The following is a 57,671-nucleotide window of genomic DNA, read 5'->3' on the forward strand; positions in this document are numbered from 1 at the left end:
GATTGTTGAAATATCAAGAAATGGGGGACTGACTTGGGAACAAATTACCCCTATTGGTGGCTATCCTTACACAATTGCGAATAATCCTCAAAGTCCTTTCCCCGGTGGAACACCATGCTACTCAGGGAGCAGAGACTGGACTCTTGCTCAGTTTGACCTTACTGGATATACCGGTGTAGTCAGTTTTAGGTGGCGGTTTGGCACTGATGGGTCTATAACTGAAGAAGGTTGGTACATTGACGATATTTATGTTGGTTCAATAGGAGTAGAATTAAGTGAACATATACCTACAAGTTTTGCTCTCTCACAGAATAGACCAAACCCATTCAATAAGTCATCAATTATTAGTTATCAGTTACCAGTTAAATGTTATGTAAGCTTAAAGATTTACGACTGTGCAGGTAGGCTTATTAGAAGTCTTGTTAATGAGGAGAAGAAGCCAGGTTATTATTCAATAAAATGGGATGGTAAAGATTCTTCTGGCAATAGGTTGGCTGCTGGAATTTACTTCTATAGATTTGAAAGTGATAAGTTTAATAAAATTAGGAAATTAATTTTGGTAAAGTAAAACTTCCTTCCCGATGGTAGGCAGGTATTATTAAAATAACTCTTTTAATAAACTACCAACTTTAGCTGGTTCTTCTGCTACTTTTACATTAGCTTGGTTAAATGCGAGTATTTTTTCAGCCGCTGTCCCACTACCACCTGATATAATTGCACCTGCATGTCCCATCCGTTTATCTGATGGAGCTGTCCTACCTGCAACGAAGGCTAATACTGGCTTTTTGATATTCAATTTGATATACTTAGCTGTCTCTTCTTCGTCAGTGCCCCCTATTTCACCAACAAGAACTGTAGCATTAGTTTCAGGGTCTTCTTCAAATAGCTTTAAACAATCTATAAATTTAAGCCCTATTATTGGGTCACCACCTATCCCAAGGCATGTGGATATGCCAAACCCTGCACTCACAATATGAGTAGCTATCTCATAAGTGAGGGTACCGGACCTTGATATCACACCTACAGAGCCTCTCTTAAATATATGGCCGGGTAGTATACCGACTTTGCATTTTCCAGGGGATATGATTCCGGGAGAATTTGGTCCTATAAGGTTTACCCTCTTTTCACCAAAAAACCTAACTACTTTAGCCATATCCATTGCAGGGATTCCCTCTGATATGCAAACAATAAGGTTTACACCAGAATCACCTGCCTCGTAAAGAGCGTCTACTGCAAACTTATATGGAACAAAAATAATTGAAGTGTTGGCTCCAGTTGCATCTACTGCTTCCTTTACAGTATCAAACACTGGAACGCCTTCAACTTTCTCACCACCTTTTCCAGGGGTAACACCTGCAACAACTTTTGTTCCATAATCTATCATTTGTTTAGTGTGAAAGGAACCATCTCTACCTGTTATTCCTTGAACAACAACTTTTGTGTGTTCATCAATAAGAATGCTCATTGTCCCCCCTCGCTAATTCTATTGCCTTCTTTGCTCCATCAGCCATAGAACTGACTGGAATAAGAGATGAGTTTGCCAAAATCTTTCTCGCTTTATCTTCATTTGTGCCAGTAAGTCTCACAACAATAGGCACTCTTATATCCATCTTTGAAATAGCTTCTATGATACCATTTGCTACATCGTCACACCTTGTTATACCACCAAATATATTAAAAAATACTACCTTTACATTTTTATCTCTCAGTAAAATATCAATAGCATTAATAACTTTCTCAGGACTTGATGAGCCTCCAATATCTAAGAAATTAGCAGGCTCTCCCCCATAATGCTTTATAAGGTCCATTGTCGCCATCGCTAAACCTGCACCATTTACTACACAGCCTATGTTACCATTTAGTTTGACATATGATAAGTCTTTACTTTTTGCCTCTATTTCAGTAGCCTCATCTGGAGTTACTTCTCGCATTGCTTCAAACTCCTTGTGTCTATATAAGCTTGAGTCATCAATATTTATTTTTGCATCAATAGCCCAAACCTCATCATTAGGAGTGACAACAAGTGGGTTTATCTCTGCTAATGAGGCATCAGCTCCTACAAATGCATTGTAGAGTTTTACAAGTACTGATGAAGCTTCAATAGCTATCTTAGGGTTAGTATAAATTTTAAAACAAAGCTCCCTTGCATGATGTGAAAGCAATCCAGTTAAGGGGTCAACTATAAATTTATGGATTTTTTCTGGAGTCTGCTTTGCTACTTCTTCAATATCTATTCCACCTGCAGCTGATACCATAACCACTGGCTTCTTTGTGCGTCTATCAAGAATAATACCCATATATGCTTCTGATTTAATATCTACTGACTCAGTGACTAACACTTTCTTAATAGTTATCCCCTTTATATTCATACCAAGAATCTTTCTTGCTCCTTCCTCTGCCTCTTCCGGTGTTTTAGCTAACTTTATTCCACCTGCTTTACCTCTTCCACCAACAAGGACTTGAGCCTTAACTGCGACAGGTTTACCAAGCTTGGTTGCTATCTTCTTAACTTCATCCACAGTCTCTGCTACCTCACCCTGAGGCACAGGTATCCCATAACGCCTAAAAATATCCTTTGCCTGATACTCATGAATCTTCATAAATCCTCCTTCATCATTGATGATAAAAATTTTAAATTATATTTTTCAATTAGACCGTTATCAGCAAAGCTAAAGTATTTGTTATCACCTATTATAATATGGTCCAAAACTTTAATTTGCATAGAATTACCAGCAGAAACTAAATCTTGTGTTATCTCCTTATCACTTTGACTTGGATTTGGGTCTCCTGACGGGTGATTATGCACAAAAATTAAACCAGCAGCATGAAACTTCAGCGCCTTTTCCATTATCTCACGCGGATAAATAGCACTCGAAGTTAAACTACCCTCAAATAAATCTTTAGCTTCTATCAATCTATTTTTACTATCTAAGAATATTACTTTAAAGACCTCTTTTTTGTTCTTTTGCATCGATTGATATAAATAATTAAATACTGCCCCTGATGACTTGAGTAAAATCATTGGTTTACCAATAATCTTTTTCTTTAGGTAGAGTTCAGATATTTCTTGAAAAAGCTTTATCCCGAAGGCATTAACAGGACCAACTCCTTTTACTTCTTGTAACTCTTCTAATGATGCGTCAAGGACACCTCGCAGTCCATTGAATCTCTTTATCAATTCCTTTGCCTGTTGCTTACAATCCTTACGAGGAGTGCCTAATGTAAGAAGTAACTCAATAATCTCATAATCATGGAACGCACCAAGACCAGTTTTAAGAAACTTATCACGCAATCTCTTCCTATGCCCTTCACTTTTATGTACCATCAGTTTTTGTAATAATTTAGTTTTTCTAAAACCTCTCAAATGTTCCCCTCCTGACGAGATTATTTTCTTTCATCACGAAAGACACGAAATTTCAAATTTAGAAATACTTAGCTATTACCAGTTTTTCGCATTTCCATTTACACAATTCTCGCTTCTCAATTCTCACTTCAGCATTATTGGAACTTCTCATTTCCCATAATTAGTTTACGTTTCAATTATGTATTTAATTCTACCTTACCAGGATGACCGAGCTCTCCCTGAACTTCAATCTTAGTATCCAAAAATTTCGTTATTACCCAAATGTTTGTGAGCAGGTGATTAGATATTCTTGATGTAGTAAAAACTGATTTCTCTCTTGCTAAAGCCAGATATGGTATAATCTGGTCAGCTAACCACTGGTCTATCGCTTGACCTGAATTGTAATAATACAGGAACTCATTGCATGCCTCTCTTGCCACTTTCTCAGCAGGTTTACCTCGTTCCCCTAGGGATGAGAAGCCAGCTAATGTATTCTCAAACTCTGCTAAGAGAAAGAAAAAAGTCCCTTTACTATAAGCAGTTACTTTACTAACTCCAATCTCTGGATAAAAATCTTTTAGCACCCGTTTTGCTTCATTTGCCTGACGTTCAGCTATTGATATAGGAAGACCAGAAACTACTGATATACCTCTTAATTTTTCAAAAGAACCATGCTCAACAAGTCCAATCCCTTTAATCTGATTCTTCCCCATTGGCTTAACCATTACTTCAAGTTCTCCCTTTCCTATTGGATAAAAACCCCATCTCAACAATGAGACTTCAAAATCTATTCCAAGTTTATTAAGAGTAGGTTGTAAAACCTTTTGAATATAATGAAATGAAGGGCTCCAATTCGTATGAGTACCACCTTTAATACTTACAACCGATGGTTCATTAGCATACAATAAAATAGGCAAGATTGTCTGTAGAACAAGCGTTGTTGCCCCTGCACTTCCTTTTTCTTCAGCTACATCAAAGGAAAACTGTCCATCTATTATATTACCGGGTTCAAACCACAATTCTTGTGAGCCAAACTTGATGCCTTCAGCAGATGCATTTGATATCTTAGCAGCTGCCTTTACACAAGTAAGATGTTGTTGTAGTAAGCCAGCAGGATTCCTACCTTTTCTTATATTCTTTATATGAACAGATTTTCCAGTTATAGATGCTAAAGCAAGAGCGATGCGTAAAATCTGACCCCCACCCTCACCATAACTACCATCTATTTCTATCATCCTTTTGCAACACCAATAGGAACTACTCTTGCAACCTTCTTTGAAATACCTGCCTGATGAACACTGTCAACAACTGCATCTACATCCTTATATGCACTAGGTGCTTCTTCGGCTAAGATTTTAGGATGTGTAGACCTTACAGCTTCACCGCGAGATTCAAGCTCTCTCTTAATAGTCTCACCACGAAACTTTTTAATTGCAGCATTACGACTCATAGACCTACCGGCTCCATGACAGGATGAACCAAACGACTCTATCATTGCATTATCTGTACCTACAAGAATATACGAAGCTGTCCCCATAGAGCCTGCAATCAATACAGGTTGACCAACTTTACGGTATATGACTGGCACTTCTGGATGTCCTGCAGGGAATGCTCTGGTAGCTCCTTTTCTATGTACATACACCTTCTTTCGCTTACCACCGACTATATGCTCCTCAAGTTTGCAAATATTATGGCAAACATCATATATGGTCTGTATCTCCATACTCTCCCAACTTTTTCCAAAAACTTGTGCAAAACTTTCACGTATCCAATGCGCAATTATTTGACGATTACAAAAGGCATAATTTGCAGCCGCTTTCATAGCTGCAAAATAGTCCTGTCCTTCATTAGAAGTAGTTGGTGCACATACAAGCTGAGGGTCGGGTAGTGTAATTCCATATTTTTTTGATGCACTTTCGTGTATCTTTAAATAGTCAGTTGCTACTTGATGTCCCAGTCCTCTTGACCCACAATGTACCATTATAGTAACCCGTCCTTTAGTTGTGACTCCAAATACCTTCGCAGTTTCAAGTTCATAAATATCAGTCACTACCTGGATTTCAAGAAAATGATTACCTGCCCCAAGAGTACCAAGTTGCGGAGCTCCCCTACTCATAGCATGAGACGAAATCTTGGATGGATTGGCCCCTTTAATACAGCCATTTTCTTCTATACGGTCTAAATCATCTGAAACACCATATCCATGGTCAACTGCCCACTTTGCACCATGGATAAAAACATCGTTTAGTTCTTTATTACTTAGGCGTAATTTACTTGCCGCTCCTACACCACATGGGATATCTCTAAACAGAGTGTCTATCAAAGACTGCAATTTTGGGTTCACCTCATCTATTGTGAGATTCGTCTTTAACATACGGACACCACAGTTAATGTCAAACCCTGTACACCCGCATGATATAACCCCTCTCTCCTCATCAAATGCGCCTACTGCACCCATCGGAAGTCCATATCCCCAATGCATATCAGGCATGCCAGCTACGGGCTCAAGTATACCAGGAAGACAGGCTACATTCGTCAATTGCTCTACTGCTGCATCCTCAACTGTATCTAATAGGAACTTATTTGCGTAAAAGATAGCTTCTACCTTCATACCCGGTCTTGCCTCTTTTGGGATTAACCACTTAAAATCGGATAACTTCTTAACTTTTTCTTTCATATTACTTCCCTATTTCATCTTAATATTACGGACACCTTTGCGCTTGTATATTCTCCTACTTTAAGTTGGTAAAAATATGTCCCAGCCGGTACTTGGATTCCAGTCTCATCTGTCCCATCCCATTTGATAGTATAGTTTCCTTCCTCTCTCATTTCATTAATTAGTGCCCTTACTAAATTACCAGCATTGTTATATATTTTAAGAGTAACCCAACCCGACACAGGAACATGATAGTTTATGGTCAAGAGCCGAATAGATGGATTTAGAGCAGTCTGAAAGACACCGTGTGAGCTTTCAGAAGTATTTGGTTTTTCACTCTCCTCCACTTTTTCTTCCCATTCTGATACCCAAATGTCATATCCACCATAACCACCTCCTCTCATGGCGCAAAAGTATAGTCTTGTTCCATCGGAAGAAATAGATGGGCAGGCCTCCCACTGCTTAGTGTTGATATTTGGCCCCAGCATAGTTGCCGGCTGCCAAGAGGTGTCCCCATATTCAGAGACCCAGATGTTCCACATATTATCTGACATTGATGTAAAATATAACTTCGTGCTATCCTGTGATATGCACGGAGCGAAACTGCGAATTCCTTGAGGCATGCCAAGTTCAACAACATTTGGGGGTTGCCAAGATCCGTCACTATATGAAGACTCAAAAATATAACATCCATTATCTAAATAGAGTTTCATTCCATTAGATGAAATGGATGGATGGTATTGGTAAAAAGAATCATTTATATTTGGGCCAAGATTAATTGGCGGCTGCCAAGAATTATCCTTATATTCCGACACCCAAATATCCGCCCCTCCATAGCCGCCTTCTCTAAGGGATGCAAAATAGAGCTTTGTGCCATCAGATGAAATAGAGGGGTCCACTTCATGGGTTATGGTGTTAACATTTGGACCCAAATTAACTGCAGGGCCCCAATCCGCCGAACTCATGCCTGATGAAATAACCAAGATTCCCACACTTAATGAGAACATTCTCTTAGACATCTCATTCTCCTTTATTAAATATCCAGTGCTACTCTTCCTTTATAACCGGAAGCGGTTTTCTCAAGTTTAAATTTATAATAAGTTACACCCTTGACTACTGTTCTGCCCATCTCAGGCTTCATATCATTACCACTTACTACTCCAAATAAGTGTAACCCATTTTCGCGCTTCCACAGGATCCTTCGGACAATTTTTTTGACCTTAAATTTGCTTAGAAATATACTATTTATCTCACTTTGGGTTAAAAGCTCTGCAAGCCAATTATATAATAATTTTTGCTCATCTTGTGAAACCAGTTCAATATTAACAGATTTAAGTGGCTTCACCCGTTTAATATCACATATCACTGAGAACATTGCAGTTGCTGCATTCTCGAGTAATTCTTTTAGAGTTTTACCATAAGCCTCAAACATAACATCAGAGGTCAAGTCTTCTATAAACTTATATTTCATTATATCTCAACTTTCACTCTATCTGCAAGAAATTTCTTCATTACCCATCTGTCAACCCACATCGGGTAGTTTTGGGTCTCCTGACCCAAATGCTTATCTGCTGTCATTGCGAGCGTTAGCGAAGCAATCTCGTTAATATCTCATTTACAAGTTTTGGGTTTGCTCTATTTTGTGTTTTTTTCATAACTTGTCCTACAAAGAAGCTAATAAGCTGTGTTTTACCACATTTATACCGCTCAACTTCAGCCGGGTGCTCTATTAAAACCTCTTTTATCACCTTTTTAAGTTCATCTTTTCCACTTATTTGCTTTAATCCTCTCTTTTCTACCAACTCAGTCGCAGACTTGCCAGTTTCTACCATTTCTGGAAAAACATCTCTGGCAATGTTCCTACTTATTGTTCCATCCCGTATGAGGTCAAATAACTTTGATAAGTAATATGGAGTTAAAGTAAACTCCTCTATTGTGAGCTTCTTCTCATGTAATAATTCAATAAACTCACCTGTCATAAAACTAGTGACAAGCTTAATATCTGGGCAAAGCTTTAATAAAGATTCGTAATAATCAGCTAACCTTGGCTCTTCACAAAGTATTTTTGCATCATACTCCCTAATTTTGTAAATCTCTATAAATCTCTTTATTTTTGCAGCAGGTAACTCAGGTAGAGTATTCTTTATCTCTTTAATCCATTCCTTTGATATAACAAGAGGTGGTAGATCTGGCTCAGGAAAGTATCTGTAGTCTTCAGCCTCCTCTTTACCACGCATTTCTTGTGTTTTCTTATACTTTTCATCCCAAAGCAAAGTGACATGTTCTACTTTATTACCTGATTCAAGTATCTTTATTTGGCGACTAATCTCATATCTTACACCGTCCTCTACTGCTTTAAACGAATTAAGGTTCTTAATTTCTGTCCTTACCCCATGATTTACCCTGCACCTTCCAAAAGGTGCAGGGTTTATTGAAATATTTGGCTCACACCTAAGATGCCCTTTTTCCATGTCACCTGTGCATACCCCTGTATACTTCAGAATTTGCCTTAATATAGTAAGATATTCACGCGCCTCTTCCGGTGATGTAATATCGGGTTCTGTGACAATCTCTATAAGTGGAACTCCACACCTGTTGAAGTCTATAAGAGTTTTATTAGCTTCATGTAATAGTTTACCTGCATCCTCTTCCAAATGGATTCTTCTAATTCTTACTTTTTTTCCGAAGGATCCTGTGGAGCTGTTGATTTTTAAAAACCCATCTGTAGCTAGTGGATGCTCATATTGAGTAATCTGGTATCCTTTTGGTAAATCGGGGTAGAAATAGTTTTTTCTTGCAAATATAGATATTTTTTCTATTTTACAATTTAAGGCAAGTGCAGCTCTTATTGCAAGTTCAACAGCCCTCTTGTTCACCACTGGTAGTGTTCCTGGCATACCCAAACATACAGGGCAAGTTAACGTATTTGGAGGCGATTTCCAGTCAATTGGACAGCCACAAAATAACTTAGTTTGTGTAAGTAACTGAGCATGCACTTCCATACCAATTGTAACTTGACACTCAATTTTATTTAATCTGTGTCTATCTGCATTCATTTGCGGTTAATAGACCCATCCTTGTTTTAATTTACTCATATCCAAATTCCCTTATATCATTGAGACTCCTCCTCCAGCCTTCTCTTTCTTTGACCCACAGTTCAAGATAAATAGGATGCCCTAACCGCTGTTCTATCTCTTGCCTTGCCTTTATTCCTACTCTCTTAATTGCGTTACCTCCTTTACCAATAAGAATAGCTTTCTCAGATGGCTTTTCAACATAAATTGTGGCACGGATGAAATATTTTTTGTCCTCCCTCTCTTTGAATTCATCAATTACCACTGTGCTTGCATAAGGGATTTCTTCACCATAAAGAATGAAGATTTTTTCCATTATTATCTCGGATACAAAAAATCTTTCCGACCTATCAGATAAAAAATCAGGAGGATAATAAGGTTCTCCCTCAACAAGAAGGTGAACAAGGGTATTTTTGAGTGTATCTAAGCTATCATACAAAGCTGATACTGGAATAATTTCTTTCACAAATTTGAATTCATTGTATCTATCCATTAATGGTAATAACTTTTGCTTATCTTTTAAAAGATCTATTTTATTAATTGCAATAACAGCAGGTTTGTCTATCCTTTTTATTATATCATCTTCAAACTCAAATGGCTCTACAACTAATAACACCAAATCTGCATCTTTTAAAGTTGAGAGTGCATTTTTAACCATTACTTTCTGCAACATATAAGAAGGCTTAAATATTCCGGGTGTATCTATAAACACAATTTGATAGGAATTGGAGTTCAAAATTCCGAGTATCCTATGTCTTGTAGTCTGCGGTTTAGGTGTAACACTAACTAATTTAGTGCCTAAGAATTTATTAAGAATAGTAGACTTACCAACATTTGGTCTACCAATTATAGCTACAAATCCAGACTTCATAGCAAGCCCCTCTTTTTTGTCATTGCGAGTGATAGCGAAGCAATCTTATAACTCATAACTTATATTTTACTTCAAAATTCTAAATTTGCAAGTTTTTTAATGACTACCTTAAAACTGAACTTTTTACACTTGACAAATTGAAGATACATAATATATTATTTATTAAGATAACAATGCCGAGGTAGCTCAGTTGGTAGAGCACCGGACTGAAAATCCGGGTGTCGGCGGTTCGATTCCGCCCTTCGGCACTTGCCGGTGTAGCTCAGGGGTAGAGCAGAGGTTTCGTAAACCTCAGGTCAAGGGTTCAAGTCCCTCCACCGGCTTTAAGTGATAGAAAAGATGTAATAAAATGCATGAACTAATATTTAGTATTTCTGGTGTTAGAGGGGTGGTTGGAGAGTCACTCACTCCTGAAGTTGTTTCAGATTTTGGTAAGGCTTTCGGTACTTTCATTATTAAGCAGAGTAATACGCATTCTATTAGAAGAAAAATTGTTGTTGGAAGAGATGCAAGAGAGAGTGGTAATGTATTAAAGGAAGCTTTTGTTAGTGGTGTCTTGTCTACTGGTCTAGATGTTGTGGATATTGGACTATCCCCCACTCCTACAGTATTGTTTAATGTACGACCACTTAAAGCAGATGGTAGTGCAGTAATTACAGCATCACATAATCCTTCCGAATGGAACGGAATTAAATTTGCAAATAAAAATGGAATATTTCTTAATACTCAAGAAATTATAAAACTTTATGAAATTTATAAAAATAAAAAGTTTGTGACCAATGGAAAGGGAGCTTTGACACACGATAGTAACAGTTTGCAGAGGCATAAAGAAGCCATTTTTAATTCTATTGATTCTAAACTTATTCAGTCCAAGCAGTTCAAAGTAATCCTTGACTCTGCACAGGGTGTAGTATCTAAAGAAGGCACTTTTTTACTAAAACAGCTTGGATGCAAATTTTGGGAAGAAGACTATACAAGAAAACCTGAACCTACACAAGAAAATTTATCTCACTTATCAATCGCAGTAAAATCTAAAGGTGCAGATATTGGATTTGCTACAGACCCAGATGGTGACAGGTTATCACTTGTAACTGAGAAAGGAGAGGTTCTTGGTGAGGAATACACACTCCCATTAGTTGCAAGTTGGATTCTTAGTAAAAGAAAAGGGATGGTGGTAACAAATCTTTCTACATCAAAAATGGTTGAAGACATAGCTATTGAAAAAGGGTGTCGGATAATAAAAACAAAGGTAGGCGAAGTGAATGTAGTAGAGCAAATGTTGAGAACTAGCGCTGTTCTTGGTGGTGAAGGTAATGGAGGAGTCATAGACCCAGTCATCCAATATACAAGAGATTCATTAGTGGGTATAGGAAGAATACTTGAATATATGGCAATATCAGGAGAAAAACTGTCATCACTTACTGCACGTGTTCCAAAATATTACATGGTGAAGAAAAAAACCAATTGCCCAGAGAATATTGATTTTGAATCATTTCTTAACCTACTTCCTGCTGGAGAAATAAATATGGAAGATGGACTAAGGATTGATTTTACTGATGGCTGGATTCATATAAGGAAGTCTAATACAGAGCCAATTTTAAGGATTATATGCGAGACAAAGGATGAAAAATTGACTCGTTCATTAGTTAAGGAGGTTAAAAGATGTGTGGAATAATTGGATATGTTGGACCAAGAGATGTTGATGCAGTCCTTCTTGCAGGACTTTGGAAACTTGAGTACCGGGGTTACGATTCTGCTGGAGTAGCTACTATTGCTGGCGGAGAACTCAGGACTAAGAAAGCTATCGGTAAATTAAAAGTACTTGCAGATATCTTAGATAGAGAACCTTTAGGTGGAAATATTGGAATAGGACACACAAGATGGGCTACACATGGAGAACCATCACCTGAAAATGCGCATCCTCAAATAGATTGTACTAATACAATTGCTGTTGTTCATAATGGGATAATTGAAAATTATTTTAGTTTAAAAGAAAAATTGGTGAAAGAGAGACATATTTTTAGGTCATTTACAGATACTGAGGTAATACCACATTTGATTGAAAAGTATTACAATGGTAATCTTGAAGATGCTGTAAGACGAGCTACAGAGGAACTTGAAGGCTCATATGCTTTTGCAGTTATCTCTACAAAAGAGCCAGATAAAATAGTATGTTGTAAAAAAAATACTCCGCTTGTGATTGGGGTGGGGAAAGGTGAAAATCTTTTAGCTTCCGATATACTTGCCGTACTTGGATTAACACGGAAGATCGTTCAATTAGAAGATTACGAACTTTGTGTAGTCACTAAGGATAAAATTAGGATATTTAATAGAGATAAGAAAGCTGTTATAAGAAAGCCATTACAGGTTGATGGAAAAGTGTTTGAAGTTGATAAGGGAAGATTTCCTCATTTTATGCTTAAAGAAATATGGGAACAACCCAAAATATTCGAAGAAAATATAGAAAGAAGGCTTAAACCTAATGAGAAATTTCATCCATTTGACCTATCTATTACTGATAGTGAATTTGCAAAATTATCTAGGATAATCATACAAGCTTGCGGTACATCGTGGCATGCAGGGTATGTTGGTAAGTACTTGATTGAAAAATTCTGTAGAGTCCACACTGAGATAGATATATCATCTGAATTCAGGTACAGGAATCCAGTGATTTCTGGTGAAACTCTTGTTATGGCAATATCACAGTCAGGAGAGACAGCAGATACAATTGCAGGGGTGAGAGAAGCAAAGCTTGCCTTTCTAAAAGTTCTATCAATTGTAAACGTTACAGGAAGCACAATAGCAAGAGAGTCTGATGATGTCATTTATACAGATGCAGGACCTGAAGTAGGAGTCGCATCAACAAAGGCGTACACGGCTCAATTATTTGCTCTGTATTTATTTACACTTTATTTTTCAAGATTAAAATGGCTTATGGAGGAGAAGGAACTCAATCAACATTTGCAAGAGTTAAAACTCATACCTAAAAAAATGCAGCAAATATTAGATAAAAGTGACGAAATTTTAGAACTTGCTAAAGAATTTTATACAGCACGTAATTTTCTTTTTCTTGGAAGGGGAATAGATTATCCATCTGCTCTTGAAGGAGCATTAAAACTGAAAGAGATTTCTTATATCTATGCTACTGGATATCCTGCAGGTGAGATGAAACACGGGCCAATTGCATTGATAGATGAGCACTTACCTGTTGTATGTATAATTCCAAAGTCAAGTGTATACGAAAAAATGTATTCTAATATGGAAGAGGTGAAAGCAAGGAGAGGCAAAATTATTGCCATAGCAACTGAAGGGGATAAAAAAGTTCAAGAAGTTGCAGACCGCGTATTTTATATACCCGAATGCATAGAAACACTATCTCCAATGCTTGTAGCATTACCTCTCCAATTGCTTGCATACCATACAGCAGTGTTAAGAGGACTTGATGTAGATAAGCCAAAGAATCTTGCAAAATCGGTTACAGTAGAATAAAATATTCTAATTGTTTTTTATTTGACATAATTTTTATTTTTTAGCAAAATGGCTGGGCCCGTAGCTCAGTTGGTTAGAGCAGCTGACTCATAATCAGCAGGTCGTAGGTTCGAGACCTACCGGGCCCATAACCTCAGACTGTACTTGATTACGGTAATTTAACCCCATAATTATCTAATTGGAATATGTCGGTAATCTCAATTATCAGGGCGGATAGTTAAGTAATTAAAGCAATCTTTATGGATTAGGTACACTGATGTTCCTTACTTCCATCACTAAATTTTTTGGTACAGTGATAGATATGATTGCAGTGCGGTCTTGCTTTTTAGTAAGCAATACTCGGACTACTTTTGCATTACATACCTTTTTGCCTTCCCTTGAAAGCCCATCTACTATATCACCGGGTTTTGGGACTGGCAAAAATTCGTAAGGAAGCATCACAAGACCGTAGGTTTCTGAATAATTGGGATGAATTACAAACACTGCAAGACCAGGACATGAAGATATACAAATCCCACATCCATTACATTTTTCAAAATCAACTATAGGTATATTATTTATATTTCCTTCAATTTTAATTGCCCCATGTGGACAGACATCAACACAAGGGTTGCACGGAATTTGCTCAAAACACTCTAAGATTACACAGGGACCTCTCTCTAATCTGTCCCCTTTGGGCATTACTTTCTTCAAATCCTCCAAACTTGGTATACCTGTCTTACGAATCATAGTCATTAGATAGAGATATGAGATAGAGTTTAGAAAGGTGGAAAAATTTCATTTCATTATTCCACTCAGCATTCTAGCAATCTCATCTACTTCATTATAAAGTTTATTGAATTCTTTATCAATAATAAGTTTTCGCCTCTTCATTACAAACACATATTTACAGTCTCATATATCGACCCTTTAGCAATATTGAAGAAATAACTTTGCTCATTTTTTGAGCTTCTCCCAGATGCTTCTGCTATGTTATTGGAAACAGGAAGAGTAGCTCTAATCATTTGGTCAACTAAAGAAAATCTATACCTTTTATTGACTTTTTCTAAAATACAATCTATATAATCAAAGTAATCCATAGCCTTACACCACACACTTAATCTTTCAAACTTAAACATCTCTCCTCCTATTTTTTCTTTCCGTCTCTTTTCTCTATCTCTGTCTTTTCTTTACACCTTGGGCATTCAAGTTTATCTCTTTTCTCAACCATAATAGGATACCCACAGCTTGGACATTGTGTAGCTACTGGTTTATACCAGAGTGCAAATTTACAATCTGGGTAATTACTACAGCTATAAAATATTTTGCCTTTCTTTGTTTTCTTCTCTATAAACTCACCTTTATCACATTTTGGACATTTTATATTAATTGTAATAGGCTTTGTGTTTTTACACTCTGGAAATCCGGAACAGGCAAGAAACTTACCATACTTTCCCCATTTGATTACCATTGGCTTACCGCATAATTCGCATTTCTTATCTGTAATCTCAGTTATTTCCTCTTTTACTTCACTTTTTGCCTGTTTGAATTCTATAACATCTTCTTTAAATGGTTTATAAAAAGTTTTGAGTACCGCGACTCGATCGGTCTCTTTTGCTTCTATCTTGTCTAAATCTTCCTCCATCTTACGAGTAAAATCTACATTAAAGATGTTTGGAAAGTGTGAAACCAAAATTTTATTTATAATCTCTCCAAGAGCTGTAGGCACAAGTTTGCCATCAATTTTTTTAACATATTCTTTTTCAATTATCCTTGATATTATAGGTGCATAGGTAGATGGTCTCCCTATACCTTTTGATTCAAGCTCGCGTACCATTGTGCCTTCTGTATATCTTGGTTTCGGTTTGGTAAATTTTTGTTCCTTTATTATTTGAAGTAATGTAAGTTCAGTCTCTTTATTAAGTTCAGGTATAGGTTCTTCGTCCTTGTCAACGATGATTTTACAAACTTTGGTAAAACCATCAAATTTTAATGTAGTTGATTCTGCTTTAAGATTGTATTCACCTGCTTCTATATCCATCGTTCTTACATCATATAAAGTGCTAGACATTTGAGAGGTTACAAATCTTTGCCATATTAAAGAATAAAGTTTAAATTGTGGCATAGTTAAGAATTTTTTTATTGATTCTGGAGTCCTCTTTACCAATGTAGGTCTTATCGCTTCATGTGCACCCATAACTTCCTTCTTTTCATAGATACGAGGTTTTGGGAATAAATAATCTTTACCAAATTCCTTCTCAATGTATTCTCTTGCCATGTAAATTGCTTTATCTGCAACTCTTAAAGAATCAGTTCGCATATATGTGATAAGTCCGACACTGCCTTCATCTCCAAGTTTTACACCTTCAAAAAGCTCTTGTGCAACCCTCATTGTTTGTCTTGTGCTAAACTTTAGTCTTGCTGAAGCATCCTGTTGAAGTGTACTCGTAATATATGGAGGATAAGGATTTCTTTGCTTATCCTGTTTTTTAAAATCTTTTACTATAAATTTTTTAGCTTTCACTTCTTTTTCTACTTTTTCAGCTTCTTTACCGTTGGGTAATTTAACACCCACAAGTTTCGCAAAAAATGGCTTCCCATCTTGGAGCTTGCATTTTATTTCCCAAAATTCTTCTGGTTTAAAGTTTCTTATTTCTAATTCTTTTTCACATATAAGTCTTAAAGCAACTGATTGGACTCTACCAGCTGACAGGTCTTTTTTATTAAGAACTTTCCATAAAAGCGGTGATACTTCATATCCCACAAGTCTATCAAGTATACGCCTTGCTTGTTGTGCCTCTACTTTGGCAAAGTCTATAGGACCTGGATTATTTATTGAGGATTGAACTGCATCTTTTGTCATCTCATAAATTAATATTCTATTTGCTGGCTTTTTTATCAATGATTGGATATGGTAAGCTATGGCTTCACCTTCTCTATCAGGGTCTGTAGCTAATAGTATAGAATCGGCATTGACCGATACTTTTTTTAGCTCATTAGCTACATCCTTTTTTAAAACCACATATTGGGGAGTAAAATCATCTTCCACATCTACACCAAATGATTTTGGAGACAAATCTATTATATGCCCCTTTGAGGATACTACTTTATAGGACTTATCAAGGAATCCCTGGATAGTACGTGCTTTTGTTGGTGATTCTACAATAATGAGTATCATGCTCTTGCACAGACTATTGTATAAACTTCACTTGCACCTGCTTTATAAAGCTCTCTTGCACATTCATCAAGAGTTGCCCCAGTGGTAAAGACATCATCAACAAGGATTAACTTCTTTCCATTAACTTGCTCAGCTCTATTTACCTTGAAAGCATTTTTAACATTTAGTACTCTCTCTTCCAGAGAAAGTTCAGTTTGTGATTTTGTTGGTCTTATTTTATAAAGAACTGTATTTAATTCTGGAATGCCTGTATAATCTGAAACTGCATGCGATAGAATTTCACTTTGGTTATAGCCTCTTTCTCTTTTTTTCGTAGGATACAGAGGGACAGGGATAAGTGTATCAGCTTGGCTTAGTAACTCGTCATTCTTAAGGATAACTCCCAATTTGGAGCCAAGTCTTCTTCCAATGGAAATTTTCCTTGAATATTTAAAAAGGTGAATCAAATCCCGTAGGACATCTTCGTATTTCCCCAAAACTCTTGTCCTTGTGAATTCATGCGGATGTTCTATACACTCATTGCATACACTTTCTTTATCAGTAGGCCTACCACAGCGCCTGCAGAAAGGTGCAACAATCACCGAGATACTATTAAAACATTCATCACATACAGCTTTTTCTCCCGCTTCAAGTGGCCTCTTGCATACACCACAGTATGGAGGGATGATGAAATTAAATATGTGTTTCAGAAAGTTCATCATTTATTTTACGGAGAACTTTTGCCAAAATTACGCTTGCAGAAAGTAACAACACAAAAATTGAAGCAAGTTGATTATGTGTGAGTCCCCAGAGTAAATATGCTTTTGACTCATAATATCTTAAGAAATCGACAAAAAATCTCCATCCTGAATATAAAACTAAAAACAGCCAAAACAAGTAACCTTTCCATAGGATTCTGCGAACAAACAATTTTTTTTTCTCAAATGTTAAAAGGGTTATAAAAATGCAGAGTCCAGCAAAACTTTCGTAAAGTTGCGTCGGATGAATCCGAACAGGAGTATTAAATACCCATCCTACAGGAGAATTTTCAGGAAATACAACACCCCACGGAAGGTTAGTAGGTTTACCAAAACAGCATCCATTTAAGAAACAGCCTATCCTTGCAAAGAAAAACCCTAAAGCTATAGATGGAGCGACTATATCTAAAACAGGTGCAATTTTTACTTTTCTCTTTTTAAGAAAAATTAGTCCACACAAAACTGCAAGTCCAAATCCACCATAAAATATAAGACCGCCATCCCATACCTTCAAAATTTCTCCCGGATACTTAACGTAGTAATCCATATTTTCAAAAACATATGCAAATCTTGCTCCTATCACTCCGGTTATGATAAGTACGATGGAAAGATTAGATATTATCTCTCTCGGCACTCTATATTTTTCAGCTCTTTTTTCTGCTAACCATATTCCAACAACAAAAGCAATTAAAAGCATTACTCCATAGGATGTCACTGTGAAGGGACCGAAATTAAAAATTATGCGATGCATTTAATACTCGTATCTATGTTTAGAAATGTTTAAGAGTAAGCCAATCATGGCTAAAGAGACTACCATACTTGACCCTCCATAACTTATAAATGGTAAAGGCACGCCAACAACAGGTACAATTCCTAAAGTCATCCCTATATTGATAAATATTTGGAAACCTAATATACCTACTATTCCAACAGCAAGAAATCCGGCAAAGCCAGCTCTTGCAGTTTTTGCAATCACGATTCCTCTCCATAAAAGAATAAAGAAACAAGCAAGTATAACACAACAGCCAAAGAATCCAAACTCTTCCCCAATAGTTGCAAAAATGAAATCTGTATGAGCTTGAGGTAGGAAAGCAAATCCCTTTTGGGTCCCACCCAAAATCCCTTTACCAGTCAGTCCACCCGATCCAATAGCAATTTTAGATTGAAGCAACTGCCACCCCATACCTTGTGGATCTCGGGAAGGTGAGAGGAATCCAATGATTCTTGTACGCTGATAAGGTTTTAAATGACTCCAAAGAATTGAGTGTAAAAGACCTACTGCAAGATTAACCAAAAAGGCAGGAACAGAATCATTTAGTGGAACCCTAAAGAAATAGAAAATAAAGCCAAGAATCACCAAGAATATAGTAAGGGAAATCCAGTGTACCCCACATATAAGAGCGATAATTGGAGATATAATGATAAAAAGATATAAAATATTTACTCCTTTATAAAATAGCATTAAAACTCCCAAAAATATAAAAACAAGAGAGGTCCCAATATCTGGCTCCAATAAGACAAGAATAAATGGAATTCCAATAATTACAAGAGGAATAATAAGATTCCTTAATTCTTTAACTTGAAACTTTTTATTTGATAGAAAACTTGCCAAGAAGAATAAAACTCCCAACTTTGCAATCTCTGATGGCTGAAATTCAAATCCTCCTATTTGAAGCCATCTCTTTGCTCCTCTAATATATGTCCCTGTGAAAAGGACAAGAATTAAACTACTAACTGAAATAATAAAAAAAAAACAAGAAAATACGTCCCAGAACTTCCAAGGAACTAAGTAAAGAATAATGCTTAAAATAGCACCAATTCCAATCCATATAATCTGTCTCAAATAAATAAAATGATGCCCAGTATAAGTAGCACTGTATACTGCTAAACAGCCAAATGTAAGAAGTAAAAAAGTTACTAAAAGGAGACCGAAATCAAAGTCCCTTAAGCATCTCTTATCTATCATTAATTACTATCATACATTAAATTCTATTACCTGTCAAGCATTTTTACTTGACTCTTGTTTATGTTAGTGCTAAATTTATAATAGTGGAGGGCTAGTCCTAACTGGTAAGGCAGCGGACTTGAAATCCGCCGGGAGTGATCCCATGGGGGTTCGAATCCCTCGCCCTCCGTGGAGAGGTGGCCGAGCATGGTTTAAGGCAAACGATTGCTAATCGTTTCTCCTGAGAAATTGGGAACGTGGGTTCAAATCCCACCCTCTCCGCTAAAAGATGAGAGACTTATAAATCAGGGTAAAGCGAAAAATAAAAATAGGGAATTTGTGGTTTATCTTATGTGGTTCCCTTTAATAGAGGGAAGCAAAAAACTTTCGTGGGATACCGAAAAATTGATGGAGGGTGTAGTATTTTGCATGGCCCATCCACTTTATCATCCTGAAAAAATAAAAGATAAACAAATTTATAGTAAAATTTCTTAAATACTGCGCCCGGAGGGATTCGAACCCTCAACCTTCGGATTCGTAGTCCGCTGCTCTATCCAGTTGAGCCACAGGCGCAAAAATAGGACAAATAGTATTTCTACGCCGCCTGGGAATCGAACCCAGAACCCCCGGATTAAGAGTCCGATGCTCTACCTAGTTGAGCTAGCGGCGCCTACCTAATTATTTTATTAACAAATTTTGTAAATGTCAAATCATTAAATGCCTAATTTCCCATAGAGATAAGTCTCAATTACTTTACCTGATATAGGAGCAGCTGTACTTCCTCCTTTTCCGCCATTTTCAACAAATACTACTATGCAAATCCGTGGATTATCATAGGGAGCAAAAGCAACAAACCAAGCGTGATCCTCACCATGAGGATTTTGTGCTGTCCCCGTCTTACCTGCCACCTCTATCCCTGGAACCCGTGATAATATACCCGTACCTTTAGCTCCCTCTACAACACCTAACATACCTTCCCTTAAAATTTCTATTGTTTCAGAATTTAGTGGAAGATTATGGTAGCGAGGAGTACTTGAAAAAATCTCATCTCCATTAAAATTTACTACTTTCTTAACAAGCCGTGGAGTACACAAAACCCCTTTTGTAGCAATTCCTGATATAAAATATAAAATTTGGAGTGGGGTAACCATTATTTCTCCCTGTCCTACAGCCAGATTTGCTGCTATCCCTTTACCCCATTTTCCTTTGCCATATTTTTTATCATACCATTCTACGCTCGGGATGAAACCATCAGATTCTCCAGGTAAATCTATTCTTACTTTTTTGCCAAACCCAATTTTTTTTGCTTTACTACAAATAGGGTCGATACCGAGTTCCATCCCAAGTTGATAGAAATAGACATCACAAGACTGGATAATTGCATCCATTAAATTTAAAGAGCCGTGTGCCTCCCAGCACTTGTATTCTCTTCTCCCAATTACGATACTACCTTTACAAGGAATAGGTTGGTGAGTATTAGGATTTATTATCCCCTTTTCAATACCACAGGCACACGCAATAAGTTTAAAAATTGAAGCTGGCGGGTAGCATGCATTTTTTACTCTATCCCAAAGAGGAGAACGAGGATCTTCTGAAATCTCTTTCCAGACCTCAGAGACGTTTCCGGATGAGAAAAGGTTAGGCTCAAATCCAGGTTTTGATACCCATACAAGAACTTCGCCAGTAGTTGGATCCATTGCTACACAAGCTGCTCTATCTGGTAAAATGTTGTAAACAAATGCTTGAAGCCTTGCATCAAGGGTAAGCCATACATCGTTACCAGCCTCAGGAGGCACAGAAGATAAATGACCTATCTCACGTCCTTTTGCATCAACTTCTATAAGTATTGCACCATCTTTTCCTTTTAAGAATCCCTCATATTCTTTTTCTATGCCTAATTTACCGATAGACGCTCCCAATCTATATCCAGAATAAGACTTGTACTCTTCCTTTGAGATTTCACCTATATAACCTATAGGATGAGAAAAGATTTCTTTATAAAGATACCTTCTTAAAGGCTGGGCTTTCACACGTACATGTGGAAAGTCTTCTCTTTTTTCGTCAAGCTTACAAATAACATCAAAAGGCACCTTCCTTATCGTATAACCAGTTGATCCAGGGTTTGTTTTTCCTAAAAGGGAAGAAAGAGCTGCATATTCCTCCATACTTACTGAACCAGAGTCTACAATAATAGTATAACTTGGGATATTATCAGCAAGCACAATCCCTTTCCTATCATATATTTTACCTCTCGTTGCTTCTATTTGGTCAGCTTTTATATAGTTTCCTTTTGCAAGCTGCTTATACTCAGACCCCTTCACTAATTGAAGTAAGGCAAGCCTCGCTACAAAAACCAATGATATTATTGAAATCAAAGTAAAAAGTGAATTTATACGCTTCTCTTTCATAATCTTAGAAGCTAAATTCAACAAAGAATCTTAAACCGATAGTCCTCGTATTGCCTCTACCTATACGATTCCATTGTTGATTGTATGAAGCACTTGCTCCCCCAGTAATGCTTGACGAAAAGTTATAAGAAAGTTGCGGCGTAACGGATAGGCTATTTGAATCACGAATCTTCATGTTATTTGTGATATTCTCCTCACACTCAGTAGAATAACTTGCGGATAAAGAAGCGTCAAGATTACTTGTCCATTTCAGATGTTTTAAAAGTGGAAATTTGATACCTGTGGGAGCACGAAATGAATAACTAGTTGTAAGAGTATGAGCAATTTTCTTATTTTTAAATAGCAAAGGACCCGTATCCCTAATTGTTTTGTCATCCCTAAAAGTAAAACTACTTGAAAACCTTGTTGATATACCTTTCTTCCACTGGGACTGGAAGCTACTACCAAAATTTATGTCTTTTGTAACTCTATCTGAAGGCTTTAATTTTGGACCTGACTCATCCCAGTTCATTGTATAATCAGAAGAAACAGCAAAAGAATTAAACAATTTTGAAAAGAACAAAAACTTTTCAAGTCCAGATACTGTAACAGAAAGAGCAGGAAATCCTGTATGCGATGTTTTTGTTTCTCCTCCACTCCTCCCACCTTCGCTTATACTTTTAGTAAACGACCCGGAAAGCGAGGTGTTCTTGAATGATAATCCCAACCCACTAAGTGAATAATTCCTTGTAATTTGAGCACTATTTCTTGAATCCGGAATAAGAGTATCAGGTTGGTCTTCAATCCCCCACCTATACTTGAATCCAGGCCTTTCAGGTAACGAATAAAATTGAGTTGACCGTGAAATTGAATGAGAAATAGAAGGCGAAGTTATTTTGCGTGTTAGATTTTCAATTTGTATCAAAACCCAGTGTGGGCTCCCTATAGATGCTTTAGAGTCGAGTGTCTTATCCCTGAGCTCAGTCACAAGGCCAACAATCTTGGTTAGGTTAATTGGAACTCTAAATGAAATATTACTACTTACACCAGTATTTCTTAATGGGTCAAGCTCAATTCTATGGTCTTCTTGGTAAGAGACAGTGTAATCTACATTTGGTGATATAAAGCCAAAAATGGAAGGTGAAAAGTTAACTCCTACTCGCTCGCTTCTACCTGTTTCTTTATCAGGTCTTTTTTTAATTTCTAAATCGTTGGTCACAGATGTAGAATATCTGAGGTTAAGTGGGTTTATAGGTCTATAAGAAAAACTACCTTCTGCATTTAAACCGCGGGTGGGAGGAGTAGGATTTGAAAGTATGTAAGTTGTATCTACTCTTGTATATTCTATTGCTCGTGCATAAGAGTAACTGCCGTTTGCACTTAGGCTTTGAGGATAGTATCTAAGCTCAAATCCTCTTATCTTAATGCTTGGAAGAGAAGGAGAATATCTGTAGGAGAGGAAAGTTGAATAACTTTTTGATGAGTCAATTTTACTATATGTATTTGAGAAATTATCTCTATAACTGAAACCCGCAGATATATTATCAATTGTAAGTTTTAAGATTGGATTTTTTGAGCCAGTTTTTGAGAAGTTAATATTATAATTTCTTAAAACCCCATAAGAACTTTGACGCCTTGACTCTTCACGGGTAAGTACAACATCTGAGCCCCTTTGATACTTTGGAAAACTTGAACTTGATGTTAATCCAAAACTTAATGGAATAGACATACCCCAATCTGACGGAAGTAATTTATTAAGTGAGAAATTAGTACCTAACCCAAAAGCTCTACAAGACTCTGTTCCAAGTTTTTCAGTTTGAGACATAAAACTACCAAGATTCTTAAAATACGGGTTACTAGCTCTATAAGATAAAGTGATACTTGCAAAGTCTGCAATCCCACAGGAGAGACTTATATTTCCAGCTACTCCTCCTTCACACCTTACATCTGCTAATCTAAGTTCATCAAACCATATTTCACCAGAGATTGGGTTAGTTGAGTCTTCATTCAATACACCAAGCTCTATTCGCATTATGTTTGTTAAAGAAGGATTTCCATACACTTTGTAGTTTTCATAGACGATAGTTGTGGTATCTTCAGCAGGTCTTTTAAGCTTTAGCTGTGCAATCTCTTCCAAGTTTATTGCAATATCAGTCCACTCACTCGGAATTTGAGTCTTGTATTCATAATAATTTAATGGGTCACCACCAAGTCTTATGAAAAGTTTAGCTTCCCCTGTTCCTCTCGTCCATATTTTTAAAGTCTTGTATTGAATAAAATCCCTTGGCCTTGTATATGGAGTATAGCAACCACCTTCAGTAGCAAGACTATCGTATTTTAACACAAGTGACTGCTCACGCTCAGTCCTTCCATAGGCATCCTTTTGGAGTTCAATTGGTGGATAAATGTAACCTGTGTCTTCATCCGTATTCTTAACACTGATTTTAACACGGTCAGAACCTTCATGTTTCCACCTATTTCCAATTATATCAAGTGCAGCAATGTCAATTACATCTCCCTTAGATAAACTATCTACCCAAATTCTAGCATATTTTATACATTCCCACTGAGGTCCACCTTCCTTATTTGCCTCATTTAATGGAATTCTGAATAATTTCCAGCCGTTGGGTCTTTGAATTACAGGAAAATCATTGGCAAGATCTATTTTAAATGAGAAGTAATTTGACCGCTTATCCCAGATTCCATCTAAGTTTAGGTCCTCTGTATTAAGAATTCCATCGTTTTCGGTACCGTTAACTCTTGAATAATCGTTTGGATTACCTGTATCATAGTGATAATCATCATTGCCATCGTCATCCATAGTCGCTGTCCCATCTTTACCAACTATTCCGTCAAGCCCAGTATCCTCACCTTCGTCTAATCTATTGTTCTTATTCTTATCCTCTGTATCTTCTAATCCTTTGCCTTTTATGTCCCCATTTGCATCTCTCCTTATTGCATCTTCAGGAATATTTGTACCTACATCTATATGTAATACCCCTTTGTCACCTTTCACCCATACTTCAAAGTACTCGCTTTCAGATAAGTCCATACCCATTCTTGAAACACATGTCTGAAGACTTACCCAGTAAAACGAAAATTGAGTTGGGTATCTCCATGAATCCTGACTTGGCAAACAAAGTGTTAAAATATTTCTTTTTTCGTCCCTTTTATGTTCGGGTAAATCTGGATAAAGTTCTTTTGCTTCTATTCCATCGCGTGGGTTATACCACTGGACTTGTGCAAAAGACCTATCGCTCTTACTATGTGGAATACTCCCATAGGACCAGCTTGTCCTTGAAATACCAAGTGAGGTAGCCGACTTTACACCCTCCATATCGTCAAGATATACCTCATTCCTTGTGTTTGGATTAGGAAGTGAAAACCCTGCATTCCCTTGAAGACTAAAACTTGACGGGGCTTCCGTCTCAATAAGTGGAAACTTATCAACCCAGCAGGTAAGGAATTCGGGTTTAGTAGTGATATTCCCTACAATCTCACCAAGAACTATTCTTCTTGGTTCTGTACCAAGGCGCGGCCGAAAATCAAGACTTGAAGTTGAGTGATAAATGAAAGTCGACAATACTTGACCTAATTCACCAATTTTTGATTCACCTCTCAAGCCTATCAAGTTCTTGGCAGCTGGTTGAAAAAAAGGAACATACTGGAAATCGACACTGATATCAGCATTTGGGTCATCTGCAAGCGGAGTAATAAATTTTATCCACCCTATGTCATAGTCTATCTCGTAATCTTTATCTTTTTCCATACGAGCACCGTTAATTGCGACAACCTCAGAGCCAGGCACAATGTTAATCATATCAAGTGAGTACTCCTTTGCTATACCCTTATACTGGATCCAGATATAGTATTTATTTTGAAAGCCGGTTATAAATTTTGGTTTATCATATATTGAATCCGGATCGGAACGCAATGAGTCTATAAAAGGATAAGGCGATGGAAATATAATAAGCCCCCTTGGAGCATCAAAGACACCTGCACATAATCTTCCATCTTTTTCAAGTCCTAATATTTGACGGTAAGTTTTACCAGTTGCTGGGTCTACATCCAAAGCCTCACCTCCGCCATAATTGCATCTAAACACTTTAAGATTAAAACTTGACTCATCAATACCGGTTGCCCCAATTGAGTAAATATTTTTTAATTCATACCACCATGAGACATAAGAAGTATCAAAAGCACCTTCATATCTCTCACGTTTTATTATCTGGAGACCCTGAAGCTTGAATTCTTGCAGTGTATCAACAATACCAACTGTATCTATTTTTCCTTGCCAGTTTTTGAATATCCAGCGAATTGCAAGCATATCTTCATCAGATAAAGAATAGTTTAGTTCTAAAATAGGAAGTCTAAATGTATCACTAATCCCTATTGTGTCAAGAATGAAGAAATTATCGCTTTCAACCTTTATTACGAACTGACCATCAATTGCATTTGTAGAATCCATATAGTATTTGTTAGGTATATCAAATGCACTACCTTTTATTCCTGGATCAGTAGTGCTTATGTCTCCTTCATCTATATAGACTTGGAAGGAGAGAATCTGTTTGGGTAATAAGTTAGGATTACCAGAAAATATATTATGTGGGTCACTAAGAGTACGTATATAGTCCGGAGGAAGAAGAAAGAAAAACCTCGATTTTACAAAGTCTATATCCTGAATTTTCATATCCCGTATACTTACACCACCCCCTTTCCATTTTTTTGATTGATTCTCTGCTTCTTCGCGTGACGCGATTGCGGTTATATTAACAGGCCCTATTCTTGACTCAGTTTTTATTCCAAAAAGTCCCTTATGAGGAGTTGGACCACCAATTAATGTTATACCAGGAAGTGAGAGTTCTGTATTCCCTGCATTTATTGATTGAATTATCTCATCTTCATTACCTTCGTATTTAAGTCTTATAGTATTTTTTAACTCAAACTCACGTTCTGAATCATGGTCAATAAAAACATGAATTTTCTCACCTATTGTTCCCTTGAGGTTAACTCCAAGATGTTGCTTCATATCAAGTGTAGGAAACCAGCTTTCATGTGAAATTTCTGTCTGCTTTCTTACAAGATTTTGTGTCCTGCTACCACCAAACTCAATCCGCTGACTGCCAGAAACATCAAGTTTACCACCTTGCCCTATAATACCAGCTACAGGAGACGGAAATTTTACAGGAAGTTCTATTGTAGGAAATAATTCACCTGCTACCCTACTCTCTACAGCTCTAATCTCCTTAAACTCGGTTTTCCGCCCATTTTCAATTGCTAATTGAGCAAGATAATTTGGGAAATTGGCAAAAAATACAACATTGAAGTCTACAATTACCTCATCTTTTAGATAGTAGTGGCTAATAAATCCTTTATCCCAGGATATATCTATTACAGATGTAAGATTAAGGGAAGGTTTAAAATTAAATCCTTGAAATAAAAGGAGGCTAAGTAAAAAGGTATTCATTATTTAAACTCATACCTTTAATTACTCGATCTAACCTCCTTATTATCTAATATATTTTAATAAACAATTTTTGTTTGTCAAGTAAAAAACGCAGTAATACTTATTTTTAAAACTTTCTCACTCTAACTTACGTCTCTTAAATAATTAATTAATCCACCTTTTTTGATGATTTCAAGCTCAAGCCTAGATAAAGGCAGCAATTGATAACGTTCATTTTTATCAAGGTTCACAATTTCACATTTTTCTGTATCAACTAATACTGTGTCCCCTTCTTCTATAAGTTTTGCATCTACACATTCAATAACTGGTAACGCAAGATTTATTGCATTTCTGTAAAATATACGGGCAAACGATTCCGCTATTATAAGAGATACACCCTTACCTATAATTGCTACAACTGCATGCTCCCTAGAAGAGCCACAACCAAAATTCTTGCCACCAACTATTATATCACCGGGTTTTACATTCTTGATAAAATTCTCTGCTCCCAGAACACCTTCCATAGCATGCAGAGCCATAGCTTGTTTATCAGTAAGGGGCAGATATTTACCAGGATATATCTGGTCAGTATCTATATTGTCACCAAATTTCCAAACCCTTCCTTTGAATATCATAGCTTTCTTGGGTCAGTTATCTTTCCTATTATTGCAGATGCTGCAGCAACAGCCGGTGAACAAAGGTAAACCTCTGACCCCTTACCAAGTTTGCCTATAAAATTACGATTTGAAGTTGAGACCATTACTTCCCCTGGGGCAAGAATTCCAGGATGCCCAGTTGTGCAAAGGGAGCAACCCGGATTCGGTAACATTGCACCTACTTTTAAGAAGATTTCGTAAAGCCCATTATTTAATGCCTCAATTGCTACTCCCATAGTTGCTGGAACAATTATTAACCTTACTTTTGCTTTCTTACCCTTAAGAATGTGAGCAGCTTCAAGTAAATCTTCATATCTACCATTGGTACAGGAACCAATAAATACCTGGTCAATGGGAGTGCCCTCTACTTCTTTTACAGGTCTCACTTCATCAGGTGAATGAGGGCAAGCAATTTGGGGTTCAAGATTAGAAATGTCAAACTCAAAGATTTTCTCATAATCAGCATCTAAATCAGCATGAATTGGATTGATATTCATATTTGACATCTCTTTAATGAAGTCAAGAATTTCTTGACTCGGCTCTATGAACCCAACTTTACCTGATAACTCTGTCACCATACTTGTAATAGTAATCCTTCCAGCTAATCCCATTTGTTCAATAATATCGCCAGTAAATTCAATTGCACGATAAATTGCACCATCAGTTTTAAGGTTTTTAAGGATATAAAGGATAATATCTTTTGCACCTACAAACTCTTTCAGCTTACCACTCACAACAACCTTTATAGTAGGTGGAACCCTGTACCATAATTTACCGTATTTTAACCCTGCAACAATGTCTGTAGTTCCCACCCCTGTAGCAAAAGCACCAAATACTCCTAAAAGATTCATGTGCGAGTCGCTTCCAATTATCACATCCCAAGGTTTTACCAACCCATGCTCAAAAAGTACATGCTGACCAATTCCTTGATTGACATCGAATAATTTACATCCTTTCTTAGCTGCAAAATCACGACATAGCTTATGATTCTGGGCTACTTTCTCATCTCTTGGTGGTACATGGAGGTCAAAAGTTATAGCTACCCTGTTTGGGTCAAATAGGGGCTCTTCTCCAAACGCATTTTCGTAGTCTAATATGACATTAGGACCACCAAAATCACGCATTGTAACTAAATCAAGCGATGCCCAAACTCTATCATCTACTTTTACCGTTTTACCAGAGGCTCTGGTTAAAATCTTTTCTATAATTGTACTACCCATTTAAATATCTGGATTATTAATTATGTGAGGGATAGTCTTATCATTTTTTATACCAAGAGAAGAGCCACAGAATTCGCATAGATACTCATAGAGTTCACCATCCGGAAGTACAAGTAGTAACCTCTTACGTACAGAAACTGGACATTGACATTTGGGACAGAATAGGGCAGTTGGCTCAATTTCTTCAAACCCGCCTTGGCTCGGTGAGATAGGCTGATTCATTGTAAATTAGAACCACAAACTTGAACAATTACACGCCTACTGGAGCGCGGACCGTCAAATTCACAAAGCATAATAGCTTGCCAAGTGCCAAGTTCAAGCTTACCATCTTTTACTGGAACTGTTACACTCGACCCTACTATAGCCGATTTTATATGAGCAGCTGCGTTATCATCAATATGGTCATGTAAATAGCCAGCATGCTCTGGAATAGCACGATTTATAGCATTTAAGAAGTCGGTCTTAATATTTGGGTCAGCACTCTCGTTTAAAATAACACCTGCAGTCGCATGAGGAATATAAACGATACAAAACCCATCCTTTACTTTTGAGGCACGGACTACTTCCATAACTTTGTAAGTCATATCTACAAGTTCCTGATGTTTCGTAGTGGCTACTGTAAATGTTACCTGCATTTTGAGGTCGCACTTCTTAAAAATGTTATTGCCCTATCTAATCTTTGAATTACTGCATCTTTACCAAGAATATCAGTAATATGAAAAAGACTCGGTCCAACTGTTTTACCAGTTAAAGCAAGTCTTATCGGATGTATGAGTAGCGCCGCTTTTATACCAAACTCCAAAGCTAACTCTCTTACAGTTCGCTCTACAGATTCTATATTAAATTCTTCTAACTTTGAAAGCCTATCTTTAAGCAGTGAAAGCCTCGCTTGAGTCTCCTTATGATTAAAGTAATTCTCAATACCATCTTTGTCGTATTCAACTGGGGGTTTGAAGAAATAGTCGCCAAGTGCAAAAAAATCAGTCAATTTACGCATCCTATCTTTTAAAATGCCAATCACTTTCAACCCGTATTCCTTGTTAGCTACCAGTTGCTGGCTATCGGTAGTAGGTAAAAAAGATAAAAGTCTATCAAATAAATCTTCATTGCTCAATCTATTTATATACTCTCCGTTCATCCATTCAAGTTTCTTAAAGTCAAAGACTGAATTTGTTTTACTCAAGTTGTCAAGCGAAAACAAGCTTATAAGTTCAGATATAGATAGAATTTCTCTGTCTCCACCAGGTGACCAGCCAAGTAGGGCAAGGAAGTTTACAAATGCTTCAGGTAAAATACCGTCTTTTCTGTAATCAAGGACTGAGACAGCACCATGACGCTTTGAGAGCTTTGAACGGTCATGTCCAAGAATTAACGGGAGATGTATAAATTTGGGAGGCGACCAACCAAATGCCTTGTACAGGAGAATTTGCTTAAAAGTATTTGAGATGTGGTCTTCACCTCTTATTACATGAGTTATATTAAATTCGTGGTCATCAACTACACACGCAAAATTATAAGAAGGACTGCCATCAGATTTTAGGATTACAAAATCTTCTATGTCATTTGAACTCCTTTTAAGGACACCATGCAGACCATCTTCAAAATTAACCTCCATTTCCGGAACACAGAATCGGATAGCCTTGGGTCTTTTTTTGAATTCGGCTTTCTGAGTATCGGATAAATCAAGACACCTCCTATCGTATTTCCAAGCCCCTTTTTGGGCGACGACTTTTTTCTTCCTATCTTCAAGCTCTTCATGAGTACAATAGCAAAAGTAGCAAGCCCCATTTTTAAGAAGTAAATTTGCATATTTCTTGTAGATTGAGAACCTGTCAGATTGAAAATAAGGACCCTCATCCCATTCTAAACCAAGCCATTTTAAGCTTTCCAATATTGCATCGGTCATTGTAGAAGTTGACCTATTTACATCAGTATCTTCAATTCTTAGGATAAACTTGCCGCCTTCTCCTCTTGCAAAAAGCCAGTTATACAGGGCAGTACGTGCAGTCCCTACATGCAAAAAACCAGTTGGCGACGGGGCTATTCTAACTCTTGGTTTCATTAGTTATAAAATACATTATTAGTCGTCAAAAGTCAAGGATTTTTATATTGACTTGTATATCTGTATAAGATATATTTAAAATTATGACACGTGTTAACACATCTGTTATTATACCCACACATAATCGGGCATATATATTAAAATCATGCCTTAACTCTTTACTTAACCAGACTGTACAAGACTACGAAATAATAATAGTGGACGATGCATCAAAAGACGAAACACCAAAGTTGGTGAAGTATTTTATAAGCACTAAGAATAAAAATATAAAATACTTAAGACTTGATAAACAAAGTGGTCCATATGCTGCGAGAAATATAGGAATTAAAGAAGCAGAAGGGGACATTATAATTTTTATAGATTCTGATATTATTGTACATCCAAGATTTGTAGAAGACCATTTGAGATCGCATAAAAAGAACAAAAAAATTTATGTACAAGGGATGTTTAAATATACCTATAAAATAGGAAATTTTAATTTCTATTATCCTAATGCATTTTGTATGGGAGCTTTTGCTACTGGAAATGTTTCTGTAAGGAAAGTTTGGCTTGAAGAGGTAGGAAGATTCAGTGACTTTGGTTCAATTATGGGGTATAAAGATATGGCGATGGGAATAAAACTTAGAGAGTTAGGAATAAAACCAGTATATGCATTTTTGAGATGTAAAGCATATCATATAGATAAGTATCCCGATGAGAGTTATTTTATAGAGTATTTTGGGAAAGAAATACAAAGAGGGAATAGTGGTTATTCTCTATTAAAAAAATACGGAAAGTTAGGTAAAAAGTATTTTAATATAAATAGGATAATGTTTATCTCTAAACTATTTAAAATTTCTTATTGGGCAGTTAATGGAATAAAATATTTGCCAAAACTTAAAGATTTTCCAATCTTACCTATTTTTCACATTCTTAGAGCAATTATGAAGTATAATTATTTGGCGAAAGGAATAAAGGAAGCAATAAATGAGGACATCGGTCATAATTCCAACATACAATAGGAAAAATATTCTAACCCATTGTTTGTATAGAATACTTAATCAAACGGTGAAAGATTACGAAGTTATAGTTGTTGACGACGGCTCAACTGATGGTACAGAAAAACTGTCTGAAATTAATAAAATAAAATATATAAAACTTAATGAGAGAAAAGGCCCTATAGCTGCAAGAAACATAGGAATAAAAAATGCTGAAGGTGAAATCATAATTTTTCTTGACTCTGATGTCCTTGTTTCAGAAAACTTTGTAGAAGACCATGTTAAACTTCATTCTCTGAAGGATCCTGTTGGAAAAAATAACTTAATAGTTCAAGGTGTTGTCCGCCATATAAAGAAACCGGAAGATTTTGGCAAATTTTCATTACTCATAGATGGAGTTTGTTTTACTGGGCTTATCACTCAAAATGTCTCTATTCGTAAAGAATGGATTGTAAAAGTTGGTAGCTTTGATGAATCACTTACAACTGAAGGTTATGAAGATGTTGATATTGGGAGAAAATTAAAACAATTTGGCTTACATACAATATATGTGGTCAGGAAGTGTAGAGCTTGGCATGTAGATGGAAAACCAAGTATAAAAGCGTTAAAGCAAAGATTTAATCAAGTCTACTTACAAGCAAAAAATTCATTATTATTGGCGAATAAATACGGGAAATTTGCACATTTTCGTTATGTTAAATCAAACTGGATATTATTCATTTCTAATTTTTTTGAGACTCATAAATGGGCAGAAAAAGGAAGTACACTAAACTCACTTGTAAAACTTCATGATTCACCAATATTAGTATTATACCCATTGATTAAACAAATTATAAAATATCATTACAGGGCAAAAGGAATAAGGGATATAAGACACCAGATGTCAGATGTAAAAAGTGAAAATGTAAAAGTTAGAAATCAGGATACACAGAGATTGCTTCGTCGCTTTGCTCCTCGCAATGACGGGCGGGATAAAACTTTTAACTTCTTATTTTTAAGCAACTGCTACGGAGAAGACCGCTCTGCTGCGTTAATTGCACAGGAACTTAAAAAATTAAAGCCAAATATTGAAGTCTTTGGTGCACCGCTTATATCACAAGGTGAAGAATACGAAAAGAGAGGCATCCCACTCCTTATAAAGAGTAAAATACCGCCATCAGGTGGATTTCCTACAAGAAGTCCTGTAGCTTTATTAAAGGATATTATTACAAGCTTTTATATCCCAATTAGATATTACATAGTTATCAGAAAAATACGAAAAACTGTAGACTATGGTGTAGTGGTGGGCGATGTATTCTTGCTTGTGATTGGATGGCTTGGGCTTCTTAAGCAACTTTACTTTCTCGCACCTGCTAAATCGGACTACCAAAAGCCACATTACAAATTTGAGGAGTGGCTTATACGTAAACTTGCTGTAAGAGTCTTTACACACGACGAGTTTACAGCACAAAATCTGAGAAAAAAATCAATATCAGCATCGTTCTTGGGAAACCCAATGATTGATGAACTCCACCCAGAAGGTAATTTTTCCGCAGGATCCTCTAGAGATGGTATACCAGAAAAAAAGTTGATTGGAATTCTGCCCGGGTCAAGAGTAGAAGCGTATAAAAATTTCTTAAAAATATTGGAAGTAGTTGAGTTAATATCAAATCTTAGGAACGATTTAGCATTTGCTGCTGCTATTCCAGGTGTACTTAGTTTTAAAAAATTAATAAAACTCTCAAAGAAAAGTGGATGGCAGAGTACATTGGAAATACATCAATCAGAGTTTTATAAAGTTGAAATAGAAAAGAAAGATACTAAAGTGTTACTTTTATCCAATGCATTTGTAGACATAATCAAGCATTCTGTCCTTATAATTGGATTAGCAGGAACGGCTAATGAGCAAGCTGCAGCACTCAGAAAGCCAATAGTATCATTCACAGGAACAGGACCACAAACTTCAAAAATAAGAATGAAGAATCAAGAAAGATTGTTAGGCGGTTGCTTGAAATTTGTCAATAATTTCCCAAAAGGTGTAGTAAATGAAATCTTGCAATTGCTTGATAATGAGAAATTGAGAAAAACAATGGGTGAAGCTGGGGTCAAAAAAATGGGAACACCAGGGGGGGCAAAAAAGATTGCAAAATTATTAGATACACTCATTGAAGGCTAAATTACTACTTTTACCATTCAGAATTTAGCATTTTTCCATACTGTCCTTCATACCACTTATAATTCCCATACCTGCCCAAAATAGAATCCCTAACCCTATAACATATGGAGTATTGTCTGCTATATTATGAATCAGAACATTAAGGAAAGAAGCAAGTAAGGCAGCTGATATCCATCTCTTAAAGTCTATGTTTCTTTTATAAATCTGCCAACCCCATCTTGTGAGTATTATAAATATTAACATAAGAACTAAAAAACCTATAATTCCAGACTCTACTAAAAAATTGAGATACATGCAGTGAATGTAGTGAGGACCTTTATAACAGTAGCTAGGTAAAGCATAATTTTCATAAAGTAAATAAAAGTTATGTATACCTACACCTGTTAAAATGCTATGCTCTTTCCACATTCTTATTCCAGGTATGACAGTCACTTTTCTCTTTATGTCACCGGATAAGTAAGATGTATCCAAGAACCTTGTTTTTAGGGGAGTAAAAATAAAACATATTACTATCAAAATAATGGGTAAAATAATGGCTGCTACTTTTTTATTGAGAAGGCAGAAGAGAAAAATAATAGAAATTATGAGACTTATAGCTGGACCACGGGATAAAGTAAGAAAGAAAGATACAAGACTTAAAATTATAGTTGTTACTAAAAAAATTCTCTTATAACCTTTTATAAAGAAGGAAATAAAAATAGGAATAGTAAAGGCAAGGAAAGATGATAAAATCAGTGTATTATAACAAATAGAATTTATTCGCCCACCCTGCATAGGAGCTATGATTGGAATACCTTTTATTACAAAACTTAGCTTTGTAAAATATTGAAAAATACCTATAATAGAAATAGCACATGCACAATAGGATAAGAAATCGGTTAATTTATTGAAATCATTTTCATTTTTTAAAAGGGTCTTTGAGAGAAAGTATGAAATGAGATAACTTATAAATAATGACCCAGCAATAAAACTATGAACTTTGTAAACAGCAAAAGTAGAAGAAAGAAAAATAGCTCCAAGAAGAGAAAGTTGAACTTTATCAAGTAGGTTTAATGAGAATCTCGTCCGTGACACAAGAAAAAAAAACAAAGCAGAAATTAAAAAGGCTACTACAATGTAAGGTGAAATTGAAGTAAATAAGAGAGCACTTAAAAAGCAGCCGACAGATGTCCGATGGCAGATGTGAGATTTATCTCTATTTTCCGTTCTCTGAATTCTAATTTTTATTTTCTATTCTCTAAATTCTGATTTCCGGTTTTGTTTTAAGACAGCTCTTTCCTTATAAGCATTTTATATAAACCTTCATTTTTAAGCAATTCTTGATGAGTCCCCTCCTCCACTATTCTTCCATTATCCATTACGATTATTTTGTCACAATTATAGATAGTAGAGAGTCTATGGGCTATGACAATTGCAGTCCTACCTTTGAGTAACCGCTCTATTGCTTCGTGAACTTTATTCTCAGATTCAGGATCTAAGTGAGATGTAGCCTCATCAAATATGAGGATTTCTGGATTCTTATAAAGCGCTCTCGCAATTGCTATCCTTTGACGCTCACCACCCGAGAGTTTCACTCCCCTCTCCCCTATCACAGTATCGTAGCCATAGGGAAGTCTCTCAATAAACTCGTGTGCATTTGCTAAATTTGCAGCCATACGAACAGCTTCAGGTTTAGCAGTAGTATCACCGCAAGCAATATTATTGAATACAGTATCATTAAAAAGGATTGGCTCTTGTGTGACAAGTCCAATTAGCCCCCTAAGATTTTTAAGTGAGATTTTCCTCATATCAAAACCGTCGATTTCAATTGAGCCTTGGGTAGGGTCATAGAAACGAGCAAGTAGGTCTGTAATTGTAGATTTGCCAGCACCTGACGGACCCACAAGAGCAACATTATCACCTTTTTTTATACTAAATGTTACTCCGTGAATTACTTCTCTTGAGTGGTCGTAGCCAAAACGTACATCTCTAAATACAATTTCTTTATCAAAATGAGTGAGCGAAATTGGACTTTCTGCTTCCTTAACAGTAGGCTTGGTATCTAATATTTTTTTTATTCTTAACATTGCTTGGATTCCTTGTTGTATTTCTACATTGGCTTTAGAAAGTTGCTTCAGAGGCTGCATCATGAACAAGGCACATGCCAAAAAGATAAGAAATCTGTCAGCAGAAAGTGTATTAATAACAAATATCTGATACCCACCATAACTTATGAGAATACAAGCACCAAATGCAATTATGAGCTCAGAAAGTGGAACACCAAGGAGACCAATCTTTTCAAACTTGAGAGCTGATTTCAAATAATCACGTGTAGATTTAAAAAATTTATAAAACTCAAATTTATCCATAGAAAAAGCCTTCACTATCTTTATACCGGACACAGTCTCGCTAATCACAGATGTAATCTTGCCCATATCTTCTTGAACTCTATCACTTCTTTCACGCAATTTTTTACCAAGTGAGTTGATAAGCCATGTTATAACAGGAAAAGTAACAGTAGCTACAAGAAGAAGTCTCCATGAAAGATAAAAGGCAAAACAGAAATAAGCAAGAACAAGAAGCAACTCTTTTGCAAACACAAGAAAACCATTTTTTAAAGCACCTTTTATTTTTGTTATATCATTTGTTAGCCTCGAAATAATAATGCCAGATTTTGTTCTGTAAAAATAATCCAAAGAAAGGATATGAAGATGAGCATATGTATTATCCCTTAATTGTTTTGTAATATGCTCTTCAACTGAAGCTCCAATGTAGCCGTGTAAATAATCAAATATACCTTTAAATAGAAAAATAAGAATAAGAACTACCTGTAGTCTCACAAATGCTTGTACCTTTGAGCTGCTGAGAAACCATAAGCTAAACTTAGCTAAAAGATCGCTCTTTAAGGAGAGAAAAGATTGGCTATCATAAAATATAGCGTGTAGGAAGGGGGATAGTAAAGAAAGAGAAAAACTTGAAAGTAGTGCAAAAATGAGCATAAATATGAAACAAAGTAAAATCTTTACAGTGTAAGGTTTAAAATATGAGAAAAAGAACTTCACTTAAGATATTCTTTCGCTTTACGAGTTACATCAATTACATTAGGATAATTTAATACCACCTTTTTAAACTCATCCAATGCTTCCTTTTTTAAACCCTGGTAGTATAATTGAACTCCCTTATCAAAGATAGATATTGCTTTCTTTCTATCTTCATCCATTGGAGGTCTTATTTTATGTTCGAGCTCTACAGGTTTAGGCGCTTCATTTAACCTCGCTCTCCTCTTAACTCCCAATCTATGAAGTTTTGTCTCAATCGATTTCTGGGTTACGCCAAAATGTTTTGCAAGCTTACGATTACTCATAGTTTTGTAATTTCTAAGAAGGAATTCGTCCTCCTTTTTACTCCATTTTTTCTTTTTTCTCATAATTTATTACGCCTGGAGGGATTTGAACCCTCAACCGTTGGATTCGAAGTCCACCGCTCTATCCAGTTGAGCTACAGGCGCATTTATGATTATTGTTCTCTTTTTTACTGTCATTAGGAAACTTAACAAATTCAATATTACAATAGCTTGGAATAAAAGAAGCAATGAATTCGACATAGAAAGAGAAGTTCTTAAAACCACTGCCCAAATGTATAATGATACACTGGCACTGTCAGCTATTGTCAGCTTTGAGACACCCTTATTTTATTACGATTTTGCTACTCGTTCTTTTTATACTGGACATCGTCTAAAAAACAAAAATGTCACTTCTTTGTATCTTATCAAAATAGCTAAGCCAAGGTAAATATTGAGGCTGATAGATAGCACAAATCACTTTGCACATATTACATTAAGTTTGACGAGAAGTCAAGAAAAATTGTGCTCCAGAATACACAAATAAAATTACGAAACTAAAGAAGTAAAATAAACTGACCCCAGAAATTACTGGACAGGTTGTTAAGATGTAGTTTATGCTCGGAAATGGAGGTGAAATATGGGTAAATGGAATATATAATTTTGTGTCATTTTAACAATAAGGAATTAAAAAGCTCTATGTATCTTTTACCTATAGATTGAGCAGAATTCCTAATCACATAATTGTGAGCCGCCTCCATCATAGTTTTGTATTCTGGGGATTTATCAAAAACTGAGCAAAGAGCTTTCTTTAACTCATCAAATGTAGAATACTTCATTACCTCTTTATCAAAGTATCCCACATACTTTGAATTAAGTGCAATAATAGGACAGCCGGAACCAAGACATTGAGAAGCAGTGCTTGAGACTACAACTTGACGAGGAGATGCTTTATTAAAGATAAGCGCATCAGAAGCATGTAGGTAATCGTACAATCTATTTATATCAGGAACTTCCTCTCTTAGCTCAATATCAATAAGCTTAGAATATTGAAATTTCCTGAAATCCTTAAGTGCATCTCTATTTTTTGTCACTACCAAAAGTAGAATTTGATAATCAGATGCAAGTTCGGTTATGGATGGAATAAGCTCAAGAGCAACCCTAACATTTGGTCCAAAAAGAAGCACAATCTTCTTGTTTTCTGGCAAACCTAATTTTCTACGTTTCTCTTTTTTATCTCCCTTTACTAGCGGATAGCAAGGATATGGAATTATGTGAACTTTGTCAGGTTCGTATGCATCAATTAGGAACTTTCTATATCGTTCATCAAAGCATATAATAGCGTCCCAGTCAAACTGGTAAAAAGCAGGGTCTTTAGAGAGAGCACCGTCGTGAATCACATTTACAACTTTTGCCTTACTCTTTATACGAGTAAAAATTTTAGCAAGTAAATCCTTGGGGAGCATACCAAGATCCTGTACTACAAATATCTCGTAATTTGATGTCAAAAATGGGATTGGATCAAGTTTAGGTGGAATATAACTTGAGACAGTAAAACATCTTGTAACATAATCCTCATCTTCTCCAACAATTTGTGTCCCGTGGAAGGCGTAATCGTAAAAAGTGAACACACGAAGGTTATGTCCCTGCTCTACCCATGCTCTCCCAATTAACTCTGCATGAAATGAGGCACCAGAATTTGTATTCCAGCCTCCCATCATTCCTATATTCATATTACTTCTTTTTAAGTAAAAATATGCTTAAAAATTGAATTTGTCAAGTAAATTTTTTATACGTAAAGTAGCAACAAAAAAAATTTATAACTTGACAAATTTAAATTTTGTAATAGCTTTTAAAAAGGAGGTGTATAATGGGAGTAAGAGAAGATGTTAAAAAAATTATCGTCGAGAAGCTCGGTGTAGAGGAAAAGCAGGTTACTGATGAGGCTCGTTTTATTGATGACTTAGGAGCAGATTCACTTGATACTGTTGAGCTTGTGATGGCTTTTGAGGAAAAGTTTGGTATGGAAATACCGGATGAGGAAGCAGAAAAGCTTACAACGGTTGGTTCTGCAATTAAATATGTTGAGGAAAAGCTAATCAAAAAATAATCTTATGAAACGGCGTGTGGTAGTCACAGGATTGGGTGCAATTACACCAATAGGGTTATCGGTCAAAGAGTTTTGGCAAGCTCTACTCTCAGGAACTTCGGGTGTTTCAAAGATTACTAAGTTTGATACAACTGAATTCCCTGTTAAAATAGGAGCAGGAGTTAAAGGCTTTGACCCAGCCAAGTATTTTTCTCCCAAAGAAATAAGGCGGTTGGATAGATGTAGCCAGTTTGCAGTAGCAGCTACATTTGAAGCTATAAAAGATGCTGAACTAAAGATTGAAACCGAAGATCCTCTAATGATAGGTGTCATTGTGGGCTCAGGTATAGGAGGAATAGAGACTTGGGAGGCAGAATTTAAGCACATTGAACAGTCTCCAAGAAAAGTCTCACCATTTTTTATTCCAATGATGATAATAAACTCGGTGTCTGGTGAAATTTCTATAAGATTGGGAGTAAAGGGACCAAATTTTGCAGTAGTATCCGCTTGTGCTACAGCGGCTCATGCAATTGGTGAGGCATATAGATTAATAAAACATGGGGATGCAGACATGATTATAACTGGTGGCACTGAAGCTGCTATAACACCGCTATCAGTTGCAGGATTTGCAAATATGAAAGCTTTATCTACAAGGAATGATGAACCAGAAAAAGCATCAAGACCGTTTGATAAAGAGAGGGATGGCTTTGTGATAGGAGAGGGAGCTGGAATAATTATTCTTGAGGAATTGACTCATGCGATAAATAGGGGTGCAAAAGTATATTGTGAAGTTGTAGGTTATGGGATGACCTGTGACGCATATCATCTCACAGCACCTGAACCCGAAGGAAGGGAAGCAGCAAGATGTATGAAACTTGCATTACAGGAGGGCGATATTCATCTTGAAGAATTAGATTATATAAATGCTCATGGAACATCTACTCCATTAAATGATAAAATAGAAACCGTAGCAATAAAGCTTGCACTCGGCGAGCATGCAAAAAAGGTAGCAATATCATCTACTAAGTCAATGATAGGTCACTTATTAGGTGCAGCTGGGGCAGTTGAGCTTATTACTACTGTCCTGTCTATACGAGACTCTATAATACATCCAACAATAAATCTTGAAATCCAAGACCCAGAGTGTGACCTTGACTATGTCCCGAATAAAGCAAGGGAGAAAAATATAAGAGTTGCACTCTCAAACTCATTTGGGTTTGGTGGTCATAATGCATCTATAGCACTTAAAAAATTTGAAAAGTAATCTACACTTACCACTTTATTATTAAGTAGTGGGAAAGATAAAGAAAATCGTAATAGCTACAAAAAATCTTGATAAATTTAGCGAGATTAAAACAATTCTAAAAGAGCTACCAGTTGAATTCATTAATTTAAGAAATACTATTTTACCTGAGGAACGTGGTAATAGTTTAGAAGAAAATGCAATTATAAAGGCAGAAACTGGTGCTAAGCTCATGCATACCATTTCTATCAGTGACGATACTGGATTAGAAGTAGATGCACTCAATGGGTTACCAGGAGTTTATTCATCACGTTTTGCTGGCATTAATGTTACCCATCCCTCTGTCATTCTGAGCAAAGCAAAAGAATCTCCTCATAATATAAGTTATGAGGAGAATAGAAAAAAGCTTTTGAAACTACTTGAATCAAAACCAATGAATGAAAGGAAAGCTAAATTCAGATGTGTAGTAGCAGTCGCACAGATGGGAAAACGAACAAAAATATTTGAGGGAAAAGTTTACGGCTATATAACTGAAGAGGAACGCGGTAAGTTCGGATTTGGTTACGACTCAATATTTATGGTTCCAAAATTAGGTAAAACATTTGCAGAACTGCCACCAGAGAAGAAGAATAAAATATCACACAGAGCACTTGCTCTTTTAAAAGCAAAAAAATATCTGAAAAATCAGTTATTAGTTGGGAATCAGAGTGAAAATAAAAAACACTAATCACTGCTTTTTACCGGGGAGTAGCGCAGCCTGGTAGCGCACCTGGCTTGGGACCAGGGGGTCGCTGGTTCAAATCCAGTCTCCCCGATATAAAAATGTGGGATTTATTAGAAACCATAATGAGCTATGCAAAGGGATGGACAGAAATTAGATATCACAATAAGCTCATAAATTCAGTAACAATAAGAAAAGGCGAACTTGAACAATCAAACTCAATTCAACAGAAAGGGGTTGGAATAAGAGTCATAATTAACGGGACTTTAGGATTCTCAAGTACATCAAGAGTTGAAAAGGAAGTTTTAATTCATGTACTTACCGAGGCTAACACAGCTGCAATTTCTGCATCTAATGCTAAGCAAAAGAAAATTGAAGGGTTACAAATTGGTAAACTTGCAAGAGGAGAGTTTTCTCCTGAAATACATGATGCTGTTACTTCTTATTCAATTGAAGAAAAAATCTCACTCGTCCGTAAAATAGAAGAATGGGTGAGAAAAGCTTCTCCTCTTATACAGTCAGCTATCTGTAGCTATCTTGAATCGTTAGATGAAAAATATATCCTTACATCAGATGGTGCTAAAGTTCATATATTGGATTCAAAACCTGAATTCAGAGTTACGGCAGTTGGTTTCAAAAAAGGAGAAATGCAAACAGGGACAAAGTCAATTGGAGTAACTGGTGGATGGGCTGATTTATTTAAAGAAAAGACTGCTGAAGAATTAGCAGATGAAGCTGCAAAACTTGCAGTTGACCTTCTATCTGCACCATATCCTGAAGGTGGAAGAGCATGGGTTATACTAAGTCCAGAACTGGTAGGCTTACTTGCACATGAGGCAATAGGACATACAGTAGAGGCAGATTTTGTTCTATCGGGTTCAATTGCAAAGGGTAAAATTGGACACCCTGTAGCTTCTGAGCTTATAACCCTTGTGGACTCAGGAAATCCACAAATAAAGCCAAATGCAGCTGGAATAGTTCTTGTAGATGATGAAGGGGTGCAAACAGAGCAAACTGTTGTTATAGACCATGGAATACTACGCAGTTATCTACATAATCGGGAGACTGCAAAATTATTTGGAGTGCAACCAACTGGGAATGCACGTGCTTGGTCATATTCAGATGAACCAATAATAAGGATGAGGAACACTTATATTGAACCAGGAGAACTTGAGCTTGATGAACTTATCTCAGAAGTCAATGATGGATATTTTTTGAAGGGTGCTGGAGGGGGGCAAGCAGACTCAAATGCTGAATTTATGTTTGGTGTAGCTGAACCTTATAGAATCAAAAATGGTAAAATTTGTGAACTTGTGCGAGGTGTAACAATCTCAGGACAGGCATTTAATGTGCTTAAATCATGTAATGGAATAGGACGAGAGTTCAAATGGGGGCTTGGAACTGGATATTGTGGTAAGGGACAAATGGCAAAAGTAGATGCAGGTGGTCCTTATCTTAGATGCCAAGCGATTATAGGAGGAAAACAAAAGTGACAAATGGAGCTAATTGAAATATGTGAGCAAGGGTTAAAGGAAGCAATTAAACTTGGTGCTTCAGAAGTAGAAATCTATGCGGCATCATCAAAACACATAGAAGTGACCATAGAGAAAAATGATATCCAGATTGCAAAGTCACAAATTGAAGATGGTGTGGGCATAAGAGTTTTTAAGGACAAGAGACTTGGGTTTGCTTCATTAAACGATTTTAGCGAGATTAAAGAAGGCTGTAAACGGGCAGTTGAACTCGCTAAAGCATCGCCAAAGGATGAATATAACAAACTACCAGAACCTGTTGAGATTAAAAAAGTAGATAAAATTTATGACCCGGATTCAGAAGATTTTGGAGTTAAACAAGCACTTGAGCACGGAATTTGTATGCTTAACGAAGCAAGGAATTATGACCAAAGAATAACAGTTGATAATGGTTCATTTACAGCAAACATAGCGCATAGAGCAGTTGCAAATTCAAATGGGGTAAGAGTAAATGAGAGAACGAGTTCTTTTGTTTATTATATTGTGGGGATGGCAGTTGATGGAGAAAATGTATCGTCCTTTGAGTATGAATTTGATGGAGTTAGATTTGTAAACCAAATTGATACACGAATTGTAGCACAGGAAATGGCAAAGAATGTAGTTAACTCAATTGGAGCTGGTAAAGGTGAAAGTTTTAAGGGCTCTGTAATACTATCACCTAATTCAGTTGGCGAGCTCATTGTGGGTCCAATGTTATTTGCATTAAATGCAAATAATGTACAAAAAGGAATGAGTAAGTGGGTAGGAAAAATTGGTAAAAAAGTAGGGACTTCAAATTTAATAGTAGAAGATAACGGCGTCATCCCGGGCGGACTTGGAAGTTCTGCATTTGACCGCGAAGGGATGCCACATTATCCACTCACAATGATTAAGAATGGGGAATTAATATCTTATATGTATAATACCTATACAGCTACAAAGGAACATAGAACAACAACCGGGCATGCCTCAGGCAGTACAGCACAAATTCCAGGAATAGGACCGACTAATTTTATAATAAAAGAGGGAACAATCACTAAGGATAAATTAATTAGAGGAGTTAGGCAGGGTGTAATTGTAACTCGATTTTCTGGTTTTCCAAATCCAGTAACTGGCGAATTTTCAGGTGCAGTTAAAGGGGGCTGGCTTATAAAACATGGTGAGCCTGTAAAACCATTATGTGAAACTTTGATTCATGGAAATATATACGATTTATTAACTCAGATATCAGGAATTTCAATTGAACGCAAGAAGGTATTAAACTACATCTTACCCTGGATTTGTATAGATGGCGTATCTGTGACTGCGGGTTAACTACAAACTACAAGACTTTATTTAGTATCTTGCTTACTAATAGGACAGGTGGCACAGGTTGGAGTCTTACAAGTCTCGCATCCGGAACTTGAAGTATCTTTTACCCCACTCAAGAAAAAGCTACCCAAAATTTGTGTTAGTTTAGAACTACCACACTTTGGGCATTTTGTATGCTTCTTTTCTGAGATACTCGTAAACACTTCAAACTTATAATCACACTTTTTACACTCAAATTCGTAAGTTGGCATCTTATTTTATAAGCTTACCACCAGCTTTTTCCCATGTTTCAATTCCACCATATAAATTTACCGCTTTCTTAAACCCCAATTCCAATAGAGTTTGGGCCACTATTTCACCCGCATGACCATTCCTGGAGTAAACTACCACTTTACCACACTTGCACCCTAATTGTCTTGATTTGAGTTTTATCTCAGCATGAGGGATGTTAATTGCTTTATTTATATGCCCATCAGCATATTCTTCAGGACTTCTAACATCTACTAAAACAAATTTCTCGTTATGTTCAATTAGTTCCATAAGTTGTTGTGGAGTAATGTTCTGGTATCTCCTTTCATCCAGTTTCTGGGGTCTCATTATAACACAACCGGATGCAAGAATACATAAAAGGATAAAAAATTTACGCATCTTAATATAAATATATTCTAACTAATGATTTTGTCAATAAAAACTTGACAGTTGTTAAGTCTCACTATATTATATAAATTATATAAGTGCTGCCGGGGTGGCGGAATTGGTAGACGCACTAGCTTGAGGGGCTAGCTTCGGTAATCGGAGTAGGGGTTCAAATCCCCTCCCCGGCATATAGAGAAAATATTTTTATTGGGATAGTGATATGAAACTATTTATAGGATTTATTCTAATGGTATTTACTAAAAATTAAGTTTGTCTTTAAAATAAGATTGACCATTTTTTCTCTTTAATTACATACAGTTTGGCAGTCAGCACAATCTTCTGGGCTCTTTTCTTATTCGGTGTTATTCGTTCCATTCGTTTCAGAACAACTTAGCCGTTATTGTTATTTATGCAAAATATGTGACAAATTATGAGTTATAACCTTGATTTCTTCTCCGGATAATAATCCATCCTGCTTTCCAATCTTTAAAAGTAAAAGATTAGTATCTGCAAGTTGTATTTTACTTGCAGTAGTCTCATAAGAAGTTAAGATACTCAAAACTTGAGACAAAATCTTTTCTTTTGAAACCACACCAAGTAAAACACATCTTTCATTAAACCTGATAAACTCAAAATTAGGTATGCTACCCTGAGCCAATTTGGTACCCAATTTTATAAGCGCAGTAATTTCATCAGTTGGAGCACTACTTCTGTAAAAATCTTCAATCCCATAATAAATCTCTCTTAAAAATTCAGTATCTACTCCCTTAACTTTTTGCATGATTTCTCTAAATTTTCTGACATCAAGTTCACGCATCCCTTCATCAAAGTCTCTAAATTTACCTATTATATGCTCAAGGCTTTTCCTGATTGTGGTATATATAAACTCAGTAGCCGAAAAAATACCAGCATCTACCCTTAAATCAAAAATACAAACCTCTGAATTACCATACAGTTTAGGAGTCTCAAACGAAAGAATAGAAAATCCCTTTATTTTATCAACCCTTGTAACATATTTATCTACCCAGCCAGCACTCGGGCTTTTAACTACTATAAGTTTAAATTGAATAAATTGCTCGGAAACAAGCCCTGTTGAAATATAAACTTGAGGCATATTGGTTAAACTGTGCTCCTTAACTAACTTTGGGATGATAACTCTCGCATAATGTTCAAGACCACCAAAAGTTTCTATTAGTTGTAATCGCTCAAGTTTTCTTGTACCTAATTTTTTTATTAGTGAGCGTTCAATTGGTTTTAATTTATGAAATCCATCTATCTCTATCCTGTAAACACTTATCCCATCATAAGTCACATATTCTTTATCATATTTAACATTATAATATGAGACTGCATTTTTTATAGCATCCAATGCAAGTGGCAGTGAAAAATCTCTATCAAAGCATACAATAGATATTCCCGTACGCTCTTCATTCCTTACCTTTATATGCTCTACTTTTACTTGTGGCTCACCACCTGATTTCCTAACTTTATCAACAAATTCATAATTTGTAAGAATAAGAGTAGCTAAATCATTTACCGTCCTTTGCTCTAAGTATTCCTCATCCCTTGTATCAAAGAACTTTGTGACCGCTGCCGTTACTTTGCTATCAAGTTTACCAAGTCGCTCAATTATCTTCAATACTTCTTCAAATATCTCTATTTTCCTAGCTCCATGGGCAAGTAAAACGCCTTTACGCCACCCTTTGAGGCAAATTTTGTATAGCTTATCCTTCATTTTAGTTGTATTACTTTCATTTAAGAAAGAATCTATATACCATTTATCATTCACCTGGATACCAAGAGAGATAATAGCTATTTTTTCGCCTTCATAAGTAATAGTTATACCAGATAAAACTTCTATGTTACAGCCGAGTTCTACCATAACACCCATAATACCGCCAAGTAAGCCAGGCCAATCCTTTGCAAGAATACCAAAAAGATATACAGACGGATACTCTTTGATACTTGGCGTAGGAAAAATAACTACTGTCTCCTTAGTCCTTTCCCACTCCTGTAACAAAGCAATACGGAGAGAAATTAGCACCTCATCTGAAATTGACTTAGTTATCTCCTTGATTTTATCTTCAATCTCACTCATTATGTAAGATGGCATACATTAATATATTGACACCCATTTTAAATGCCTCTTCCCTTTTCTCAGCCGGGTCATTATGTACCCATGGGTCTGCCCACCCATCTGATATATTTGTCTCATATGTATAAAAAACGACAAGCCGTCCTTGGTAAAAGATACCGTAGCCTTTTGGAGGCTTATCATCATGCTTATGAATTTTAGGAAGATAATCAAAGTCATAAAATGAATGATATATAGGATGCTTAAATGGAAGCTCCTCAAGTTTAATGCCGGGAAAGACTTTACCAATCTCACGTCTAAAATACTCATCCATGCCATAATCATCGTCCGCATATAGGAAACCGCCTTTTGTAAGATACTCTCTTAACTGTTTTACTTCACTATCTGAAAGTTTTATATTTCCATGTCCTGTTATAAAAATAAATGGATAATTGAAGAGCTCTACATCACTCAATGAGACTATATGTTGCTCCGGGTCTACTCTAATAGTTGTCCGCTTATTAATTTCGTGTGCCAGATTTGGCAACATTGATGGGTCATTATACCAATCACCACCTCCACTATATTTAACCCTTGCAAGTGTAATATTATAACTAATGAAACAAAAAACAACTATCAAATACACTTTAACAAGTTAGTCTCTAAAACCTATTATCACGAAGACCACAAAATTTATAAAACACGAAAATAATATTTAAATTCCAAACTCCAATTCTTCAAAGACTATTTAGATTTCTCTATTACAAAATAACTTAATAGCTACAAGTTGTCAAGAAAAATAGTCATTAAACTCTATTGCCTAAATCACACACTGGAATTGGCTCACCACAATACTTACATCTCCCATTTTCTACATAGTTAAACTCAATTACATAATTATGCCTCTTTATAAGCATTTTCTTACAATTTGGGCAGTAAGTATTCTCATAAGGATGGCCTGTAACATTGCCAATGTAGACAAATTTTAATCCTTTACTTACACCTATTTCTCTTGCATTCTCAAGTGTCTTTATTGGAGTATAAGAAATATGTTGTAGTTCACAATGCGGAATAAATCTCGTAATATGCCATGGAGTATCGGGACCAAGAGTTTGCTTAATCCAATCTGCTATTCTATGGAAAGTTTCAATATCATCATTATAACCTGGAATCACATTTGTCACTACTTCAACCCACATATTCCATTTATGCTTTGCTAACTCAGTTACCTCTAATATGCCATTGAATTCGCTAATATTGGCTAATTTTTTATAAAACTTATTTGAAAATCCCTTTATATCTACTCTAAATACATCAAGCCATGGCCCTATAACATCAAGAGCTTCAGGTGTGATAAATCCATTAGTCACATAATTAGTATAAAAACCGCTTGCTTTGGCAAGTTTAGCAAAATCAAGAGTGTACTCAAACCAAACGGTAGGCTCATTATAAGTCCAAGATATGCCAAGACAATTGTATTTATCAGCTATTTTTAACCCATCCTCAGGAGAAATATAATTCGTATTTTGATTGCTTCGTCGTTTCGCTCCTCGCAATGACAAAAGACTCTTATCTTGTCTGTCGGCGGACAGGAACTTATAATGTGCAATATCCCAATTTTGACAACCCGGACACCTAAAATTGCATCCAATTGAACCCAATGAAAGCCATTTACTTCCAGGATAGAAATGAAAAATAGGCTTTAGCTCAGCTGGTGAAATCATCCAAGTAGATACTTCACCATAAATTAAAGTGTAAAGCTTACCCACCTCATTTAGCCGTGTAGTGCAATAGCCAAGTTTATCCTGAGCAATAATACACCTCCGCTGGCAAATGTTGCACCTCACTCTATTATTCTTTAATCTATCGTATAAAAGCGATTCCTTTTTCATCTCTACTTAATTTATCAAAATAATTTCTAATGTCAATATGTATTGACAAAATTAAGATAGAATTGTAAAATTATAAATATGACTTTCTTATTCCTTATTACTATGCTCGGGGTAGCACCTCACTATGAGATTGCTTCCCCTGAATTAAGTTCAGGGTCACTCGAAATGAGATTCATTGAACCTGATTCGTTGACACATACACAATTTAAAGAGGCGTCACCTCAAGATAATTGGATTGCTTTAGATAAGTTACATCACTTTTCTTACTCATTTGGGATTACAGGACTCTCTTACCATGTTTATCACTGTCAGCTTAATAACCCAAATCCGGGGGCAAGAGTCTTTTCTATATCAATTGCATCTATTGCAGGAATTGGGAAGGAACTTCTTGATAAATATTATGGAAAGAGTACAATAAGTTATAAAGACATCACAGCAGATGCACTTGGCATAGTCACTGCTACTATCATCTTTACACTGTACCCTTAATGGAATATATACTACCTCACATTAGAAAACCACTTAGATACATAGGAAATGAAGTTGGCAGTATTCATAAGGATTGGAATAAAGCCAGTATCAAGTTTGCTATCTGTTACCCCGATTTGTACGAACTCGGAATGAGTTGTCTCGGTGTAAGGGTCATTTATTTTTTGCTTAACTCATTTTCTGATATCATTTGTGAAAGAGTATTTGCACCATGGACTGACCTTGAACAATGGCTGAGAAATACACATACTCCACTCGTATCACTTGAATCAATGACTCCACTTAATAAATTTGATTGTATAGGTTTCTCTTTGCAACATGAATTAACATACACCAATGTTCTTAATATGCTTGACCTCAGTAAAATCCCTATCCACTCAGAAGAGAGAGTGGAATCTGACCCACTCATTATTGCTGGAGGACCCGGAACACTAAATCCATTCCCTATGATAAGATTCTTTGATTGTTTCTTTATAGGAGAAGCTGAGCCAACAATTCCAAAATTTATTGAATGTATGAAAGAATGGAAAAACAAGAAACTTAAAAAAGAAGAGCTACTTTTAGAACTATCTAAAACACCTGGAATTTTTATTCCCAAAATTAGTAAAAATGTTAAAAGACAATGGACTCAAGAACTACAAAATGAAAAATTCCATAAAGCTCCAATTGTACCATTTATTGAGATTGAGCGTGATTCACTTGTAGTTGAAATTTCAAGGGGTTGCACAAGAGGGTGCAGATTCTGTCAAGCAGGAATGGTTACAAGACCTTATAGGGAAAGAAATGTAGAATCAATTTTAGAGCTTGTCAAAAGTGGAACCAAAAACACAGGCTACAGGGATGTATCCTTACTCTCTTTATCTGCATCAGACCACTCACAACTGATTGAAATCATTAAAAGAATCAAGGCATTAGGAATTGAGCCATCGTTGCCATCGCTTCGCGGTGACTCACTAACTGATAAGCTTGCAAACCTCGTAGGTAAAGGTGGGATAACTTTTGCACCTGAAACTGGAACTGATAAGCTAAGAAAAATTATTAATAAAGATACAAGTGAATCACAAATACTAAATTCTTGTGAACTTGCAAGCAGTCACGGGTTTACTCATACTAAGTTATACTATATGATTGGTCTGCCAGGAGAAAATGATGAAGACATTAATGGTATAGTGAAACTTACAAAGCAAATTGCTAAAATTATGCGTGGTAAACAAGTTAATGTAGCTATTGCTCCATTCGTCCCTCGACCTCATACCCCATTCCAGTGGGAACCTCAAGAATCGGTAGATAAATTGAGAGATAAAGTAATATATATCAAAGACTCTCTACATAAAGGAAATATAAAGGTAAAATACAGAGACCTGTATATGAGCTTTATTGAGGGAATATGTGCAAGAGGAGATGAGCAAGTATCAGAACTAATTGAAGAGGCGTGGAGACGGGGGGCAAAATTTGACGGATGGGGTGACAAATTCAATTTCAGTTACTGGGAAGATTCATTTGAAAAACTTGGAATAAACCCATATACTTATATAGGTGGATATTCAGAAGATGCACATTTACCTTGGGAGATAATAGATGTAGGAGTTAAGAAAGGATACTTGCTTGAAGAACGTAAAAAGACAGCCCCTACTATAGATTGTAGGATTGCAGGCTGTACCAAATGTGGTGTATGTAATAGTCCAAATCCTATACCTATGGAAAGAGAAGCTGTTGAAAAAAGTGTTATTAGTTATGGAAGAGCTAAGAAGCAGGCAATTGAACCTGAAGTTAAGTTAAGATTTAGGCTAAAATTTGAAAAATCTGATGAAATGAGATTCCTTGGCCACCTTGACCTTGTAAGAGCAATTGAACGTGCAATAATAAGAGCTGAAATTCCAATTGCATATTCTAAAGGGTTTAAGCCAAGACCAGTAATTTCGTTCTCACCACCGTTACCTTTTGGAGTGACCTCAAAAGAAGAGTATCTTGACATCTCACTTAAATCTACACCTCATGGTGATATTAAATGTTTACTAAATTGTACACTACCAAAAGGTATACAGATTATAGATGTAACCCAACTATGGGAAGCGGCAAAGTCTTCATTTGAAGAATTCAAGAAGTGTATATATAGAATACAAAATGTAAATATACCAGAACAAAAGATACACGAATTTATGGCAAAAGATGAAATCATCGGGCATGAAATAAACTTAAGACTATTTGTAATTGATATTAAAAAGGAAAACAATTCAATTACACTTTTGATGCAAATAGGGAAAGCAAAACCTTGGTGGATTCTTGAGTCTTTACTTGAAATTTCTGAAGAACAGGCTATTGATTTTAAAATTGAAAGAATTAGATTATTATAGAAAGGGGTAATTTTGCTTGACAAATAGAGTGCCTTAATATACTATAACAGGATATAGGCGATATTATTGAAATTCTTCGCTACGTTCAGAATGACAGGGAAGGTAAAGAATGGTTGAATTTTATTGCTTACTTGTTTTTATGGTTGCAGCTGCGATAGTTGCGTGTGAGACAAGAGATTTACTTGGTGCAATAATATCATTTGGGGCAGTCGGGTTTGTGCAGGCAATTTTATTTCTTATGCTACAGGCACCTGACCTCGCTATTACACAAGTGGTGGTTGAAGTTTTGACTTTGGTCATATTTATAGCAGCTATATCAAGGGCAACAAGAGTTGATACTACAGCGCATCCACTTGCAACATCTATAATTGGGATATGTATCCTTATATTTATAGTCATCGTTACTATCCAGGTATTGAGATTTTTGCCAAAATTTGGTGAACCTCTCTTAAGAGTTTCTAATTTTTATTTTGAGAACGGCCTTAAAGGGACAGGGGCAGCTAATCTTGTTGCTGCTATAATTCTTGACTTCAGAGGCTATGATACACTTGGGGAGGCAACAGTTTTATTTACTGCTTGCTTGGGAGTTATAGTAATTTTAAGAGAGATAGGTAAAAAAAAGAAGTAATTATGAGTGGGATGACTATAATAATTAAGACTGTAACAAGAATTATTGTTGGTTTCCTAATGGCTTATGGGATATATATTGTATTACATGGACACTTGACCCCTGGTGGTGGGTTTGCTGGCGGGGTTATAGTTGCTGGCAGTTTTGTTTTGTTTTTACTATCTTACGGTGAGCGGGAAGGCTACAATAAAATGAGAAAGACGATTGTCTCATTCTTTGAGGGATTTGGTGGAGTTGTGTTCTTGACTGTTGCGGTGCTTGGAATTATAGGTGGTGTGTTTTTCAATAACTTTATAGAAAAAGGTGAGCCAATTAAATTGTTTAGTGCAGGAATAATACCTGTATGCAATATAGCTATTGGGATAAAAGTAGCATGTGCCCTTTTTGCAATATTTGTGACATTTTTGCTACTTGAGGAATAATGATTCCTTATGCATTTTGTGTTATCCTTTTAGGGATTGGGTTGTATGTTGTTATTGCCAAAAAGAATATTATAAGAATTGCAATTGGACTATGCTTGACAGAATATGCTATTAATCTATTTATTGTTATGGTTGGATACAGACAGGGAGGTTTGCCTCCTATAATAACAAAAGTAGGTGAGACAACTCTCTTTGTTGACCCACTTCCTCAGGCACTTGTCCTTACCGCTATAGTTATTGGATTATGCACAACTGCATTAATTGTAGCAATTGCAGTCAGAATCTATAAAAGGTATGGCACTTTTGATTTAACTAAAATCAAAAGACTTAAAGGATAATGAATAACTTAATACCAATTTTTGTTGCTATCCCATTAGGAACTGCCTTTGTGCTTGCAATGCTTTTTAAGCTAAACGAGCGCGTCTCAGATGTGCTTGCAAACATAGCCACATTTTCACTACTCTGTTTATCTTTGAGAATGATACCTATCCTTGCTAAATATGGCTATTTTATCTATAAAATTGGAGGATGGGCACCACCTTTTGGGATAAATTTTGTCCTTGATGGGTTATCCCTATTTATGCTTATTGTGGTGAGTATAGTGAGCTTTTTTGCATCATTTTATTCAATTTCTTATATGGAACATTATACAGATAAACCAAGGTATTACGCCATTTTCTTGCTTATGATTGCTGGGATGAACGGAATAATTTTGACCGGTGACTTATTTAATTTATTTGTATTTATAGAGATTGCATCAATTGCATCTTATGCACTTGTAGGCTTTGGGACACAGCATGAGGAGCTTGAAGCAGCATTTAAATATATGGTGATGGGAGAGATTGCATCATTACTGATACTTTTGGGAGTTATCTTGTTATACTCAGGAGTTGGTTCAGTTAATATGGCAGATATTGGAGTAAGAATACAGAATCCAGAATACAAAATGCAGAGTTTAATAAGATTTGTATCCATACTCTTCATTTTTGGGTTTGGGTTAAAAGCAGCTCTTATCCCATTCCATGCATGGCTACCGGATGCACACCCATCTGCACCTGCCCCAATCTCATGTATGCTTTCAGGGCTCCTAATAAAGGCACTTGGAGTTTATGCTCTAATAAGAGTATTTTACTGTATATTTGGGGTAAATCTTACAAGTAAATGGATATTGCTTACATTAGGTGCAGTTTCTATGGTCGTAGGAGCACTACTAGCGATACCACAAGATGATTTTAAAAGGATGCTCGCTTATTCATCAATATCACAGGTAGGTTATATAATCATTGGAGTAGCTTCTGGGTCGCCACTCGGAATTATAGGTGGCCTTTTCCATTTAGCAAATCATGCTACATTTAAGGGGTTACTATTCTTAAACTCAGGCTCAGTTGAAGTCCAAACTAGGACAAGGGACCTTAACAAAATGGGTGGGCTATCTAAAGTTATGCCAATTACTTCCGGTAGTTGCCTCATTGGGTCACTATCAATTTCGGGTATACCACCATTTAATGGGTTCTGGAGTAAGTTATTTATAATAATTGGACTCGTCCAAGGTGGCCATATTGCTTTAGGAGTACTTGCTACAATGGTAGCGGTGATAACACTTGCTTATTACTTAAGAATTCAACGACTTGCTTTCTGGGGTAAAGCACGCAGAAAGTTTGAGAGAATTAAAGAATCGCCATGGACAATGTGTTTTGCAATGATTTCACTTGCAATTATATGTCTTGGGGCAGGTATTTTTTACCCATGGATAAAAGATGTTGTGCTAAATCCAGCAGTAGAAGTGATAACACAAGGGACTAATTATGGGATTCGGGTTCTTTCATTGGTCCAATGACATTTTAGAAAAACTAAACTATTATGCGTAGACTTTCTTTTGTTATAGTTGCTTTTGTGATATGGGTGCTCGTCACATGGAGTCTATCATGGCAAGAGCTCACTATTGGGCTTGTTGTTGTTTTATTTACTTCACTTTTATTTGGTGAAAGTTTTCCCGGCTTTAAGATATTCTCACCTAAACGCATTGGCTGGCTTATTTACTATATTCCTGTGTGGATATTTGCTTGCATACTCGCAAATCTTGATGTTGCCTATCGGGCGATACACCCAAAAATGCCAATAAAACCGGGAATTGTCAAAATACGAACATCGTTAAAATCAGATATTGGGAAGACTGTACTTGCAAACTCAATCACAATGACGCCGGGGACTATGACTGTTGACATCAATGGCGAATACCTTTACATTCATTGGATATGGGTAGGAGATGAAAAGATTGAGGAAGCTACCCGTATAATTGCAGAAAGATTTGAACGCATTTTGAAGCATATATTTGAATGATTCTCTGTTTAAATCAATGATATGATTGGTATTCCTTTATATTTCTTTATTCCTTTGGCAGTATGTATATTTATGTGCCTATATAGAATAGCACGTGGACCTACTCTTGTAGATAAGATGATTGGGATAGATTTTCTTAATGTGGTTCTTATCGGGTACTGTAGTTTACTTGCATTTTATATAAAGAGACCATTTCTTCTTGATATTTCACTTGTGCTTGCTATACTTAACTTTGTCGGCACCCTTACACTTGCAAAATATCTTGAGGGTAGAAAGCTTGATAAATAAAAAAGGGGGCAAAATGCTGTATTGTGGAGATAGAGTAACTGGGGGCCTTATTATATTGGCTATTGGAGTTATATTTTTACTACGTAACCTAAAAATAATTACTCAACCAGTTTGGAGTGTTATGTGGCCTGCAATCTTGATTGTCATCGGAATAGGGGTAATTATTGAGGGAATAAAAGTGGTAATTAGAAGAAAGAAAGGATAGTATGGAGATAAGGGGTTCCGGTAGAGCTATAGCATCGCTTGTGTGTGGGATACTGAGTATATTTATGCCCGGAGTTGGATTTGTGCTTGGAATTCTTGGGATTGTATTTGGAGCTGTTGCAAGGAGTGAGATTAGACGAAGTGAAGGTAAGCTCAGGGGTGAAGGGATGGCGGTTGCTGGACTCGTTTGTGGTATAGTTGGATTAGCAACCACTGTATTCTGGCTCTCAATACTTAGGATAATTGGAAGTTTGTTTAAATCAGCAATTTTGTATAATATATAATGAATGTAATGGGGATTATAATAATATTTATTGGTCTTACATTTGACTTCTTTGGCTGTCTTGGTCTTATAAGGTTTCCGGATATCTATAATCGATTACAAGCTGCTACAAAAGGTGTTACTCTTGGGACATGTGGTATATTAGTTGGGCTTTGCTTTCTGTCACATTCGTTACCATTTGCTATAAAATCAATTATATGCGCTGTCTTCATTATATCTACTTGTCCTGCTGCAACTCATGCTCTTGTGAGAGGAGCGTATATATTTGGGATAAAACTGTGGGATAAAAGCATAATAGACAAGTATAAAGAAGATAATCCCAATAATTAGAGTATGACTTGGATTTCAGACATTTCAAAATACGAAGGTAAGGAAGTTACAATTAGGGGCTGGCTTTATAACAAGCGGTCGAGTGGTAAAATACATTTCCTGTTAATCCGAGATGGAACAGGTATTATCCAATGTGTTGTATCAGACAAAGATGTATCCAAAGAGACATTTGAGTTATGTGGCCGTATCGTACAGGAGTCATCAGTTATAGTAAATGGTATAGTTAAAAAGGATTCAAGAGCCCCCGGTGGCTATGAACTTGAGCTAAAAGATATAAGAGTTGTTCAGCTTACAGAATCTTACCCCATATCTAAAAAGTCACACGGTATAGATTTTCTCTTATCAAATCGTCATCTGTGGCTCAGGTCAAGACAGCAATATGCAATTATGAGAATAAGAGCAGAAGTTATGATGGCTATTCAAGATTTTTTTTCCTCCCATGGCTTCATTAGACTTGACGCTCCTATACTCACACCATCTGCATGCGAGGGAACTACCACACTGTTTGAAGTCCCTTATTTTGGGAATAAAGTTTACTTATCACAATCTGGTCAACTTTATGCAGAGGCTGGTTGTATGGCTTTTGGTAAGGTGTACACATTTGGACCTACTTTTAGGGCAGAGCTCTCAAAGACAAAGAGGCACTTAACTGAATTTTGGCAAGTAGAGCCAGAGGTTGCTTATGCTACACTTGACGACATAATGAAACTGGCTGAAGAATTTGTTAGTTATATAGTTAAAAGAGTAATTGATAAAAAAGGAGAGGAGCTCAATATCTTAGGCCGTGATATTAAGCCACTGGAGAAAGTGAAGCCTCCGTTTCCATACATTACTTATGATGAAGCACTGGATTTGCTGAAAAAACAAAAAGAGGTACCCCATACTTCATGGGGTGACGATTTTGGTGCTCCACAGGAGACTTATCTATCGCAACAGTTTGCGCTACCTGTATTCATTCATCGCTATCCTGCAAAGTGCAAAGCGTTTTATATGAAACGCGACCCAAATAATCATGAACTCGCTTTATGTGCAGATATGCTTGCCCCTGAAGGCTACGGTGAAATCATAGGTGGCTCACAGAGAGAAGATGACTTAGCTACACTTGAGCAAAGGCTTAAGGAATATAACCTACAAAAAGAGCCACACGAATGGTACCTTGACCTAAGAAGATATGGCTCAGTTCCACATTCAGGGTTTGGACTTGGACTTGAGCGCACAGTTGCATGGATATGTAAGTTGCAACACATCCGTGAAGCAATTCCATTCCCAAGAACAATTGATAGAGCATACCCATAAATAGAATAAATGACTAAAAGTCCAACTAGCCTGACGGCAGGCAGGAATACCTAAATACCTAAATGA

55 protein-coding genes and 10 tRNA genes (1 of these 65 running past the window's edge) are annotated in these 57,671 nt (G+C 36.3%); 30 read left to right on the forward strand and 35 right to left on the reverse strand.

Going from position 1 to position 57,671, the window contains the following annotated elements:
• Positions 1-568: FlgD immunoglobulin-like domain containing protein (locus QMD71_04510; GenBank protein MDI6840106.1), on the forward strand; the 568-nt coding region annotated here is incomplete at its 5' end.
• Positions 569-598: 30 nt separating this feature from the next.
• Here QMD71_04510 and sucD read toward each other — a convergent pair.
• From sucD to era, 9 genes are all read right to left on the reverse strand, one after another.
• On the reverse strand, positions 599-1,465 hold the full coding sequence (sucD, locus tag QMD71_04515) for a succinate--CoA ligase subunit alpha (protein ID MDI6840107.1): 867 nt from the start codon (positions 1,463-1,465) through the stop codon (positions 599-601).
• Positions 1,449-2,600 (reverse strand): ADP-forming succinate--CoA ligase subunit beta, encoded by a 1,152-nt coding sequence (gene sucC / locus QMD71_04520; protein ID MDI6840108.1) that lies wholly within the window; start codon positions 2,598-2,600, stop codon positions 1,449-1,451. The genes sucD and sucC overlap by 17 nt, the downstream gene beginning before the upstream one ends.
• A complete protein-coding gene (radC, locus tag QMD71_04525; protein MDI6840109.1) occupies positions 2,597-3,325 on the reverse strand; it encodes a DNA repair protein RadC in 729 nt (242 codons plus the stop codon). The genes sucC and radC overlap by 4 nt, the downstream gene beginning before the upstream one ends.
• Positions 3,326-3,540: 215 nt before the next feature.
• Positions 3,541-4,578, reverse strand: coding sequence for an RNA 3'-terminal phosphate cyclase (gene rtcA, locus QMD71_04530; GenBank protein ID MDI6840110.1), 1,038 nt, complete (start codon positions 4,576-4,578; stop codon positions 3,541-3,543).
• Entirely contained in the window at positions 4,575-6,020 is a 1,446-nt protein-coding gene (locus QMD71_04535) for an RtcB family protein (GenBank protein ID MDI6840111.1), read from the reverse strand. The genes rtcA and QMD71_04535 overlap by 4 nt, the downstream gene beginning before the upstream one ends.
• A gap of 14 nt (positions 6,021-6,034) precedes the next feature.
• Complete coding sequence (locus tag QMD71_04540; protein ID MDI6840112.1) at positions 6,035-7,006, reverse strand: FlgD immunoglobulin-like domain containing protein; 972 nt, start codon at positions 7,004-7,006, stop codon at positions 6,035-6,037.
• A gap of 26 nt (positions 7,007-7,032) precedes the next feature.
• Complete coding sequence (locus QMD71_04545) at positions 7,033-7,470, reverse strand: archease (protein MDI6840113.1); 438 nt, start codon at positions 7,468-7,470, stop codon at positions 7,033-7,035.
• A gap of 115 nt (positions 7,471-7,585) precedes the next feature.
• Positions 7,586-9,055, reverse strand: a complete 1,470-nt coding sequence (gatB, locus tag QMD71_04550) for an Asp-tRNA(Asn)/Glu-tRNA(Gln) amidotransferase subunit GatB (GenBank protein ID MDI6840114.1) — start codon at positions 9,053-9,055, stop codon at positions 7,586-7,588.
• A 31-nt stretch (positions 9,056-9,086) separates the two neighbouring features.
• Positions 9,087-9,944: a GTPase Era gene (gene era, locus QMD71_04555; protein MDI6840115.1), complete on the reverse strand. Its 858-nt coding sequence runs from the start codon at positions 9,942-9,944 to the stop codon at positions 9,087-9,089.
• 175 nt (positions 9,945-10,119) lie between these two features.
• Here era and QMD71_04560 point away from each other — a divergent pair.
• From QMD71_04560 to QMD71_04580, 5 genes are all read left to right on the forward strand, one after another.
• Positions 10,120-10,192, forward strand: a tRNA-Phe gene (locus QMD71_04560).
• Positions 10,193-10,195: 3 nt separating this feature from the next.
• A tRNA-Thr gene (locus tag QMD71_04565) sits at positions 10,196-10,267 on the forward strand.
• A 26-nt stretch (positions 10,268-10,293) separates the two neighbouring features.
• Entirely contained in the window at positions 10,294-11,619 is a 1,326-nt protein-coding gene (gene glmM / locus QMD71_04570; protein ID MDI6840116.1) for a phosphoglucosamine mutase, read from the forward strand.
• Positions 11,607-13,433, forward strand: coding sequence for a glutamine--fructose-6-phosphate transaminase (isomerizing) (glmS, locus tag QMD71_04575; protein MDI6840117.1), 1,827 nt, complete (start codon positions 11,607-11,609; stop codon positions 13,431-13,433). Before glmM ends, glmS begins: the two co-directional genes overlap by 13 nt.
• 54 nt (positions 13,434-13,487) lie before the next feature.
• Positions 13,488-13,561 (forward strand) — tRNA-Ile (locus QMD71_04580).
• A 109-nt stretch (positions 13,562-13,670) separates the two neighbouring features.
• Here QMD71_04580 and QMD71_04585 read toward each other — a convergent pair.
• The 6 genes from QMD71_04585 to rodA all read right to left on the reverse strand — a co-directional run bounded on the left by QMD71_04585 (position 13,671) and on the right by rodA (position 19,293).
• On the reverse strand, positions 13,671-14,126 hold the full coding sequence (locus tag QMD71_04585; protein ID MDI6840118.1) for a 4Fe-4S binding protein: 456 nt from the start codon (positions 14,124-14,126) through the stop codon (positions 13,671-13,673).
• Positions 14,127-14,305: 179 nt separating this feature from the next.
• Positions 14,306-14,551 carry a four helix bundle protein gene (locus QMD71_04590; protein ID MDI6840119.1) on the reverse strand — a complete coding sequence of 82 codons (246 nt, stop codon included), beginning with the start codon at positions 14,549-14,551 and terminating at the stop codon, positions 14,306-14,308.
• Between the two features lie 8 nt (positions 14,552-14,559).
• Complete coding sequence (gene topA / locus QMD71_04595) at positions 14,560-16,590, reverse strand: type I DNA topoisomerase (protein MDI6840120.1); 2,031 nt, start codon at positions 16,588-16,590, stop codon at positions 14,560-14,562.
• The gene (locus QMD71_04600; GenBank protein MDI6840121.1) at positions 16,587-17,291 is read right to left on the reverse strand and encodes a ComF family protein; all 705 of its coding nucleotides are present in this window, start codon (positions 17,289-17,291) and stop codon (positions 16,587-16,589) included. The genes topA and QMD71_04600 overlap by 4 nt, the downstream gene beginning before the upstream one ends.
• Complete coding sequence (gene lgt / locus QMD71_04605; protein MDI6840122.1) at positions 17,263-18,078, reverse strand: prolipoprotein diacylglyceryl transferase; 816 nt, start codon at positions 18,076-18,078, stop codon at positions 17,263-17,265. Before lgt ends, QMD71_04600 begins: the two co-directional genes overlap by 29 nt.
• On the reverse strand, positions 18,079-19,293 hold the full coding sequence (gene rodA, locus QMD71_04610) for a rod shape-determining protein RodA (GenBank protein MDI6840123.1): 1,215 nt from the start codon (positions 19,291-19,293) through the stop codon (positions 18,079-18,081).
• A gap of 85 nt (positions 19,294-19,378) precedes the next feature.
• On the opposite strand from rodA, the gene QMD71_04615 reads away from it, so the two are divergent.
• Both QMD71_04615 and QMD71_04620 read left to right on the forward strand, forming a co-directional pair.
• Positions 19,379-19,462: transfer RNA gene (locus tag QMD71_04615), tRNA-Ser, on the forward strand.
• 1 nt (position 19,463) lies between these two features.
• Positions 19,464-19,554 (forward strand) — tRNA-Ser (locus QMD71_04620).
• Positions 19,555-19,771: 217 nt separating this feature from the next.
• On the opposite strand, the gene QMD71_04625 is transcribed toward QMD71_04620, so the two are convergent.
• The 9 genes from QMD71_04625 to gltX all read right to left on the reverse strand — a co-directional run bounded on the left by QMD71_04625 (position 19,772) and on the right by gltX (position 31,043).
• A tRNA-Arg gene (locus QMD71_04625) sits at positions 19,772-19,845 on the reverse strand.
• Between the two features lie 23 nt (positions 19,846-19,868).
• Positions 19,869-19,942, reverse strand: a tRNA-Lys gene (locus tag QMD71_04630).
• Between the two features lie 43 nt (positions 19,943-19,985).
• On the reverse strand, positions 19,986-21,680 hold the full coding sequence (gene mrdA / locus QMD71_04635) for a penicillin-binding protein 2 (protein ID MDI6840124.1): 1,695 nt from the start codon (positions 21,678-21,680) through the stop codon (positions 19,986-19,988).
• 4 nt (positions 21,681-21,684) lie between these two features.
• The gene (locus QMD71_04640) at positions 21,685-27,126 is read right to left on the reverse strand and encodes a hypothetical protein (GenBank protein MDI6840125.1); all 5,442 of its coding nucleotides are present in this window, start codon (positions 27,124-27,126) and stop codon (positions 21,685-21,687) included.
• A gap of 122 nt (positions 27,127-27,248) precedes the next feature.
• Positions 27,249-27,740 (reverse strand): 3-isopropylmalate dehydratase small subunit, encoded by a 492-nt coding sequence (locus QMD71_04645; GenBank protein ID MDI6840126.1) that lies wholly within the window; start codon positions 27,738-27,740, stop codon positions 27,249-27,251.
• Positions 27,737-28,981 (reverse strand): aconitase/3-isopropylmalate dehydratase large subunit family protein, encoded by a 1,245-nt coding sequence (locus QMD71_04650; GenBank protein MDI6840127.1) that lies wholly within the window; start codon positions 28,979-28,981, stop codon positions 27,737-27,739. The genes QMD71_04645 and QMD71_04650 overlap by 4 nt, the downstream gene beginning before the upstream one ends.
• A complete protein-coding gene (locus tag QMD71_04655) occupies positions 28,982-29,203 on the reverse strand; it encodes a hypothetical protein (protein MDI6840128.1) in 222 nt (73 codons plus the stop codon).
• Positions 29,200-29,616: a secondary thiamine-phosphate synthase enzyme YjbQ gene (locus QMD71_04660; GenBank protein MDI6840129.1), complete on the reverse strand. Its 417-nt coding sequence runs from the start codon at positions 29,614-29,616 to the stop codon at positions 29,200-29,202. Before QMD71_04660 ends, QMD71_04655 begins: the two co-directional genes overlap by 4 nt.
• Complete coding sequence (gene gltX, locus QMD71_04665) at positions 29,607-31,043, reverse strand: glutamate--tRNA ligase (protein ID MDI6840130.1); 1,437 nt, start codon at positions 31,041-31,043, stop codon at positions 29,607-29,609. Before gltX ends, QMD71_04660 begins: the two co-directional genes overlap by 10 nt.
• Before the next feature lie 83 nt (positions 31,044-31,126).
• Here gltX and QMD71_04670 point away from each other — a divergent pair, with 83 nt between their 5' ends.
• Together QMD71_04670 and QMD71_04675 are read left to right on the forward strand one after the other, a co-directional pair.
• Positions 31,127-32,044 carry a glycosyltransferase gene (locus tag QMD71_04670; GenBank protein ID MDI6840131.1) on the forward strand — a complete coding sequence of 306 codons (918 nt, stop codon included), beginning with the start codon at positions 31,127-31,129 and terminating at the stop codon, positions 32,042-32,044.
• Positions 32,010-34,175, forward strand: coding sequence for a lipid-A-disaccharide synthase-related protein (locus QMD71_04675; protein ID MDI6840132.1), 2,166 nt, complete (start codon positions 32,010-32,012; stop codon positions 34,173-34,175). Before QMD71_04670 ends, QMD71_04675 begins: the two co-directional genes overlap by 35 nt.
• Before the next feature lie 24 nt (positions 34,176-34,199).
• Here QMD71_04675 and QMD71_04680 read toward each other — a convergent pair whose 3' ends face one another.
• The 6 genes from QMD71_04680 to QMD71_04705 all read right to left on the reverse strand — a co-directional run bounded on the left by QMD71_04680 (position 34,200) and on the right by QMD71_04705 (position 39,227).
• On the reverse strand, positions 34,200-35,249 hold the full coding sequence (locus QMD71_04680; GenBank protein ID MDI6840133.1) for an O-antigen ligase family protein: 1,050 nt from the start codon (positions 35,247-35,249) through the stop codon (positions 34,200-34,202).
• A 188-nt stretch (positions 35,250-35,437) separates the two neighbouring features.
• Entirely contained in the window at positions 35,438-37,216 is a 1,779-nt protein-coding gene (locus QMD71_04685) for an ABC transporter ATP-binding protein (protein ID MDI6840134.1), read from the reverse strand.
• Positions 37,213-37,581 carry a hypothetical protein gene (locus QMD71_04690; protein MDI6840135.1) on the reverse strand — a complete coding sequence of 123 codons (369 nt, stop codon included), beginning with the start codon at positions 37,579-37,581 and terminating at the stop codon, positions 37,213-37,215. The genes QMD71_04685 and QMD71_04690 overlap by 4 nt, the downstream gene beginning before the upstream one ends.
• A 7-nt stretch (positions 37,582-37,588) precedes the next feature.
• Positions 37,589-37,662 (reverse strand) — tRNA-Arg (locus QMD71_04695).
• A 226-nt stretch (positions 37,663-37,888) separates the two neighbouring features.
• A complete protein-coding gene (locus tag QMD71_04700; GenBank protein MDI6840136.1) occupies positions 37,889-37,984 on the reverse strand; it encodes a WbqC family protein in 96 nt (31 codons plus the stop codon).
• 178 nt (positions 37,985-38,162) lie between these two features.
• Complete coding sequence (locus QMD71_04705) at positions 38,163-39,227, reverse strand: hypothetical protein (protein ID MDI6840137.1); 1,065 nt, start codon at positions 39,225-39,227, stop codon at positions 38,163-38,165.
• 137 nt (positions 39,228-39,364) lie between these two features.
• Between QMD71_04705 and QMD71_04710 the strand changes: the two genes are divergently transcribed.
• The 6 genes from QMD71_04710 (at position 39,365) to QMD71_04735 (ending at position 44,372) form a co-directional block, all read left to right on the forward strand.
• On the forward strand, positions 39,365-39,604 hold the full coding sequence (locus QMD71_04710; GenBank protein MDI6840138.1) for an acyl carrier protein: 240 nt from the start codon (positions 39,365-39,367) through the stop codon (positions 39,602-39,604).
• A 4-nt stretch (positions 39,605-39,608) separates the two neighbouring features.
• A complete protein-coding gene (fabF, locus tag QMD71_04715) occupies positions 39,609-40,847 on the forward strand; it encodes a beta-ketoacyl-ACP synthase II (protein ID MDI6840139.1) in 1,239 nt (412 codons plus the stop codon).
• Positions 40,848-40,884: 37 nt separating this feature from the next.
• Entirely contained in the window at positions 40,885-41,553 is a 669-nt protein-coding gene (gene rdgB / locus QMD71_04720) for an RdgB/HAM1 family non-canonical purine NTP pyrophosphatase (protein MDI6840140.1), read from the forward strand.
• A 14-nt stretch (positions 41,554-41,567) separates the two neighbouring features.
• A tRNA-Pro gene (locus QMD71_04725) sits at positions 41,568-41,641 on the forward strand.
• 7 nt (positions 41,642-41,648) lie between these two features.
• On the forward strand, positions 41,649-43,040 hold the full coding sequence (locus tag QMD71_04730) for a TldD/PmbA family protein (GenBank protein ID MDI6840141.1): 1,392 nt from the start codon (positions 41,649-41,651) through the stop codon (positions 43,038-43,040).
• A gap of 3 nt (positions 43,041-43,043) precedes the next feature.
• Positions 43,044-44,372: a TldD/PmbA family protein gene (locus QMD71_04735; protein MDI6840142.1), complete on the forward strand. Its 1,329-nt coding sequence runs from the start codon at positions 43,044-43,046 to the stop codon at positions 44,370-44,372.
• Positions 44,373-44,389: 17 nt separating this feature from the next.
• On the opposite strand, the gene QMD71_04740 is transcribed toward QMD71_04735, so the two are convergent.
• Both QMD71_04740 and QMD71_04745 read right to left on the reverse strand, forming a co-directional pair.
• Positions 44,390-44,620, reverse strand: coding sequence for a zinc ribbon domain-containing protein (locus tag QMD71_04740; GenBank protein MDI6840143.1), 231 nt, complete (start codon positions 44,618-44,620; stop codon positions 44,390-44,392).
• 1 nt (position 44,621) lies between these two features.
• Positions 44,622-45,017, reverse strand: a complete 396-nt coding sequence (locus tag QMD71_04745; GenBank protein MDI6840144.1) for a rhodanese-like domain-containing protein — start codon at positions 45,015-45,017, stop codon at positions 44,622-44,624.
• 91 nt (positions 45,018-45,108) lie between these two features.
• Between QMD71_04745 and QMD71_04750 the strand changes: the two genes are divergently transcribed.
• Positions 45,109-45,193: transfer RNA gene (locus QMD71_04750), tRNA-Leu, on the forward strand.
• Positions 45,194-45,408: 215 nt separating this feature from the next.
• Here QMD71_04750 and QMD71_04755 read toward each other — a convergent pair.
• The 3 genes from QMD71_04755 to amrS form a co-directional block, all read right to left on the reverse strand.
• Positions 45,409-47,118 carry a hypothetical protein gene (locus tag QMD71_04755; GenBank protein ID MDI6840145.1) on the reverse strand — a complete coding sequence of 570 codons (1,710 nt, stop codon included), beginning with the start codon at positions 47,116-47,118 and terminating at the stop codon, positions 45,409-45,411.
• A complete protein-coding gene (locus QMD71_04760) occupies positions 47,096-47,725 on the reverse strand; it encodes a DUF4159 domain-containing protein (protein ID MDI6840146.1) in 630 nt (209 codons plus the stop codon). The genes QMD71_04755 and QMD71_04760 overlap by 23 nt, the downstream gene beginning before the upstream one ends.
• 160 nt (positions 47,726-47,885) lie before the next feature.
• Positions 47,886-48,971 (reverse strand): AmmeMemoRadiSam system radical SAM enzyme, encoded by a 1,086-nt coding sequence (gene amrS, locus QMD71_04765; GenBank protein ID MDI6840147.1) that lies wholly within the window; start codon positions 48,969-48,971, stop codon positions 47,886-47,888.
• Positions 48,972-49,049: 78 nt separating this feature from the next.
• Here amrS and QMD71_04770 point away from each other — a divergent pair, with 78 nt between their 5' ends.
• The 13 genes from QMD71_04770 to QMD71_04830 all read left to right on the forward strand — a co-directional run.
• Positions 49,050-49,460, forward strand: coding sequence for a hypothetical protein (locus tag QMD71_04770; GenBank protein ID MDI6840148.1), 411 nt, complete (start codon positions 49,050-49,052; stop codon positions 49,458-49,460).
• Positions 49,460-51,814: a TIGR03936 family radical SAM-associated protein gene (locus tag QMD71_04775; protein ID MDI6840149.1), complete on the forward strand. Its 2,355-nt coding sequence runs from the start codon at positions 49,460-49,462 to the stop codon at positions 51,812-51,814. The genes QMD71_04770 and QMD71_04775 overlap by 1 nt, the downstream gene beginning before the upstream one ends.
• Before the next feature lie 109 nt (positions 51,815-51,923).
• Positions 51,924-52,442, forward strand: a complete 519-nt coding sequence (locus tag QMD71_04780; GenBank protein MDI6840150.1) for a DUF4040 domain-containing protein — start codon at positions 51,924-51,926, stop codon at positions 52,440-52,442.
• 11 nt (positions 52,443-52,453) lie between these two features.
• Positions 52,454-52,864, forward strand: a complete 411-nt coding sequence (locus QMD71_04785; protein ID MDI6840151.1) for an MnhB domain-containing protein — start codon at positions 52,454-52,456, stop codon at positions 52,862-52,864.
• Positions 52,864-53,202, forward strand: coding sequence for a sodium:proton antiporter (locus tag QMD71_04790; GenBank protein MDI6840152.1), 339 nt, complete (start codon positions 52,864-52,866; stop codon positions 53,200-53,202). The genes QMD71_04785 and QMD71_04790 overlap by 1 nt, the downstream gene beginning before the upstream one ends.
• The gene (locus QMD71_04795; GenBank protein ID MDI6840153.1) at positions 53,202-54,701 is read left to right on the forward strand and encodes a monovalent cation/H+ antiporter subunit D family protein; all 1,500 of its coding nucleotides are present in this window, start codon (positions 53,202-53,204) and stop codon (positions 54,699-54,701) included. The genes QMD71_04790 and QMD71_04795 overlap by 1 nt, the downstream gene beginning before the upstream one ends.
• A gap of 23 nt (positions 54,702-54,724) precedes the next feature.
• Complete coding sequence (locus tag QMD71_04800) at positions 54,725-55,204, forward strand: Na+/H+ antiporter subunit E (protein MDI6840154.1); 480 nt, start codon at positions 54,725-54,727, stop codon at positions 55,202-55,204.
• A gap of 21 nt (positions 55,205-55,225) precedes the next feature.
• Positions 55,226-55,492, forward strand: coding sequence for a cation:proton antiporter (locus QMD71_04805; GenBank protein MDI6840155.1), 267 nt, complete (start codon positions 55,226-55,228; stop codon positions 55,490-55,492).
• Positions 55,493-55,505: 13 nt separating this feature from the next.
• Positions 55,506-55,697: a DUF5668 domain-containing protein gene (locus tag QMD71_04810; protein ID MDI6840156.1), complete on the forward strand. Its 192-nt coding sequence runs from the start codon at positions 55,506-55,508 to the stop codon at positions 55,695-55,697.
• Between the two features lies 1 nt (position 55,698).
• On the forward strand, positions 55,699-55,980 hold the full coding sequence (locus QMD71_04815; protein ID MDI6840157.1) for a DUF4190 domain-containing protein: 282 nt from the start codon (positions 55,699-55,701) through the stop codon (positions 55,978-55,980).
• An 8-nt stretch (positions 55,981-55,988) separates the two neighbouring features.
• Positions 55,989-56,309: a monovalent cation/H(+) antiporter subunit G gene (gene mnhG / locus QMD71_04820; GenBank protein MDI6840158.1), complete on the forward strand. Its 321-nt coding sequence runs from the start codon at positions 55,989-55,991 to the stop codon at positions 56,307-56,309.
• A gap of 3 nt (positions 56,310-56,312) precedes the next feature.
• Complete coding sequence (gene asnS / locus QMD71_04825) at positions 56,313-57,605, forward strand: asparagine--tRNA ligase (GenBank protein ID MDI6840159.1); 1,293 nt, start codon at positions 56,313-56,315, stop codon at positions 57,603-57,605.
• A 62-nt stretch (positions 57,606-57,667) separates the two neighbouring features.
• Positions 57,668-57,671 carry the beginning of a D-alanine--D-alanine ligase gene (locus QMD71_04830; GenBank protein ID MDI6840160.1) on the forward strand. The gene runs 917 nt beyond the window's last position, so only the first 4 of its 921 coding nucleotides appear in the window; its start codon is at positions 57,668-57,670; its stop codon lies off the right edge, out of view.

This window comes from bacterium, assembly GCA_030018315.1.
Lineage (GTDB): Bacteria > Hydrothermota > UBA3073 > JACQXS01 > JAGMCI01 > JASEGA01.

Excerpts from the sequence above, each read along its gene's own strand:
- lgt (MDI6840122.1), bottom strand. The coding sequence starts at position 18,078 with ATGCATCGCATAATTTTTAATTTCGGTCCCTTCACAGTGACATCCTAT.
- QMD71_04655 (MDI6840128.1), bottom strand. The coding sequence starts at position 29,203 with ATGAATCAGCCTATCTCACCGAGCCAAGGCGGGTTTGAAGAAATTGAG.
- QMD71_04745 (MDI6840144.1), bottom strand. The coding sequence starts at position 45,017 with ATGCGTAAATTTTTTATCCTTTTATGTATTCTTGCATCCGGTTGTGTT.
- rodA (MDI6840123.1), bottom strand. The coding sequence starts at position 19,293 with ATGATAGATAAGAGATGCTTAAGGGACTTTGATTTCGGTCTCCTTTTA.
- QMD71_04700 (MDI6840136.1), bottom strand. The coding sequence starts at position 37,984 with ATGTGCAAAGTGATTTGTGCTATCTATCAGCCTCAATATTTACCTTGG.
- amrS (MDI6840147.1), bottom strand. The coding sequence starts at position 48,971 with ATGAAAAAGGAATCGCTTTTATACGATAGATTAAAGAATAATAGAGTG.
- QMD71_04710 (MDI6840138.1), top strand. The coding sequence starts at position 39,365 with ATGGGAGTAAGAGAAGATGTTAAAAAAATTATCGTCGAGAAGCTCGGT.
- glmS (MDI6840117.1), top strand. The coding sequence starts at position 11,607 with ATGTGTGGAATAATTGGATATGTTGGACCAAGAGATGTTGATGCAGTC.
- QMD71_04790 (MDI6840152.1), top strand. The coding sequence starts at position 52,864 with ATGATTCCTTATGCATTTTGTGTTATCCTTTTAGGGATTGGGTTGTAT.
- QMD71_04540 (MDI6840112.1), bottom strand. The coding sequence starts at position 7,006 with ATGTTCTCATTAAGTGTGGGAATCTTGGTTATTTCATCAGGCATGAGT.
- QMD71_04590 (MDI6840119.1), bottom strand. The coding sequence starts at position 14,551 with ATGTTTAAGTTTGAAAGATTAAGTGTGTGGTGTAAGGCTATGGATTAC.
- QMD71_04730 (MDI6840141.1), top strand. The coding sequence starts at position 41,649 with ATGTGGGATTTATTAGAAACCATAATGAGCTATGCAAAGGGATGGACA.
- QMD71_04780 (MDI6840150.1), top strand. The coding sequence starts at position 51,924 with ATGGTTGAATTTTATTGCTTACTTGTTTTTATGGTTGCAGCTGCGATA.
- QMD71_04815 (MDI6840157.1), top strand. The coding sequence starts at position 55,699 with ATGGAGATAAGGGGTTCCGGTAGAGCTATAGCATCGCTTGTGTGTGGG.
- asnS (MDI6840159.1), top strand. The coding sequence starts at position 56,313 with ATGACTTGGATTTCAGACATTTCAAAATACGAAGGTAAGGAAGTTACA.
- QMD71_04670 (MDI6840131.1), top strand. The coding sequence starts at position 31,127 with ATGACACGTGTTAACACATCTGTTATTATACCCACACATAATCGGGCA.
- QMD71_04755 (MDI6840145.1), bottom strand. The coding sequence starts at position 47,118 with ATGCCATCTTACATAATGAGTGAGATTGAAGATAAAATCAAGGAGATA.
- QMD71_04800 (MDI6840154.1), top strand. The coding sequence starts at position 54,725 with ATGCGTAGACTTTCTTTTGTTATAGTTGCTTTTGTGATATGGGTGCTC.
- QMD71_04795 (MDI6840153.1), top strand. The coding sequence starts at position 53,202 with ATGAATAACTTAATACCAATTTTTGTTGCTATCCCATTAGGAACTGCC.
- QMD71_04535 (MDI6840111.1), bottom strand. The coding sequence starts at position 6,020 with ATGAAAGAAAAAGTTAAGAAGTTATCCGATTTTAAGTGGTTAATCCCA.
- topA (MDI6840120.1), bottom strand. The coding sequence starts at position 16,590 with ATGATACTCATTATTGTAGAATCACCAACAAAAGCACGTACTATCCAG.
- QMD71_04545 (MDI6840113.1), bottom strand. The coding sequence starts at position 7,470 with ATGAAATATAAGTTTATAGAAGACTTGACCTCTGATGTTATGTTTGAG.
- QMD71_04805 (MDI6840155.1), top strand. The coding sequence starts at position 55,226 with ATGATTGGTATTCCTTTATATTTCTTTATTCCTTTGGCAGTATGTATA.
- QMD71_04740 (MDI6840143.1), bottom strand. The coding sequence starts at position 44,620 with ATGCCAACTTACGAATTTGAGTGTAAAAAGTGTGATTATAAGTTTGAA.
- QMD71_04735 (MDI6840142.1), top strand. The coding sequence starts at position 43,044 with ATGGAGCTAATTGAAATATGTGAGCAAGGGTTAAAGGAAGCAATTAAA.
- QMD71_04705 (MDI6840137.1), bottom strand. The coding sequence starts at position 39,227 with ATGAATATAGGAATGATGGGAGGCTGGAATACAAATTCTGGTGCCTCA.
- QMD71_04650 (MDI6840127.1), bottom strand. The coding sequence starts at position 28,981 with ATGGGTAGTACAATTATAGAAAAGATTTTAACCAGAGCCTCTGGTAAA.
- gltX (MDI6840130.1), bottom strand. The coding sequence starts at position 31,043 with ATGAAACCAAGAGTTAGAATAGCCCCGTCGCCAACTGGTTTTTTGCAT.
- QMD71_04645 (MDI6840126.1), bottom strand. The coding sequence starts at position 27,740 with ATGATATTCAAAGGAAGGGTTTGGAAATTTGGTGACAATATAGATACT.
- QMD71_04600 (MDI6840121.1), bottom strand. The coding sequence starts at position 17,291 with ATGATGAACTTTCTGAAACACATATTTAATTTCATCATCCCTCCATAC.
- QMD71_04660 (MDI6840129.1), bottom strand. The coding sequence starts at position 29,616 with ATGCAGGTAACATTTACAGTAGCCACTACGAAACATCAGGAACTTGTA.
- QMD71_04810 (MDI6840156.1), top strand. The coding sequence starts at position 55,506 with ATGCTGTATTGTGGAGATAGAGTAACTGGGGGCCTTATTATATTGGCT.
- glmM (MDI6840116.1), top strand. The coding sequence starts at position 10,294 with ATGCATGAACTAATATTTAGTATTTCTGGTGTTAGAGGGGTGGTTGGA.
- QMD71_04775 (MDI6840149.1), top strand. The coding sequence starts at position 49,460 with ATGGAATATATACTACCTCACATTAGAAAACCACTTAGATACATAGGA.
- mrdA (MDI6840124.1), bottom strand. The coding sequence starts at position 21,680 with ATGAAAGAGAAGCGTATAAATTCACTTTTTACTTTGATTTCAATAATA.
- sucD (MDI6840107.1), bottom strand. The coding sequence starts at position 1,465 with ATGAGCATTCTTATTGATGAACACACAAAAGTTGTTGTTCAAGGAATA.
- rtcA (MDI6840110.1), bottom strand. The coding sequence starts at position 4,578 with ATGATAGAAATAGATGGTAGTTATGGTGAGGGTGGGGGTCAGATTTTA.
- QMD71_04690 (MDI6840135.1), bottom strand. The coding sequence starts at position 37,581 with ATGAGAAAAAAGAAAAAATGGAGTAAAAAGGAGGACGAATTCCTTCTT.
- gatB (MDI6840114.1), bottom strand. The coding sequence starts at position 9,055 with ATGAATGCAGATAGACACAGATTAAATAAAATTGAGTGTCAAGTTACA.
- fabF (MDI6840139.1), top strand. The coding sequence starts at position 39,609 with ATGAAACGGCGTGTGGTAGTCACAGGATTGGGTGCAATTACACCAATA.
- mnhG (MDI6840158.1), top strand. The coding sequence starts at position 55,989 with ATGGGGATTATAATAATATTTATTGGTCTTACATTTGACTTCTTTGGC.
- sucC (MDI6840108.1), bottom strand. The coding sequence starts at position 2,600 with ATGAAGATTCATGAGTATCAGGCAAAGGATATTTTTAGGCGTTATGGG.
- QMD71_04785 (MDI6840151.1), top strand. The coding sequence starts at position 52,454 with ATGACTATAATAATTAAGACTGTAACAAGAATTATTGTTGGTTTCCTA.
- era (MDI6840115.1), bottom strand. The coding sequence starts at position 9,944 with ATGAAGTCTGGATTTGTAGCTATAATTGGTAGACCAAATGTTGGTAAG.
- radC (MDI6840109.1), bottom strand. The coding sequence starts at position 3,325 with ATGGTACATAAAAGTGAAGGGCATAGGAAGAGATTGCGTGATAAGTTT.
- QMD71_04640 (MDI6840125.1), bottom strand. The coding sequence starts at position 27,126 with ATGAATACCTTTTTACTTAGCCTCCTTTTATTTCAAGGATTTAATTTT.
- QMD71_04770 (MDI6840148.1), top strand. The coding sequence starts at position 49,050 with ATGACTTTCTTATTCCTTATTACTATGCTCGGGGTAGCACCTCACTAT.
- QMD71_04675 (MDI6840132.1), top strand. The coding sequence starts at position 32,010 with ATGAGGACATCGGTCATAATTCCAACATACAATAGGAAAAATATTCTA.